Raw genomic sequence first — 57671 nt, forward strand, 5'->3', positions numbered from 1 at the left:
GAGACAAGGCCCTCGAATTCATCGAGCGCGAGCGCTGCACCGTCTCCTACGGACTGGCGACGGCGGTCCGGGCGCTGCTCGACGCACCGAGTTTCGGCAGTCGGGAGATTTCGTCGCTGCGCACCGGTCCGGTGGGCTTCAACGCCGAGGACAAGCGCCTCGCGATCGAGGGACTCGGCATCTCCGAGGCATGCGCCGCCTACGGGCTCACGGAGTCCTACGGCTTCGTGACGATGACCGACGCCCACGACCCCCTCGAGATCAAGCTGCACACCCAGGGCACCGTGCTGCCGACCCAGCGGATCCGCGTCGTCGACGCCGCGGGCGCCGTATGCCCGCCGGGCGTCACCGGTGAGATCGAGGTCCGGGGGTGCGTGATCGACGGATACCTCGGCTCGGCGGAGATCAACGCCGGTACCCGCTCGGCGGACGGCTGGTTCCGCACCGGCGACCTCGGCTCGATCGACGCGGACGGCCGGCTCGCGTTCGGCGGCCGGTGGAAGGAGATGCTCAAGATCAAGGGCATCAACGTGGCGCCGCTGGAGATCGAGGGCATCCTCTCCGGTCACGCCGGCGTCGACCAGGTCCACGTCGTCGGACTGGCCACGCCGGAAGGCGACCAGGAGATGGCCTGCGTCGTGGTCCCGAAGACCGGTTGGCCGGCCGACGAGGCCCAGCTCGTCCACGAGTTGACCGAGTACATCCGCGGCCGCGCCGCCAGCTACAAGGTGCCCACCCGGTTCGTGGTGATGGACGCGCGATCGGTGCCGCAGACCCACACCGGCAAGGTCAGCAAGCTCAAGCTGCGCGAGATGCTCGAGGCCGCCCGATGACCCGGACCACCATGCCCACCGGCCGGCTCCGGCGCACCCCGGCCTTCACCGACCTGCCCACCCTGCCCGGCCGCGACGAGCACCACGCCTGGGACGTATGGGGCCGCGACGACGAGATCGGGACGCTCAACCTGATCGGACCCGAGCAGCGTCTCGCCGCCGCCCAAGCCGTCCGGACCGGCGACATGATCTCGCTGGCGCTTCCCCTGAACGAGCCCGATCCCGGTCTGTTCGACGAGCGGGCCCGCTACCGCCACCTCGTCGAGGACACCGCCGCGGGACACGACGACAAGCTCGACGACTTCTACCTCCAGTCCTCCTCGCAATGGGACGGGCTGCGTCACATCAAGGCCGGCCGGCACGGCTACTGGGGCGGCAGGCAGGAGGAGGACCTCGCCACCACCGGCGTTCTGGGCATCGACCGGTGGGCCGACCACGGCTTCGGCGGCCGAGGCGTCCTGGTCGACGTCGCGGCCCACCTCGCGTCGCGCGGCACACCGCTCGTCCCCGACCAGCCGGTCGAGATCACCACGGCCATGCTCGACGAAGCCGCCGCGGCACAGGGCACCACGTTCCGCTCCGGGGACATCCTCGTGGTCCGGACCGGGTGGACCGAGTGGTACCGGGCGTTGCCGCCGGCGCACCGCGCACGCCTGCGCGGCACCATCGGCGCCGGTTTCGCCTGCCCCGGCCTGGAGTCCTCGAAGAACACCGCGGGCTACCTGTGGGACCACGAGTTCGCCGCGGTCGCCGTGGACAACGTCGGCGTCGAGGTGTTCCCCGTCGAACGCGCCAAGGGCTTCCTGCACCGGCGGCTCATCGCCCTCCAGGGCATGCCGCTGGGAGAGCTGTGGCACCTCCGCCGCCTCGCCGAGGTGTGCGCCGCCCGCGGGCGTTACGACTTCCTGCTCGTCTCCGGCGTCCTGCCGCTGCCGCGCGGGGTCGGCAGCCCCGCCAACGCCTACGCGATCGTCTGACCCCGCGCGCCGCGCAAGAAAGGACACACCATGCCCCTGGGGCCCCTGCGGCAGGTGGCCGTCGTCGGAATCGGGATGACCGAAGTGTCGCGCGTTTCGACACGCGGCGCCCTCGGCTTCGCGGCCGACGCCCTCCGGCTCGCCCTTGACGACGCCGGCCTGCGTGCCGAGGACGTCGACGGCCTGTTCACCAACGTCGGAAACCCGCTGGCCGTCGACTACGACCGGATGGCGGAGGCATTCGGACTGCGCATCCGCGCCGCCGTGCAGACCTGGAGCCACGGCCGATTCGTCGGCCCCGCCCTCCAGGCCGCCGTCCAGGCGGTAGCGCTCGGTACGGCCGACGTCGCCGCCTGCGTGGGCGGCGTGGCCTTCTCCGGGCTGGGCGTCGTCGGCGGTTCCGGCGACCTGGAGGGAACGCGCCAGGGCGGCGGGTCGCACGGCGAACTGCCGCACTACGGGATGACGGCACCCGGCGCCGGTGCGGCGATGGCGTTCCGCCGGTACTGCGCCCGCTACGGGTACGACCCCGAGCTGATCTCGGCCGTCCCGATCGCCTTCCGCCGCCACGCCCGGCGGAACGCGAACGCGCAGATGACCAAGGCTCTCGAGCGCGCGGACTACGCGGCACAGCCGTACGTGGTCGAGCCGTTGCGCCGCCCCGACTTCGCGCTGCTCAGCGACGGTGGCGGCTGTGTGCTCGTGACCACGGTCGAGCGGGCACGGGACCTGCGGCAGCCCGCGGTCGTCATCGGCGGCATGCAGGGTCTGCGCGCCGGCCGTGACGAGTTCATCTTCGCCCCGCCCGGACTGGGGGTCTTCTCCCAGGGCGACACCCGCCGTGCCGAGGACAACCCGGTCTATGCCATGGCCGGGCTGACCGGGCCCGGCGACGTCGACTCGCTCCAGCTCTATGACGCCTTCTCGCCCAACGTCGTGTTCGTCCTGGAGCGCTTCGGCTTCACCGGGGAGGGCGAGGCGCTCGAGTGGCTCCAGAACGGCCGCATCGAGCTCGGCGGCGACCTGCCGACCAACACCGCGGGCGGCCTGTTGTCCGAGGCCCACATCTGCGGGTGGGGGCACATGATCGAGGCCACCCGGCAGATCCGCGGCCAGGCCGGAGCGCGGCAGGTGGCGGACTGCGAAGTCGTCCAGTGGGCGACCCCGTTCGGAGACTCGCTCATCTTCCAGAAGGACCGGTGACCGCGATGACCAACCCACGACCGCTTCCCGCACGGTACCCCGAGGACGTCGAACACCTCGACGGCGCGGCCCGCGGCGAACTCCGCATCCCGGTCTGCCACTCCTGCGCCCAGGAGTTCTGGCCGCCAGGACCGGTGTGCCCCCGCGACTTCACCACCGACGTCGGCTGGGTGACCGACCCCGGCACCGGGCGCGTCAACAGCTGGGTGCGCTTCCACAAGCGATACTTCGCCGGCGACGAGGTGCCCTACACCGTGGTCCAGGTCCGGCTCGACAGCGGCCCGAACCTGACCACCACCTGGACCGGCCCCGCCGATCCCGTGATCGGCGAGCCAGTGGCGGTGTCCTTCCGCGAGGCCGGCGCGTCGGTCTTCCTCCCGGAGTTCGGGCCCGGAGGCCAGGCGTGACCGCCGCCCGGGAGCTCGCGGCCCGGATCGGACCGGTGGGGGTGTGGCCGGCCGTGCTCGGGGAGGTCCCGGCCGCGCGGGCCGCGGCCGCCGCCGCGGAGATCGAGGACCTCGGATACGGCGCCCTGTGGATCGGCGAATCCCCGGCGCACAAGGAGGTCTTCACGCACAGCGCGCTCCTGCTCGGCGCCACCTCACGGATCACCGTGGCCACCGGGGTCGCCACCATCGGGGCACGGGACGCGACCGCCACCGACGCCGCGGCGCAGACACTGGGCGAGGCCTTCCCGGACCGGTTTGTGCTGGGGCTGGGCGCCGGCCACGCCGAGGCCGGACGCGGACGAGGACACGACCGGCCCCTCACCGCCCTGCGGGAGTACCTCGACGCGCTCGACACCCGCCCGTATCGCGGACCACGCCCAGCCCGGCCCGTGCCCCGTGTCCTGGCGGCTCTGCGGCCGCGGATGCAGGAGCTGGCCCGCGACCGGACCAGTGGCGCGCACTCGTTCTTCGTCCCGCCGTCCCACACCGCGGCGGCGCGGGAACGGCTCGGTCCCGACCCCCTGCTCGCCCCCGAGCAGGCCGTGGTCGTCGACCCGGACCCCGGACGGGCCCGCGCCATCGCGCGTGCGCACGTCGCGACCCGGCTCGCCCTGCGCAACTACGTGAACCACGTGCGCGCCCTCGGGTTCGGCGACGACGACCTCGTCGGCAGCGGCAGCGATCGCCTCGTCGACGCGCTGGTCGCCTGGGGCGACCCCGAGACCGTCGCCGCCCGCGTCCGGGAGCACCTCGACGCCGGAGCCGACCACGTGGCGATCCACCCCCTCACCGCCGCGCCCGCGCAGGGGCTGGCGCCGGTCCTCGACCAGCTGCGTGCCCTCACGCCCGCCCTGCCCCTGACGACGGTCCTCCCTGGATCCGCCCGCTGACGGCTGCCGTCCCCGACGAAGGAACCACCACATGAACGAGCCCGCCCCGCGCCTCAGTCCCGAGGACCGCTACCTCGTGACCGAGGGGCTCATCCACCTGACCGGTGTGCAGGCCCTGGCCCGGCTCCCGATCGACGTCCGCAGGTCCGACCGCCGGGCCGGGCTGAGGACCGCGGCGTTCGTCTCCGGCTACGAGGGATCACCCCTTGGCGGCTACGACCTCGAGCTGGGCAGGCAGACCGATCTGCTGGCCGAGCACGACGTCGTGTTCCGGCCCGGCGTCAACGAGGAGCTGGCCGCGACGGCGGTCCAGGGCGCGCAGTTGGCCGCGGCGTCGGCCGACCGGCGCGTCGACGGGGTCACCGGCTACTGGTACGGCAAGTCCCCGGGCCTCGACCGGGCCTCGGACGCGTTGCGGCACAACAACCTGATGGGCACCCACCCCGCCGGTGGTGCACTGGCCCTCGTCGGGGACGATCCGTCGGCGAAGTCCTCCACGGTGCCCGGCAGTTCCGAGCTGCTGCTCGCCGACCTGGGCATGCCGACGCTCTGCCCCGCCGACCCGCAGGAGGTGCTCGACCTGGGGCTGCACGCCGTCGCACTGTCCCGGGCGTGCGGTCTGTGGGTCGGCTTCAAAATCGCCACCAACGTCGCGGACGGCACCGGCACCGCGCGGGTGCACCCCGATCGCATCCGGCCCGTGGCCCCGGATCTCATCGTCGACGGGCAGCCGTTCGCCCACGAGATGACCGCCAGGATGCTGCAACCGGATCTCGGCCGGCTCGAGCGCAGTCGCGACGGGGCCCGGCTCGAGATCGCCCGGCGCTACGCCGCGGTCAACGGGCTGAACACGATGGTCGGCGCGGGGGCCGGCGACCGCTTGGGGATCGTCGCGCCGGGCAAGACCTTCCACGACCTTCGCCAGGCGCTGCGCATCCTCGGCCTGGACGACGCCGAGCTGGCCCGCCGGGGCGTCCGGCTGTTGCATCTGGCGATGGTGCATCCGCTCGAACCGGACGTGATCGGCCGTTTCGCCGCCGGAGTGCGCGAGATCATCGTCGTGGAGGAGAAACGGTCCTTCGTGGAGGCCGCCCTCAAGGACCTGCTGTACGGTCGTCCGGACGCGCCAGTGGTCAGCGGCAAGCGCGGGCCGGACGGCGCCGCCCTCATCCCGGCCGACGGCGAGCTGGACCCGGATCGCATCGCGGCGGCCCTCGCCGTCCGGCTCCGTGCGCACGGCGGCTTCCCCTCCGTCGAGGCGTGGGTGGCGGACCGGCGATCGCCGCGGCGGCGAGTCCTGCTGCCCCTTGCCACCCGCACGCCGTACTTCTGCTCGGGCTGCCCGCACAACTCCTCGACCAAGGCACCCGAAGGGTCGCTGGTCGGCGCCGGCATCGGCTGCCACAGCCTCGTGCTGATGATGGATCCCGGGCAGACCGGCGACATCACCGGGCTGACGCAGATGGGCGGCGAGGGCGCGCAGTGGGTGGGCATGGCGCCCTTCCTGTCCAGGGACCACCTGCTGCAGAACCTCGGCGACGGCACCTTCCACCACTCGGGCAGCCTGGCCGTGCGCGCGGCCGTGGCCGCCGGGGTGAACATCACCTACAAGCTGCTGTACAACTCGGCGGTCGCGATGACGGGCGGGCAGCAGCCCGCGGGTGTGCTGACGATCCCGCAGATCACCCACGCCATGCGGGCCGAGGGCGTGCGCCAGATCATCGTCACCACCGAGGACCCACGCCGCTACCGCCGTGCCCGGCTCGCGCCGGGGGTGCGGGTCTGGCACCGTGACCGGCTCACGGAGGCGCAGCAGACACTCGCTCGCACCGAGGGTGTCACCCTGCTGATCCACGACCAGGAGTGTGCGACGGAGCTGCGCCGCAAGCGCAAGCGCGGGCTGGCCCCGGACCCCGTCCAACGGGTGGTCATCAACGAGCGCGTCTGCGAGGGCTGCGGCGACTGCGGCGAGAAGTCGAACTGCCTGTCGGTCCAGCCGGTCCCCACCGAGTTCGGCCGCAAGACCCGCATCGACCAGTCGTCGTGCAACAAGGACTTCTCCTGCCTCGCCGGGGACTGCCCGTCCTTCCTCACGGTGGTGCCGTCCAAGGGGCGGGCGACGCGGCCGGTCGCCGACCCGATCCCAGCTGGGCTGCCCAAGCCCGCGTGGGTGTTCTCGGCCGAGCGGTTCACCGTGCGGGTGACGGGGGTCGGCGGCTCGGGAGTGGTCACCCTGTCGCAGATCCTCGGCAGCGCGGCGACCATCGCCGGCCTGCCCGTCCGCTCGCTCGACCAGACCGGACTCGCGCAGAAGGGCGGCGCCGTCGTCTCCGACATCAAGATCGGTCAGGCCCACGCCAACAAGGCGGCCGAGCGAGAGTGCGATCTCTACCTCGGCGCCGATGTGCTCGTCGCCGCCGATCAGCGATACCTCGCCGTCGCCGATCCGCGCCGCACCGTCGCCGTGGTCTCGACCTCACGCGTGCCCACCGGCGCGATGGTCACCGACACCAGCGTCGGCTTCCCCGACGAGGACGCGCTGCTCGGCCGCATCCGGGAGGCGACCGACGCCACGGCGATGACCGCCCTCAACGCCCGTGAACTCTCCGAGACGCTGTTCGGCCAGGACCAGTACGCCAACCTCCTGCTGACCGGTGTGGCCTACCAGCTGGGCGCGCTGCCGATCCCGGACTCCGCGATCGAGGAGGCGATCACCCTCAACGGGACCAAGGCGGAGACCAACGTGCAGGCGTTCCGCCGCGGCCGGCAGTTCGTGGCCGACCGCCCCGCCCTGGAAGCCACGCTGCGCTCCCTGCGCGGCGAGCCCGCACCACCGCCACCGCTCGACTCCACCGCGCGGGAGCTGCTGGCCAGGGTCGGCGCCGCCGAGGACACCGAACTCGCCCGGCTGCTGAGAATCCGCGTACCGGACCTGATCGCCTACCAGAACGCCGGCTACGCCCGCCGCTACGTCGAGAACGTCGAGCGCGTGCGCCAGGCCGAGGCCGTCGCCGTGCCGGGCGCGACGGCACTGGCCGAAGCGGTCGCCCACAACCTCTACAAGCTCATGGCCTACAAGGACGAGTACGAGGTCGCCCGGCTCTCCCTCGACCGCGCGAACGAGCGGGCCATCCGCGCTCGGTTCGGCGAGGACGCCCGCATCTCCTACCGGCTGCACCCACCGGTTCTGCGCGCGCTGGGCATGCGCCGCAAGCTGGAGCTCGGCCCCTGGTTCCGTCCGGCCTTCCGCGCCTTGGTGGCAGCCCGGCGGCTCCGCGGCACGCGGCTGGATCCGTTCGGCCGTGCCGGGATACGCCGCCTGGAACGCGAGCTGATCGCCGAGTACGAAGGCGTGATCACCGAGCTCGCCCGGTCCCTGCGATCGGACACCCACGCGCTCGCGGTCGAGACGGCGCAACTGCCGGACTTGGTCCGTGGCTATGAGGGCGTCAAACTCAGGACGGTCGCCCAGTACCGCTCCGCGCTCGAGGAGCGGATGACTCGACTCCGCGCCACGGGCGTCCCCGCCGTCGAGGGTGGTGAGCCATGCTGAGCGCGCACGTGGTCCAGGACCTGCGCCGGACACTGCCCGCCGGCCGGGTGCTGGAGGATCCCGGCATCGTCGCCGGCTACCTGCGCGACGAGGCCGTGTGGGCACCGCACGGTGAGCCGGTGGCGGTGGTGCGCCCGCACAGTGCCGAGGAGGTCAGGCAGGTGGTGCGCGCGTGCCTGCGGCATCGCGTACCCGTGGTGCCACGGGGCGCGGGCACCGGTCTGTCGGGCGGCGCCAACGCGGTCGACGGCGGGATCGTGCTCTCCACCGAGCAGATGACCGCCATCCGGGAGATCGACGCCACCGAGCGGCTCGCCGTCGTCGAGCCCGGCGTGGTCAACGACGACCTGCGCGCCGCCTGCGCGGAACAAGGGCTGTGGTATCCGCCGGACCCGTCGAGCGCGCCCTGGTCGACCATCGGCGGCAACGTCGCCACCAACGCCGGCGGGCTGTGCTGCGTCAAGTACGGGGTGACCCGCGACTACGTACTCGGCATCCAGGTCGTCACCGGCACCGGGGAGCTCGTCCGACTCGGCCGCCGCACCGCCAAGGGGGTCGCCGGCTACGACCTCGCCGGGCTGATGGTCGGCTCCGAGGGAACCCTCGGCATCGTCACCGAGGTGACCGTGCGACTGCGCCCCGCGCGGGAGCCCGAACGCACGGTCGCCGGCTATTTCGGCTCTCTCACCGACGCGGGGCGCGCTGTCGCCGCCGTCGGCGCCGCCGGGATCACGCCGTCGGCGCTCGAGCTGATCGACCGCCACACCCTCGCCGCGGTCGACGCCTGGAAGAACATGGGGCTGTCGGCAGAGGCTGACGTCGTGCTGCTCGGCCGGACCGACGCGCCGGGCGAGGCGGGTGACCACGAGGCCGAGACCATGCTGGCCTGCTTCACCGGCGCCGGCGCCACCTGGGCGGTCGCGTCGTCCGACGCCGAGGAGGCCGACGCCCTGTTCGCGGCACGACGGCTGGCGTACCCGGCACTCGAACGCATCGGGCCGGTGCTGACCGAGGACGTCTGCGTGCCCCGCGCCGCGGTTCCGGACATGCTCGGCCGGATCGAGCGCGTCGGACAGCGGCACGACGTCCTCATCGCCAACGTCGCCCACGCCGGCGATGGCAACCTGCATCCGCTGCTCATCGTCCCCGCCGACGACACCGTGGCACGGACCAGGGCGGAGGCCGCGTTCGAGGAGATCCTCGACGACGCGCTCGCACTGGGGGGCACCGTCACCGGCGAACACGGCGTGGGACTGCTGAAACGAGCCGGGCTCGAGCGGGAACTGCCGCCGCCGGTGCTGGCCCTCCAGGCCGCGGTGAAACAGGCGCTCGATCCGCACGGAATCCTCAACCCGGGCAAGGTGATCGCTCCATGCGCGCCGCGGTTCTGACGCGTCCGGGCGGACCCGGCGCCGTCACCGTCATCGACGTCCCACGGCCGAGTCCCGCGGCCGACGAAGTCCTTGTCGAGGTCGCGGCCTGCGGCGTCTGCGGGCACGACCAGGCCGATCGCACGGGCCTGTTGACGGTCCCGCTCCCGGCCGTGCTCGGCCACGAGGTCGCCGGCACCGTTGTCGAGGCCGGACCTGCCGTGCGGCGCTTCGCCGTCGGCGACCCGGTCGCCACCAAGCAGTTCAGCACCTGTGGGTACTGCGGCCCGTGTACGAGTGGCGAGGAGTTGCGGTGCGCGCAGCGGTCGTTCACCTACGGCGGGTTCGCCGAGTACGTCGTGCTGCGCGAGTCGGCCCTGCTGGCGGTGCCGCCGGGGGTGCCCCTCGCGGAGGCCGCCGTCGTGGCGTGCGCGGTGGGAACCGGTCTCCAGGCGCTGCGCCGCATCGCGCGGGTGCGGGCCGGCGAGACGGTGCTCGTCACCGGTGCGGGCGGCGGCCTGGGCCTGCACGCGGTGCAGGTCGCCCGTGCGCTCGGCGCCCGCGTCGTCGCCCTCACCGGCGACGTCGGCAAGGCCGGACGGCTGCGCTCCCTCGGCGCCGGCCATGTGCTGACGATGGGCGACCAGACATGGCAGGACGTGCTCGACGCCACCGAGGGGCACGGCGCTGACGTCGTGTTGGACAACACCGGTCACCCGGCTGTCTTCCGGCAGGCCTTCCGCGCGCTCGCGCACGCCGGGCGTTACGTCCTGACCGGTCAGGTCGGCGGTGAGCCGTTGCGGGTGCATCCGGCCTTCGTGTTCGCGAAGGAGGCCGTCATCACCGGCTCCGGTTCCACGTCGATGTCGACCTTCTCCGACGCCATGGACATGGTCGCCGATGCCCGGGTGAGGCCCGTCCTGGCCGCTTACCCGCTCGACGACGCGGTCCGGGCCTTCACCGATCTCGACGAGCGCCGGGTAGTCGGCCGTGCCGTCCTCGTCCCCGGCGCACACGCGCCGCACGAGAACCGAGGAGAGCAATGACCACGAGCAGCCCGCTGCGCGCCGCCGCCGTCGGGGTCGGGACGACCACGTTCGGCCGGCTGCCCGGCCTGTCCGCCGACGACCTGGGCGGCTGGGCACCGCGCGAGGCCCTGGCCGACGCCGGGCTCACCGCCGGGACCGCGCTCGCCGCCGGCCAGTGCCGCACGGTCGCGCTCGTCCATGGCAACGATGGAGCCCCCCACACGGCCTACCTGCCCGAACCGGCGCCGCAACCGCCTTACACCGTCGCGGTCGTCCAACTGGCCGAGGGGCCGGAGCTGATCACCAACATCGTGGGGGCCGAGCCCGCGGAGCTGAGCATCGGCATGCCGGTGGAGCCGGTTTTCGGCCCCGATGACGCGGCCGAGGTGCGCTTTCGGCCGGTACGGAAGGAGCACCGGTGAGTCGTCCCCTGGACGGTTTGCACGTCGTGGAGTGTGCCAGTTTCGTCGCCGGGCCCACCGGCGGCATGACCTTGGCCCAGATGGGTGCGGACGTGATCCGCATCGACCCGATCGGTGGCGGCAGCGACCACCGGCGCTGGCCGGTGGCGCCCACCGGAGAGAGCTACTACTGGGCGTCGCTGAACAAGGGCAAGCGCTCGGTCGCGGTCGACATGCGCGGCGACGAGGGCCGGGAGCTGGTCCTCGCCTTGGCGGCCGCGCCCGGACCCGACCGCGGCGTGCTGATCGACAACGTCGTCGGGCGACGGTGGATGGCACACGAGCGGCTGGCCGAACGCCGGCCCGACCTCATCCACCTCCGCCTACAGGGCCACCCCGACGGCCGGCCGGCGGTCGACTACACGGTCAACGCGGAGGTCGGCGTCCCAGGGATCACCGGGGGCGAGGACTGGGCCGGCCCGGTGAACCACGTCCTGCCCGCATGGGACCTCATCGCGGGCCTGAGCGTCGCTACGGGGGTCCTCGCCGCCCTGCACCAGCGGGCGCGCACCGGTCGTGGCTCCTACATCGAGCTGGCCCTGTCCGACGTGGCGCTCGCCGGGGTCGCGAACCTCGGCTGGCTGTCCGAGGCCGCCGACCGGCAGGGGGAGCGCCCCCGGCAGGGCAACCACGTCTACGGCAGCTTCGGCGTCGATTTCACCTGCCGGGACGGCGAGCGCGTGATGGTCGTGGCGCTCACCGAGGGCCAGTGGCGGGCGCTCCAGACGGTGACCGGAACCGCCGAGGTCTTCACCGCGCTCGAAACCGCGTTGCGGGCGAACCTCGCCGACGAGTCCGAGCGGTACCGGCTGCGCGAGACCATCGCCGCGGTCATCCGGCCGTGGTTCGCCGCTCGAGACCTGGCCCAGGCCGGCAAGGAGCTCGACACCGCCCGTGTCCTGTGGGGCCGCTACCGGGGTATGGCCGACGTCGTCGGTGACCACCGCAGGGAGGCCCACGCCGTGCTCGCCGATGTCGAGCTGCCGTGCGGACGGCCGGCCATCACCGCGCGGTCGCCACTGCGGTTCGACGGCGACCACGGTCCCGCGGGGGAGTGCCCGGCGCTCGGCCGCGACACCGAGACCGTCCTGGCCGAGGTCCTCGGCCTGACCGCCGCCGAGATCGGCGGCCTGTACGACCGGCGGGTCATCGGTCCGCCGGGCAACCTGACGAACCCACACCTGGAGGCAGGATGACCGTCACCTCGGAGTCGAGGACCGAGCTCGACCGGACGCGCTTCTTCATCGACGGCGAGTGGGTCGCGCCGCGGGGAACCGAGACCCACGTGGCGCTGGAGGCGGCCACCGAGACCCCGCTGGGCGTCGCGTCCCTGGGCACGGACGCGGACATCGACGCCGCTGTCCGGGCCGCCCGCCGCGCCCTCGACGAGGGTCCGTGGGGCCGGACCACCGCCGCCGAACGGGCGGCGGTCATGCGCCGGTTCGCCGACGCGCTGGCTGCCCGCGCCGACGGCACCGCGATGCTGGTCAGCCGCGAGAACGGGATGCCGATCGGGCTGTCGAACGCCTTCAACGGCGCCGCCCCCGCCGGGTTGCTGCACCTGTACGCCGATGTGATCGAGACGCTGCCGCTGGAGGACGTGCGGCCCAGCCCGTCCGGTTCCACCGTGGTCCGCCGGGAGCCTGTCGGGGTCGTCGGAGCGATCACCCCATGGAACTACCCGCAGGTCCTCGCGATGATGAAGATCGCCCCGGCGCTTGCCGCGGGCTGCACCGTCGTGCTCAAGCCCGCCCCGGAAACCGCACTCGACGGGTACGTCCTGGGTGATGCCGCCGCCGAAGCCGGGCTGCCGCCCGGCGTGCTGAACATCGTGCTCGCCGGCCGGGAGGCGGGCGCCGCGCTCGTGTCACACCCGCTGGTGGACAAGATCGCCTTTACCGGGTCGACCGCGGCCGGCCGGCTCATCGGCGCCGAGTGCGGGCGGCTGATCCGCCGCTGTACTTTGGAACTGGGCGGCAAGTCCGCGGCCATCGTGCTCGACGACGCCGACCTCGCCACCTTCGTCGCCGGGCTCGGCGACGCGTCCTTCCAGAACAACGGCCAGACCTGCACCGTCCAGTCGCGGATCCTGGCACCTCGCTCACGCTACGAGGAGGTCGTCGAGGCCGTCGCGCAGTTCGCCCGCGGCATGACGGTCGGCGATCCTCTCGACCCGGCCGTCACCTGCGGACCCATGGCCAGCAAGGCGCAGCTCGACCGCGTCCTCGGCTACATCGACCTCGGCCGCGGGTCGAGCGCCCGGCTCGTGGCCGGCGGCGGCCGCCCCGCCGACCTGTCCCGCGGCTGGTTCGTCGAGCCCACCGTCTTCGCCGACGTCGACAACTCCGAACGGATCGCCCAAGAGGAGATCTTCGGCCCGGTCATCACCGTCACTCCCTATGACGGCGACGACGAGGCGGTCCGGCTCGCCAATGACAGTGAGTACGGACTCGGTGGTTCGGTCTGGACCTCGGACGAGGAACGCGGCCTCGCCGTCGCACGGCGCGTTCGCACCGGCACGATCGGCGTGAACTACTACCTGCAGGACCTCGGCGCGCCGTTCGGCGGTGTGAAGAGCAGCGGTATCGGCCGCGAGCTCGGGCCCGAGGCACTCGACAACTACCTCGAGTTCAAGTCGATCTACGCGAGCGCGGATCAACTCGGGCGTTGAGCCCTCGCCTCCGGGGGCCGCGATCGCGGCCCCCGGAAGCCCGACCCCTGCGGAGGACAGAACCGTGCGCATCCCTCGACGTATGACGACCGCTGCGATCATCATCGCCTCACTTGCCCTGACGACCTCCTGCGCGACCGCGACCGCGACCAGCAGCGGCACCACCGGCTACCGGGTCAAGCGCATCGTCGCCGGAACCGCGCTGCACACCGTCAACGGCCTGGCCCTCGCGCCCGACGGCAGCCTCCTCGCCGCGAGCCTCGCGAGCGAAACCGTCTCCACGATCGACCCCGCCACCGGGAAGGCCGGTGCCCTCGTGGCCCAGCCGCACGGCCGGTCCGACGATCTCGTCGTAACACCCTCGGGAGAGATCCTCTGGACCGACCCGCTGGCCGGCGCGGTGAAAAAACGCGACCGCGACGGCCGGATCCGGACGGTCGCGCAGAACCTTCCCGGCGTCAACTCCATCGCCTTCGACCGGTCCCGGAAACGCCTGTTCGTCGGGCAGACCTTCTTCGCCGACGGTCTGTGGGAGATCGATCCGAAAGGCATCGCCGCGCCCCGGCTCGTCGCGCGTGACCTCGGCTGGCTCAACGCCTTCGCGTTCGGCCCGGACGGGATGATCTACGGTCCGCTCGGAAAACGCGGTGAGGTGGTGCGCATCGACCCGCACACGGGCGCGACCAGCACCGTCGCCACCGGATTCCGCCAGCCGGTCTCGGTCCGGTTCGATTCCCACGACCGCCTCTACACCCTCGACGGAGCCACGGGACAGCTCATCCGAGTCGACCTCGCGACCGGCGCGAAGGAAACGGTCGCCGTACTGCCCGCGGCCGCCGACAACATGGTCATCGACCGGCGGGACCACGCCTACGTGAGCAACATGGCCGACAGCAGCGTCGTCCGAGTCGACCTCACCACCGGGGCCGGCCGGGCACTGACCAAGAGCCCGCTCGCTTTCCCCCAGGACATCGCATCCGAGGGGAACACGCTCTACATCGCCGACAGCACAGCCCTGCGGAGGGTGGACCCGCGCACCGGAAAGGTCAACGAAATCGCCCGGCGGCTGAGTTCGGAACTACAGTTTCCCTCCGGGATCAGCGCCACCAAGCGGCATCTCGTTCTGACGTCGGAACTGATCGGCACAGTCCAGGTGGTCGACCGCACCACCGGTGAGCCGGTCCGCGCGGTCGACGGGCTCGACAAGCCCGCGGACGCCGTAGAGCTGGGGGACGGCAGCCTCGTGGTCTCCGAGCCCGCAACCGGCCGCCTGCTCCACATCGTCGGCACCACGCCCCGTCCGCTGGCCGAAAACCTCGGCGCCCCGACCGGTCTCGTCCTCACCCGGGACGGCGACCTGCTGGTCACCGACACGACCGGGGGCCGACTGCTCAAGATCGACCCGAAGTCCGGAGCGGTCACGGAGATCGCCAGAGGGCTCGGCACGCCACGAGCGGTCGCCGTCGCACCCGACGGAGCTCTCGTCGTCCTGGACACCGCCGCGGGCCAGGTGCTCTCGGTGAACGCACACGACGGGCAGCATCGGGTCCTCGCCGCCGGCCTCGCGGTCGGCCACCTGAGGCAGCCTTACGCGCGATCCGGGGGACTGGCGATCGGACCTGACGGGACGATGTACGTCACCGCGGACCGGAAGAATTCCGTCTACGCGATCCGGCGGACGGGACGATGAACCCGCGCCCCTTCCGATTCGGTGTCAACCTGCTCGGCCTCCCGGCACCGTTCCCAGCGCTGGTCTCGGCGGCCGAGGCCACCGCCCGCCCCATCACGGTGCCGGAACCGGCCAGGCGCGATTTCGCCCGTGTCATGGCATTGCTGAGTTAGTCAAGGAGTCGAACATGGCCCGTCTGGCCCGGACCGCCGGTCTCACCACCGTGCAGTCCGAAATGCTGTCCACCGTCCGGTCGTTCGTGGACAAGGAGATCATTCCGTATGCGCAGCAACTGGAGCATGCCGATGCCTACCCGGCCGACATTGTCGAGGGCATGAAGGAGATGGGCCTGTTCGGCCTGACCATCCCCGAGGAGTACGGCGGACTGGGAGAGTCGCTGCTGACCTATGCCCTGGTGGTCGAGGAGATCGCGCGCGGGTGGATGAGCGTGTCGGGCGTGATCAATACGCATTTCATCGTGGCGCACATGATCTCCCGGCATGGCACACCGGAGCAGAAGCGGAAGTATCTTCCGAAGATGGCGGCCGGCGAGATCCGCGGCTCGTTCTCCATGTCCGAACCCGACCTGGGATCCGACGTGGCCGCGATCAAGACCAGGGCCCGGCGCGACGGTAGCGATTACCTCATCGACGGGACGAAGATGTGGCTGACCAACGGTGGCACCTCGAACCTCATCGCGCTGCTGGCCAAGACCGAGGAAGGCGCGGAGAAGGCGCACCAGAACCTGACGGCGTTCCTGGTGGACAAGCCAGAGGGGTTCGGAGAGGTGGCGCCGGGGCTGACCATCCCGGGCAAGATCGCCAAGATGGGCTACAAGGGCGTGGACACCACCGAGGCGGTGTTCGACGGGTTCCGCGTCCCCGCCACCCAGATTCTGGGGGAGACGCCGGGCAAGGGCTTCGCCTTCATGATGGACGGTGTCGAGGTCGGCCGGGTCAACGTGGCGGCGCGTGCGTGCGGTATCGCCATCCGGGCGTTCGAGCTGGCCATGGACTACGCCCAGCAGCGCAAGACGTTCGGCAAGCCGATCGCGCAGCACCAGGCGATTGCCTTCAAGCTGGCCGAGATGGCGACCAAGGTCGAAGCGGCGCACCTGATGATGGTCAACGCGGCGCGCCAGAAGGACACCGGCGAGCGCAACGACGTCGCGGCCGGCATGGCCAAGCTCATTGCCAGTGAGTACTGCGCCGAGGTCACCCAGGAGGCCTTCCGTATCCACGGGGGCTACGGGTACTCGAAGGAGTATGAGATCGAGCGCCTCATGCGCGAGGCCCCGTTCCTGCTCATCGGCGAAGGCACCAGCGAGATCCAGAAGACCGTCATATGCCGCGGCCTGCTGCGGGAGTACCAGGCCAAGGGCTGAACGAGCGACACCGGGACCCGCACCCCCGGACCGAAAACATAACGCGGGCCGACCTGCCGCAGCCCATGCCGACCAGGCCATGTGCCATGTGATGTGCGGGGGACGACGCGGGAGAGGCGCGTCACCACCGATATCGGGAGAAGCCATCCATGCACATCGCTCAGAGCACGCTCGGTCCGTACGTGGAATCGTGGCGCCCCGGGGCGGTCACCGACGACGACGCCCTCCCAGTCGCCCCGGTGGCCGCCATGTCGGCTCTGCTGGACCAGCCCGAACCGGTCGCGGCGGCCGGCGACCCCCTGCCGCCGCTGTGGCACTGGCTGTACTTCCTGCACTGGCCGGCACAGCGGGACCTGGGAGCCGACGGGCACCCTCGCCGCGGCCACTTCCTGCCGCCCATCCCTCACCGGCAGCGGATGTTCGCCGGAGGACGTTGCGAGATCTTCGAACCGCTGCGTGTCGGTGCGCCCGCCCAGCGCATCAGCAGCGTGAGCACGGTCGCGACCAAGCAGGGCACGACGGGGGAACTCCTGTTCGTCACGGTGCGCAGCGAGTACCTTCAGCAGGGCCGTACACGCGTGGTCGAGCAACAGGACATCGTCTACCGGTCGGGACGGAGCGCCGGGCAGCATCCGGCGGACCTCGACACCTCTCCCGCACCGGCGTCCGACGAGACCTGGCGGCTTCCGCTTCAGCCGGACCCCCCACTGCTGTTCCGCTTCAGCGCCCTGACCGCGAATGCGCACCGCATCCACTACGACGCGCCGTACGCCCAGGGCGAGGAGGGCTACCCCGGCCTCGTCGTCCACGGCCCGCTCCTGGTACTGGCGATGCTGGAATTGGCACGGCGCAACGCCCCGTCCCGCCGCGTGCGCTCCGTGTCCTACCGGCTGCGGCGTCCCGCCTTCGCGGGCGAGCACCTGCTGGCCTCCGGCACACCGGCCGACGGACATGCCACCCTGCGCATCGCAACGCACCGCGAGCAGCGCCACGCCACGGCCGAGGTGACCTTCGCATGACCGGTTCCGCAGCCGGATCGAAACCGCCCGCGGCTTGCCGGCCGTACTCGGGCAGTGGCCGGACCGGTAGGTACACGGGCCCCGCGCCCGGCACCGAGCTGAAACACGCCGAACGATGAGGCCGGGCCCGCGCCCCGGACTGCCTTTCCTCAGCCCAGCGCGTCCATCACGGCGGTGACATAGGCATCCAGCCGCTCCTCCACGGTGCGCGTCGTCAGCTCTGTCCTCCCTGCCTCCCGCCACGACCGCGACACCAACCGCACCTCTTCCGAGCACGCCAGCCCGTCCCGCACCTGCCAGTACAGCCGCTCGCGCGCGGCCGCGGCCAGCACCCCGCCGGCCTCCTCGTACGCCTCAGCGAACCGCAGACCCCACGCCGGGCCGTGCAGCAGCGCGAGATTGGTGGAGCAGTGCGCCACATCGAGATCCGCCGGGCCCCAGGAGGCCGCTGCCCAGTCGACGACGCCGGTGATCCGGGCACCTGCCGGCCTTGAGGGCTGCACGTCGAACAGCACGTTGCCGGGTTGGAAGTCCCGGTGCAGGAATCGCCCTTCATAGGGTGGCGCGGGCTCGCGGATCACGTCGATCGCCGCGGTCCATACCGCTCTGTCGGCGCCCTGTGGAACCACGACGGTGTCGGCGGTCGTCAACGCCACATACTCCGGGGGCCGCACAGCGGGTCGCAGCGCGTGGATCGCCACGAGTTGACGGGCCAGCAGAGGAACGCGTGTCTCCAATCCCTCATCATCCAGGACCGTCCGGCCCGCCAGATGCGTCATCAGGAGCGACGGATACTCGCAATGCGCGGCGGTCGGATCCACCGCGACCAGTCCAGGAGCCGACACGCCGGTCCCCGCGAGCAGGGTCAGGGCGCCGGCCTCCCGGTTCAGCCCATCCTCGGCGTGCTCCACGTAGAACGGGTCGACGAAGCTCCGCAGCACCAGGTCACGGGTGCCTCCGTCCCGCATACCGATGGTCAGCCTCCGCATTTCGGCAGTCATGCCGCCGTGGAGCGCCTCGGCTTTGACGACCCGTTCACCGGCCTCCAGGTGCCGGTTCACCCAAGCCAGGGTCAACGGTCGGACAGCCGCCGCCTCATCGTGGTTGGTCACCGTGCGACCTCAACATTCCGCGAAGACTCATGAGTTCAGTGCTGGGCGAGCCTGAGACTGGCTGGTGGCTCGTCGGGCAGGCCGACGCGGAAGAGATGTATGTCGTCCTCGACGATGACCGCCAGCCGGGCGCCGTCGGGCGACCAGGCGAGGGACCGGGCACCGATCCCGGCCTGTGCGCGGTCCCTCGCCGGGCGCCGCATGATGAGCTCACGGTCGGCGACCCGGTAGACGTCGGGTGTGCACGTCCGCTCATCGTTCCAGTCCTCCGTCGCCACGGCCAGGTACGCGCCGTCCGGGCTCGCCGCCAGCGAGTTCAGCCGGTCGCCCGGCACAGTGATGGTGTCCAGGACCCTGCCGGAGGCGGGCTCGATCACATGCACGTTCGCGTTGTGGGCTACGAACATCCGGGTCTCGTCCGCGCTGAACGCCACGCCCCGGACCCGGCCGGAGGTTTCGTCACCGAGCCGTACCGTGCGATCGGGCGAGGACTGCCCGGAGACGAAGTCCACCCGGCCGCCGAGACCGTACTCGATCCGGAAGCAGCCGGTGCGCGAGCGTACGCGGCCTGGCTCCACCGGAACGTCGGTCTCGGTGTCGGCGTCGAGGTCATAGGCCCACGGGCGCACCTCGTCGTCCTCGTCCTCCTTGAGCGTGACCACATGCCGCCCGGGTACCCACATGATGTCCCGGCCGGCCGAGACAGGTGACATGCGGAGCCGCTCGGACCGGTTGGGCGTGTCGTAAACGGCCAGTTCGCCGTCCTCGCTGGTGACAGCGAGAAAGCGGCCGTCGTCGGAGAAGGCCAGTGCCACGAGGGAGGCGGAATGGTCGGAGCCGGCGAACGGAGTGAGGACGGCATCCGGTTCCGTGAGATCCGGCACGTGCGGGGCATCCTCGGCGCGCAACCGGCGGGTTGGGTCCGGGTAATAGCCGGTCTCCCAGCTCAGGCCGGGCCGCAGATGCTCCAGCCAGCGTCGGTCGGTGACCTGGACCTCGTAATCGGCCTGCACGAGAAGGCGCTCATCCGGCCAGCCGTCGTCCCGTTGGTGAATGCCCTCCTCCTGGAGGGTATCGATGTGCTCCCAGTCCCCTTCGGACAGCGGATGGTTGCGGACGGTGACACGTTCGACGCTGTCCACGAACCACCGGGTGTTCACGGCGAGCCAGCCGTCGTTCTCGGGCTCCCGCCAGGTGAGGAAATCACCGAGTGAACCGCCGCCGTCGTCCGCGCTCTGCCACAGCAGCGACAGGAAGAAGCCGGGGTCGGCCGGCAGTTCGGCATGCCACCGGCGCTCGACGTCGTAGTCGACAACGAAGATCCGAAATCTCACACGCCGCCGCTCGGGGGCCGGGGCGAGCACTCGCACGCCGTAGAAGGGGTGGATGGACAAAGGCTCTCTCTCGTCTCGAAACCAGAGGATGATCAGTGTGCGCCGACGTGTTTCAGGACTGCAAGGTCCACGCTTTCAGAAACGGTTTCTTCGTGTGGAGCAGCCCCGCACGCTCGTGACCGCGAGCCGCGACCACCGTGCGTGGGGCAGGCCCTGTCAGGTGTCTGTCGCTTCGTCCCTGTCGGTGCGAGCGCTGACCGAACGGCCGGCCGAACCGGCCGGAGCACTCGCACCCGAACCGCGCCGTATCCACCGCGACCAGATCAGGACCGTGGGGTCCATCGGCCCCGGCCGTGCGTGGCGGCGCATCGCCGGAGGCACGAAGGGGTGAGGCAGAAACGCTGCGTGACCACGAGGCGGCGGAAGGCCAGGCAGCGGCCGCGTCTCGCGCGTTCGCTATGGGGCGGTATGTGAAGCTCTGGTCTCGCATAGTGGTCGCACCTGGACCTGGGTACTGGTCAGCTTGTTACATGCGCGTAACACTTAAGTGTCCCGCGCACGGCAATGGCGCCGAGCGTCCCCCACCGGACGGTATTGGAGTGAGCCGGCCCTCCCCGTACCGGATCCGGTGTCAGCTGTGCCAGAAAGGGTTTACGTGATCACGCGATCCGAGACGAAGACCACGCTCGCGCACCTGCTCACCGAGATCGAGCACCGCAACCCGGCCCAGCCGGAGTTCCACCAGGCCGTCCACGAGGTTCTGGAGACGCTGGCGCCGGTCGTCGCGGCCCGCCCCGAGTACGCCGACCCCGGGCTGATCGAGCGGCTGTGCGAGCCGGAGCGGCAGGTCATCTTCCGGGTGCCGTGGCAGGACGATCAGGGCCGCGTTCGCGTCAACCGGGGCTTCCGGGTGGAGTTCAACAGCGCGCTCGGCCCCTACAAGGGCGGCCTGCGCTTCCACCCGTCGGTGAACCTCGGCGTCATCAAGTTCCTGGGGTTCGAGCAGGTCTTCAAGAACGCGTTGACGGATCTCGGCATCGGCGGCGGCAAGGGCGGCAGCGACTTCGACCCACACGGGCGCAGCGACGCGGAGGTCATGCGGTTCTGCCAGTCGTTCATGACGGAGCTGTACCGGCACATCGGCGAGCACACGGACGTGCCCGCGGGTGACATCGGCGTCGGCGGCCGGGAGATCGGCTACCTGTTCGGCCAGTACCGGCGCATCACCAACCGCTGGGAGGCCGGCGTCCTCACCGGCAAGGGCCAGGGCTGGGGCGGCTCGCTGATCCGGCCGGAGGCCACCGGATACGGCAACGTCCTCTTCGCGGCCGCGATGCTGCGCGAGCGCGGCGAGGACCTGGAAGGCCGGACGGCGGTCGTCTCCGGCTCCGGCAACGTCGCCATCTACACCATCGAAAAGCTGGCCGCCCTCGGTGCCAATGCCGTGACCTGCTCCGATTCATCCGGCTACGTGGTCGATGAGAAGGGCATCGACCTCGACCTCCTCAAGCAGGTCAAAGAGGTCGAGCGCGGCCGGGTGGACACGTACGCCGAGCGTCGGGGCGCTTCGGCCCGCTTCGTGCCCGGCGGGCGGGTCTGGGAGGTTCCGGCCGACATCGCGCTGCCGTCGGCCACACAGAACGAGCTGGACGAGAATGATGCCGTCGCTCTGATCCGCAACGGGGTGAAGGCGGTCTCGGAAGGCGCCAACATGCCGACGACCCCGGCGGCGGTGCACCTGTTCCAGCAGGCGGGCGTCGCGTTCGGGCCCGGCAAGGCGGCCAACGCCGGTGGCGTCGCGGTCAGCGCCCTGGAGATGGCCCAGAACCACGCCCGTACCTCGTGGACGGCGGCGCGGGTCGAGGAGGAGCTGACGCACATCATGAACAACATCCACACCACCTGCCATGAGACCGCCGAGCGCTACGGCGCCCCCGATGACTATGTGACGGGCGCGAACATCGCGGGCTTCGAGCGGGTGGCGGACGCGATGCTGGCCCAGGGCGTCATCTGAACCCGGCAGGAACCGGGAAGGAGGGAGCCACGTGCGCAGGAAGGAGACGGTCCGGCGCACGTGGTCCATGAGCGGCTGGAGACCCGGTCACCTCACCACTCGGCGAAGCTTCCGTCGGGGTGGCGCCACACCGGGTTGCGCCAGGCCGGCGCCGAGGCGTCGGCCTGGCGTACGGCGGCCTCGTCCACGGTGATGCCGAGTCCGGGCAGGGTGGTGCGATGGGCGTGGCCGTCGGTGAAGCGGAACGGGGCCGGGTCGAGCACGTAGGACAGCAGGTCGGCGCTCTTGTTGTAGTGGATGCCGAGACTCTGCTCCTGGATCAGGAAGTTCGGGGTGGCGAACGCGACCTGGAGGCTGGCCGCGAGGGCGAGCGGGCCGAGCGGACAGTGCGGCGCGAGCAGCGCGCCGAAGGTCTCGGCGACCGCCGCGATGCGGTGCACCTCGGAGATGCCCCCGGCGTGCGAGAGATCGGGCTGTGCCACGGCGATACCGGCCTGGAACGCGGGCAGGAACTCGGCGCGGGAAAAGAGCCGTTCACCGGTGGCGATCGGGACGGCCGTGGACTCCACGAGCCGTGGCAGCAGTGGCGTGTGCTCGGGCAGTACGGGCTCCTCGGCGAAGAGCGGGTGCAGGGGTGCGATCAGCTCCAGCACGCGGCGCGCGCCGGCGGGTGTGAACCTGCCGTGGAAGTCGATTGCCATGTCCCGGTCCGGACCCAGGGCCTCGCGGGCCGTCGCCGCGCGCTCCACCACGGCGGCGGTCTCGGCGGCCGTGGGCAGCGGGGAGGTACGCCCGGCGGCGTTCATCTTCACCGCGGTGAAACCGGCCTCGACCTGCGCGGCGATGTGGTCGGCCAGCTCCGCGGGCTCGTCCCCGCCGACCCAGGCGTAGACCCGTACCGCGTCGCGGACCGGGCCGCCCAGCAGCGCGTGCACCGGTACCCCGTACGCCTTGCCGGCGATGTCCCACAGCGCCTGGTCGAGTCCGGCGACGGCGCTGGAGAGGACCGGGCCGCCACGGTAGAACCCGCCCTTGGTGAGGACCTGCCAGTGATCCTGGATGCGCAACGGGTCCTGACCGATCAGATACTCGGCAAGGGTGGCCACGGCCGTGCGCACCACCTCCGCCCGGCCCTCGACCACGGGCTCGCCCCAGCCGACGATGCCGTCGTCGGTCTCCACCCGGCAGAACAGCCAGCGGGGCGGCAGCCGGAACGTCTCGATGCGGGTGATCTTCACGGGAGGGCCGGCCTTTCGTGAGGGGCTGAGGGAGCCAAGTCTCGTGACTTCCGGCGTGATTCCACACCCCCGTGTACGCACCCATCGCGAACCGCTATGCGGCCATGGGCCTTCCTGATGTGCGCTTCTTCTCCGGTCCCGCCCGCTCTAGCGTCTGGGCCAGACACGGTCTGGTGGTTTTCCAAAGGGAGGGAGCAGCACTGTGCCTGTTGTCGATCTGGTCGCCGATCTCGGAGAGAGCTTCGGGGCCTACACCATGGGCAATGACGCCGAACTGCTGAAACTGCTGACGTCCGCGAACGTCGCCTGCGGATTCCACGCGGGCGACCCGCGGGTGATGGACACGACCGTACGGACCTGCGTGGAGCGCGGCGTCCGCATCGGCGCACACCCGAGCTTCCCCGACCTGGTGGGCTTCGGACGCCGGGCGATGGACCTGACCCCCGACGAGGTGCGCACCGACGTGCTGTACCAGATCGGGGCGCTGTCCGCGTTCACCCGCGCGCACGGCACCCGGATCGAGCACCTGGCTCCGCACGGGCGCCTGGGCAACCTCGTCGTCACCCGGCGCGACTACGCCGAGGCCGTCGCCGACGCCGTCGAGGCCTTCGACCCGTCACTGGTGATCCTGATGCAGGAGGGCGAGATGGCCGCCGTGGCCCGCGAACGCGGTCTGCGCATGGCCATGGTCGGCATCGCCGACCGCGCCTACGAGGACGACGGCACTCTGGTGTCGCGGTCCGAGCCCGGCGCCGTGCTGCACGACCCGGACGAGGTCACCCGCCGGACCGTCCGCATGGTCACCGAGGGGCTGATCACCAGCCGGAACGGCAAGGACATCGCGGTACGGACGGACTGCGTGCAGCTCCACGGCGACGGCCCGGCGGCCCTCCAGCTCGCGACCCGTATCCGTGACGAACTTCAGGCCGCCGGCGTCCGGCTGGCGCCCCTGGACGAGGTACTGGGCGCGCCGGCCGCATGACGGACACGCGCGCAGCGACGACGATGGCCATCTCGCTGTGCGGCGACGCCGCTGTGCGCGTCGCCGTCGACGGCGACGACACCGACCAGGTGTGGACGGCCGTGCACCGGCTCGCCGGATGGCTCAACCACGGCGGGATCCATCCCACGGTGACGGCCGTGCCCACCTACGACGCGGTGCTCGTGGAGTTCGACCCGTACTACACCACGGGTGAGGAGATCGCCTCGCTCATCCGCTCCTGGGACACCGCCGCCCCGGTCGGCGAAGGCGGCGCGGCCGGCGGCGTCATCGACGTGCCGGTGCTCTTCGGTGGCGAGGCCGGCCCCGACCTGGAGTGGGTGGCCGACGTGGTCGGCCACCCGGTGCCCAAGATCATCGACCTCGTGTGTGCCGGGGAACCTCTCATCCGCTGCCTGGGCGGCCCGGCGGCCTCGGCCATGATGGACGGACCCGACTTCGGCCTGCCCATTCCACGGCTGGCCACGCCCCGGCTGCGCGTGCCGCCCGGCGCGGTCTCCGTCGCCGGGCGCCAGACGGTCATCGGGCCCGTCGCCGCTCCCAGCGGCTGGCGGCAGATCGGCCGCACCCCGCTGGACATCCTGCGCACCGACACCGACACCGACACCGTGGTCCCGTACCGGCCGGGGGACCGGGTGCGGTTCCTGCCCATCGACGAGACCGGCTACGCGGAGCTGCTCGGCACCCCGATGAGGTACCGCCACGATGACTGACCGCCCCCAACTGTACGTCGACTCCGCCAGGGTGTGCGTCGTCACCGACCTCGGCCGGGTCGCGGGACCCGCGCGAGGACTCGCCGTCAACGGCGCCCTCGACCAGTTCGCCGCCCGCGCCGCCAACGCCCTGGTCGGCAACGCGCCCACGGACCCGCTCATCGAGGCCACCGGCTTCGGGATCACCTTCCGGCCCAGCCACGACGTCCTGCTGTCCGTCACCGGCGCGCCCGCCGAACCCGCCGTCGACGGCCGTGCCCACCCGGCCTGGACGCCGCTGTCGGTGCGCGCGGGCGAGACGGTGCGGGTCGGCATCTCCGACGCCGGACTGCGTGCCTACGTCGCCGTACACGGGTCCTTCGACGTGCCCCGGCTGATGGGGAGCTGCGCACCGGACTCGATGATCGGGTTCGGGACCCAGGTCGCCTCCGGCACCGTGCTGCCGCTGCTGCGCTCCCACCCGCCGCTGGTCAACCGCCGCTTCGGTGCCACCGTGTTCCACTTCGGCATCCCCCGCGACGTCGGCCGGGTCTGCTCGGTCCTGGACGTGGTCGACGGGCCGGACGCCGCCGAGTTCGGGCCGGGGCTCCAGCGGCTGTACGACTCCCCGTACACGGTCACCCCGCGCATCAACCATGTCGGGATGCGGGTCGCCGGACCCGTGCCCCGGCGGTCGGTCACCGGGGAGGTGCTCTCCCGCGGGGTGCCGATCGGCGCGGTCGAGGCCCCGACCGGTGACGAACTGCTCGTTCTGATGCGCGGCCGCGGCATCACCGCGGGATACCCGGTCCTCGCGGTGCTCACCTCCCGTGCCCTGGACCACGCGGCGCAGCTCAGACCGGGCCAGACCATCCGCTTCCACCGCACGACCGCGTCCGCCGCCACCGCCGCCTACCTGGAGCGGCGCCGTCTGCTGGACCGCGTCGCCCTGCGCGCGCGCACGGCCTTCGCGGCACTCGTGTGACCCACCCAAGGAGAGAAGGAATGACGAACCCCACAACGCTCCGGGCGCCCGCGCCGGCCGAGCGCATGTCCCGTGTCAAGGAGTCACCGAGTTCCCGGGTCGCGGACCGGGTACGGGAGTTCCAGGCGGCGGGCCGCAAGGTGCTGCCGCTGACGATCGGCGAACCCGACTTCGACACCCCCGACCATGTGAAGGAAGCGGCCATAGCCGCGATCCGCGCCGGGGAGACCAAATACACCTCGGCCAACGGCACCCCCGCGTTGCAGAAGGCCATCACCGCCCGGCTGCTGAGGAAGACCGGGCAGTCCTACGCAGGGGACGAGATCTGCGTGGGCGGCGGCGCGAAACAGCTCATCTTCCTGGCCTTCATGGCCACTCTCGACGAAGGCGACGAGGTCATCGTCCCGGCCCCGTACTGGGTGTCGTATCCGGACATGGTCACGGTCAACGGCGGGCGGCCCGTCACCGTCGCCACCACGGCGGACGAGGGGTACAAGCTCACCCCGGACCAGCTCCGCGAGGCCATCACCGACCGGACCACCTGGGTCGTGCTCAACACGCCCAACAACCCCACGGGCGCCGTCTACAGCGAGTCGGAGCTGCGCGGCCTCACCGATGTCGTCCGCGCCCACCCGCACGTCTCGATCCTCTGCGACGAGATCTACGACGAGATCAACTATGGCGCGCGACCGGTTCCCAGCGCGGTGACCGTCGCCCCCGACCTGCGGAGGAGGATCTTCCTCGTCAACGGTGTGTCGAAGGCGTACGCCATGACCGGATGGCGGATCGGCTACGGCGCGGGAGCGGCCGGGCTCTGCGCCGCCATCGGCACGCTCCAGTCGCAGAGTTCGTCCTGCCCGTCCTCCGTGAGCCAGGCCGCGGCGGTCGCGGCGCTCGACGGCGGGCGTGAGTTCATCGACCGCACCGTGGGCATCTACACCGAGCGACGGGACCTCCTCGTCTCGGGCCTTGCCGCGATCGACGGACTGCGACCGACCGCCCCCGAGGGGGGCTTCTACGTCTGGGTCGACGCCTCCGCGCTGATGGGGTCCGTCACCCCCTCGGGCAAGAGGATCACGACCGACGCGGAACTGGCCGAACACTTCCTGGACACCAGCGGCGTCGTGGTCATCTCCGGCGATTCCTACGGCTGCCCGGGACATTTCCGCGCCAGCTTCGCACTGTCCTCCGAAATCATCGGCGAGGCCGTCGCCGGACTCGCCCGGTCCGTCGAGTTGCTGCGTCGCTGATATACCCTTCCGTGCCGTGCCGGCCCGGCGATCCACCAGAAATCAGCTTCTCTAATGCCGGTATCGGGAGCTGGATTCCGAATGCCGCCGGGTATACCCATCGGCAATACCGAGGAAATAATGACGGGCCAAAGTACTGACGACGACGTCACTTTGTGAAAGGTTGTGCCCGTGAACAGCAAGGTATCCGCGGCTCCGCCGCACGCGCAGCCACTCGCGGCCACCACGAAGGCGACGAAGGTGTCCATCGTCGGGGGTCTCATCGGTGTCTTCATCGAGCTGTACGACAACGCCGTCTACGGCTTCGTGGCCGGAACCCTCGCGGTCGTGTTCTTTCCCAGCGGCGCCTCCACCACGAGCGTCTTGCTGACCTTCACGGCCTTCGCCATTCCCTTCTTCTTCCGCCCCGTGGGTGCCGCCGTAGCCGGATCGTGGGGCGACCGAATAGGGCGCAAACGAGTCCTGTTGGTGCTCATCACCATGATGAGCCTGTCCACCGCCCTGGTCGGCGTTCTGCCGAGCTACGCGACGGTGGGCGTCTGGGCGCCGATCGGCCTGGTGCTGCTGCGTTTCGTCCAGGGCTTCGCGATGGGCGGCGAGCCCGGCAACGGCAACTCCTTCCTCGCCGAACACGCCGGTGACGGCCGCCGCGGCCGGGTGGTCAGCTATGCCAACGCCGCCACGTTCATAGCGATGCTCCTCGGCACCCTGTTCGCCGCCCTGCTCACCGCGGTGCTCAGCACCGGACAGATGGAGGCGTGGGGCTGGCGGCTGCCCTTCCTCCTCGCCCTGCCGCTCGGCGTGGTGGGCCTGGTGGTCCGCCGGCTCTCCGAGGAGTCACCGGAGTTCGCCGAGGCGGAGCAGAAGGGCGCGGTGACCGGCAGCCCGCTGAAGGAGGCGTTCACCACTCCCGAGATCCGCCGCGCGATGGGCCTGACCATCGTGCTGCCGCTGCTCAACAGCTCCGGCTACTTCGTCCTGTTCATCTACATGCCGTCCTTCATGAAGGACGAGATGCATTTCTCCGGCCTCGAAGGGCTGCTGGTCACCGCCATCATGCTGGCCGTCGGCACCTTCGCGGTGCTCTACGCCGGACGCCTCTCCGACCGGATCGGCCGCAAGAAGCTGCTCAGCGGCTCGGCGTTCGGCATGGTCGTCATCGGCTTCCCCTGCTACTGGCTGCTGACGCGGGGCTCCTTCGCCACGGCGGTCGTCGGCGCGGTCCTGATGGCCGTCTGTTTCGCCGGCACCAACGGCGTGATGCAGGTGACGCTCGCCGAACTCTTTCCCACCCGGGTCCGCACCGTGGCCTACGGCGTCGGCTACAACCTCGGCACCGCCATCTTCGGCGGTGCCGCACCGCTGCTGGTCTCCGCGCTCATCGCCGCGACCGGCAGCACCTGGATCCCGGCGATCTACCTGGTCCTCACCTCCGCCGTCGCCGGGTTCACCGCGCTGCGCATCAAGGAGACGGCCTTCGAGCCGCTCAAGCGCTGAACCGGACCCGGCCCGACGCACCCGTACCTCCTCCCATCCGAAAGGACGGTGGTCCCGTGGCGACAGCGGCCACGCACCAGGCCACAGCCGCACTCGACAGGCTCCGCGGACGACTGGACAAGGCCGGCTTCGGCGCCCTGCTGCTGACCTCGCGCACCGGGCGCCGGTACGCCCTGGGCCCGGTACCCGGCTCCGCCGACGCGACCGCCGTCCTGCTCACGACCGACGGCACGGTGGCGAGCGCGACCGGCGACCTGGCCGCGGCCACCGCCGCCGCGCTGCGTGCGGCCGGCATCGCGGGCGGCATGGTCGCCACCGAGGCCGATCTGCCGCCGGACGTCCTCGGACAGACCGACGGCACCGGCGTCCGGCTGCGCCCGGCCGCCGACCTGGTCTTCGCCGAACTGGCCTGCTGCGAGCCCGGCGAACAGCCCGCGTTCGCCGCCGCGGCCGAGCTCGCCGCCGTCGGCTACACGGCGGTCATGGACCACCTGCGGGTGGGCATGGACGTACGGGAGCTGTCCGGCAACGTCGACCGGTCGGTCCGCCGGGCCGGCGGACTGCTCGGGTGGTACGACCCGTACGACGCCGACGGGGCGGCCGGCACCGACCTGGTGACCGTCCGCGGCCACGACCCCGCCACGGCCCGGCTCACCGCGACCGTCCCGCTCCGTTACGTCCTGCACCCGCTGCTGGACGGGACCGCCGGGTACGCCGCCGCGACCGCCGTGCTCAGCAAGGCCGACGGCCCGCTGCGCACCGCGGGCGACGTATGCGCCGCCGCGACGGCCGCGCTGCTCGCGGCCCTGCGGCCGGGCGCCCGGCTCACCGACGGATACGCGGCGTTCGAGCGAGAGGCCGGCGGGCACGGGGCGGCCTGCCGGCTGGTCGCGCTGCGCGGCGGCGGGGCATCGGCGCCGCTGCCGCCGGACAGCGCGGTGGTCGCCGAGCCCGGCATGGTGCTCGGCGTGCGGACCGGGGTCCAGGTGCCGGGCCGGGGCGCGGTCGAGCTCGCGGAGACCGTCGCGCTGACCGCCGAGGGCGCCGAGCCGCAGGCGGGCACGCCCTTGCGCCTCGTCGAGCTGTACTGACCCCACCCGCCACGCCACCGCCGTAACCCCCCTGTGAACGCAAGAGGAGAACCGTCATGGGCACGACCCACCCGACCGGAGCGGACCGGGTACCCACGGCCGACGCGGCCGGTGTCACCATGCCGCTGGTCGGATTCGGCACCCATCCGATGCGCGGCGACCAGGCCACCGAGGCCGTACTGACCGCCTTCTCCGTCGGTTACCGGCTCGTCGACACCGCCACCCGCTACCGCAACGAGGCCGCCGTCGGCGCCGCCCTCGCCGCCACCGACCTGCCCCGCTCCGACCTGTTCGTGACCACCAAGATGCCGCCCGACCAGGTCGGCCGGGAACGGCTCACCCTGGAGCGGAGCCTGACCGCGCTGGGCTGTGACCACATCGACCTCTGGCTGATCCACTGGCCCCCGGGCGGCCACCCGGGCGTCACCAGCTGGCGCGCGTTCGTGAAGGCCCGCGACGAGGGCCTGGTCCGGGCCATCGGGGTCAGCAACTACTCGGTGGAACTCATCGACGCGCTGCACCGCGAGACCGGTGTCTACCCGGCCGTCAACCAGGTGCAGTGGGGCCCCGGCGACTACGATCCGCACTTCGCCGGGGCGATGCGTGAGCGCGGTGTGGTGCTGAGCGCGCACAGCCCGCTGCGCAGCACCGACCTCGACCATCCGGTGCTCCTCGACGTGGCCCGCCGGCACGGCCGTTCGCCGCGCGACGTCGTCCTGGCGTGGAACCTGCACCACAAGGTCGCGGTCACCGTGAAATCCGCGCACCGCGACCGTATGGAGCGCAATCTGTCCGCGGCCGACCTCACCCTGACGCCGGCGGACGTCGAGGCGATCGACGGTCTCACGACCGTGACGACGGGGCGTTAGCCACACCGACCGGAGCGAATACCACGGCCGTGCGAGGACGGATGGCCGTGGTATTCGCATGTTCTTTTTCCCTCTCCCATCGGTATTTTTTATGCCGCCATACGGATAGCCGCTTCGCCTCTTTCACCGGAAGCCGCGGTACTACGCTCTGACCCACGTTCCCGATTTCCCGAGAAGGGCCGCCGTGGTTTATCAGGTAGTGGTCACGCGAGGTTATGCGCAGCCGGACGGCAGCACCGTTTTCGGTGACATCGGGCTCTCCCGGCTGACCGACGCCGGACTGGCGTGGCGCGTACTGGACGAGGAGGTCGGGGAACTGCGGGCGGAGCAGCTCGCGGAAGCCGACGCGGTCCTGGTGCTCGGGCACGAGCGGGTCACGGCGCGTTCCATACCGGCCTCGGGCCGGCTCCGGCATGTCGCGCGGTTCGGCGCCGGTTTCGACGCCGTCGACACCGAGGCCTGCGCCCGGCGCGGTGTGCTGGTCACCAACGCCCCCGACGCGGTACGGCGGCCGGTGGCCGACTCCGTGATCGCGCTGCTGTACGCGCTCTCGCACCACCTGGTCGTCAAGGACAGACTGGTGCGCGAGGGACGCTGGGCGGAGCGCGGGGCCTGGCGCGGCCCCGGGCTGACCGGGGCCACCGTGGGCATCGTCGGACTCGGCGGCATCGGACTGGAGACGGCACGGCGGGTACGCGCGCAGGGACTGCGCGTCCTGGGCTACAACCGCAGCGACCGCGCCCGGGAGGCGGCCGAGGCCGGCGTCGAACTCGCCACCCTGGACGACGTACTGAGCACCAGTGACTACGTGGTCGTCGCCGTCGCCGCCAACCCCGGCACCCGGCACCTCATCGGAGAACGGGAACTGGCGCTGATGCGTCCCACCGCCCGGCTGATCAACGTCTCGCGCGGCGTGGTGGTCGACGAGGAGGCGCTCATCGCACGGCTGTCGGACAGCCGGCTGGCCGGAGCCGGCCTGGACGTGTTCACCGAGGAGCCGCTCACGCCGGACAGCCCGCTGACCGCGCTGGACAACGTGATCCTCGCGCCGCACTCCCTGTGCTGGACCGACCAGTACACGGCCGCCGTGTCGGCGAGCGTGATGGCGTCGCTCATCGCCGTGAGCCGCGGCGAACAGCCCCCGGAGACGGTCAACGGCCCCTTCTGACAAGGCGACTCGCAATACGCCGGACGACTCGAACAAGAGGGACAGGACATGACGGAGCACAGCACGGGCCGCCGCACCGCGGTCATCACGGGAGCGGCGTCCACGCGGGGCATCGGCCGCGCCCTCGCCGGCCGGCTGGCCGCGGCCGGCTGGCACCTCGGCCTGCTCGACATCGACCCGGAGGTCGAGAAGGCCGCCGCCGGGATCCGCGCCGAGTACGGTGTCGCCGCGGTCGGCGCGGTCGCGGACATCGCCGACCCCGCCGCCGTGGACACGGCCGTCACTGCCTTCGAAGCGGAACTGCCGCCGGTCACCGGGCTGGTCAACAGCGCGGGCATCAGCTCACCGGTGTCCTTCCTCGACGCGGACCTGGCCACCTGGGAACGTGTCATGCGGATCAACGCCACCGGAACCTTCGTGGTGAGCAAGCGCATCGTGCCCGGCATGGCCGAGCGCGGCCACGGCCGGGTGGTCAGCCTCGGTTCGACGGCGATGCAGAACGGCGGCGGCACCTACAGCAAGTCCGCCTACGCCGCGTCCAAGGGCGCGATCGAGGCGTTCAGCCGGGCCCTCGCCCTGGAGGTGGCCCCACGTGGGGTGACGGTCAACGTCGTCGCGCCCGCCACCATCGACACCGACATCATGGGCGGCCGGATCACCGACGACCGCAAACCCGCCTTCCTGTCCCAGCTTCCGGTGGGGCGGCTCGGCACCACCCGCGATGTCGCCGCCCTCGTCGAGTTCCTCCTCGGCGAGGACGCCGGCTACATCACCGGCGCCACCTACAACATCAACGGAGGCCTTCGCATTGGCTGACGTCCCGGCGCCCCCGGCGTCCCCCGCCGCCGCCCCGCCCGCCTCCACCGAGCGGCCGTCCCTGGCCGCGCCGTCCCGCCTCCCGGTCCCGCACACACCCGAGACCTGGCCGATCGCCGCCGCCATGCTCCAGTTCCCGCCGCACGCGGCGGACGGCACCCCGGTGGAGAAGCTCGACCCCGAGGAATGGCGGCGCCTGCTCCAGCCCGTCGTGGACGAGGGCTTCACCCATCTGGAACTGTCCACCGCCTGGCTGCCCCTGGGCGACCTGGACCGCGCCCGGCTGACGGCGCTGCGCGAGGTCCTGGCCGACGCGGGGCTCACCGTACCCGGTGTCGGAGTCGTCCGCCGCAGTGTCGTCCACCCGGAGCGTGGCGAGGACCATCTCGCCTTCTCCCACCGGACCGTGGACGCGGCCGCCGCGCTGGGCGCGGACGTCGTCTGCCTCGGACTCCACGACGCGCTGAGCCCCCGGCAACGGCGGGCGCTGTGGTTCTGGACCGTTCCGGGCGACGACGTACCGCCCCGCCACGACCGGCAGGTGCGCGCGCTCGCCGTCCACCGGTTCCGCGAACTCGCCGTCCACGCCGCCGACGTCGGTGTGGAACTCTCCCTGGAGCTGTATGAGAACACCTACCTGGGCAGCGGTGACGAGGCGGTCCGGTTCCTCGACGACATCGGCCATGAAGCGGTCGGACTCAATCCCGACCTCGGCAACCTGCTGCGCGTCCAGGGGCCGGTGGACACCTGGGAGTACCTGGTCTCGGTCACCGCGCCCCGCACCAACTACTGGCACGTCAAGAACTACGCCCGCCTGGAGGACCCGGCCACCGGCACCGTGCTCACCCACCCCACGTCCCTGGAACTCGGCGTGATCGACTACCGAGCCGCCGTCCGCTACGCGATCTCCCAGGGCTTCGGCGGCACCTTCGTGGTCGAGCACTACGGCGGCGACGGCCTGAGCGTGGGCGCCACCAACGCCGCGTACCTCAGGCGCGTCCTGCCCCGCACCGACTGACCGTACGACACCCGCCGGTACAACACCCGCCCGTACGACACCCGCCCGTACGACACCCGCCCGTACGAACTGGAGAGCCGTGACACTTCCACCACCGCCCGCCGCGGAGTTCCCCACCGCCCGCACCGCGATCGTCACCGGCGCCGCGTCACCGCGCGGCATCGGACGGGCCACCGCCGCCCAGCTCGCCGCCGAGGGCTGGTCGGTCGCCGTGCTCGACCTGGACGAGACCGCCTGCCGCGGCGTGGCCACCGCCCTGACGGAGCAACACGGAGTCGCCTGCCTCGGCATCGGCGTGGACATCAGGGACCGCGCCGCGGTGGACGCCGCCGTACACCGCGTCGGCACCGAACTGCCGCAGCTCGTCGGGCTCGTCAACAACGCCGGCGTCAGCTCGCCGGTGCCCTTCCTCGACGTCACGGACGCCGAATGGCACCGGGTGATCGACGTCAACCTGCACGGGACCTTCCACGTCACCCACGCCGCGGCGAAACTCATGGCCGAACACCGGATCGGCCGTATCGTCAACATCTCCTCCACCTCCGCCGAACGCGGCGGCGGGGTGTACGGACGAGCCGCCTACTCGGCCTCCAAGGCCGCGCTGCTCGGCCTCTCCCGCACTCTCGCCCGGGAGCTCGGCCCCTACGGCATCACCGCCAACTCCGTGGCGCCCGGCTCCATCGACACCGACATCATGGGCGGCCGGCTGACCGACGAGCGCAAGGCCGTACTGCTGGAGGACCTGCCCGTCGGCCGCATCGGCACCGTGGACGACGTGGCCGCGGTCGTCGCCTTCCTGCTGAGCGAGCGCGCCGGCTACCTCACGGGCGTCACCTACGACGTCAACGGCGGATCGCACATCGCATGACGCACCCGCACCCCAAGCACCCAGACGTGGAGGACGACAGCACCGTGGACGTTCCGTTCACCGCCGACCTGACCGGCAAGACGGCCGTGGTCACCGGGGCGAGTACCGGTATCGGCCACGCGATCGCCGAGCTCTACCTGCGCAACGGCGCGACCGTGATCGGCATCCACCGCCGCGAGAGCGCCGCGCACACCGGAGCGTACGTCCCGGTGAGCGCCGACCTGAGCGATCCGGAGCAGGTGCGCGCCACCGCCGCCGGGATACTGCGCGAGCACCGGGTCGACATCCTGGTCAACAACGCGGGCCTCAACCTCCGGCACCGCTTCGAGGAGTTCCCGGCCGAGGACTGGGACCGGGTCCAGCAGCTCAACGTACGCACGGTCGTCGAACTGACCCAGCTCTTCGGCCGGCCGATGCTCGAACGGGGCTCGGGCGCGATCGTCAATCTGGCCTCGATGCTCTCCTTCACCGGTGGCTTCACCGCCTCCGCGTACGCCGCGTCCAAGGGCGCCGTCGGACAGTTCACCAAGTCGGTGGCGAACGAGTGGGCGCCGAAGGGCGTCCGCGTCAACGCCATCGCGCCGGGCTTCATCGACACCGAGATGAACGTCGCGCTCGTCGCCGACGAGACCCGCAACCGCCAGATCCTCGAACGCATCCCGGCGGGGCGGTGGGGCACCGCACGGGACATCGCGGGCGCCGCGCTGTTCCTGGTGTCCGACGCCGCCCGCTTCATCCACGGAACCGTGCTGCCCGTCGACGGCGGCTACCTTGCCCGCTGACGCCGAAAGGAACGCGCTGTGATGAAAGCCGTCGTCGTCCACGGACCGGGAGACCTGCGCGTGGACGCGCTGCCCGAACCCGAGCCGGCACCGGACCGGGTTCTGGTCCGCGTCGTCTACGGAGGCATCTGCGGCTCGGACCTGCACTACGCCGCGGACGGCCGCAACGGCCCCTACACGGTCACCGAACCGCTGGTCCTCGGCCACGAGGTGGTCGGCGTCGTCGCCGGGGCGGGAGAAGACGTGCCGGACGCGCCGGCCGTCGGCTCCCGCGTCGCCCTGCACCCGGCGACCCCCTGCGCTCCGGCCGGCACCACCGCGCCCACCGGCCTGCACCTGGACCCGGACGGCAGCTACTTCGGCAGCGCCTCCACCCGGCCGCACACCCAGGGCGGCTTCGTGGAACTGTTGGAGGTACGTCCCTCCCAGCTCCGCCCGCTGCCCGCCGCACTGCCCCTGCGCCGGGCCGTACTGGCCGAGCCGCTGGCCGTCGTCCTGCACGGTACGGCCCGCCTGGGCGACCGGATACGGGGTGCGACGGCGCTGGTCAGCGGCGCGGGCCCGATCGGTGCGCTGGCCGTCGCGGCACTGCGGCACGCGGGCGCCGCCGAGATCACCGCCGTCGACCTCGCGGACTTCCCGCTGCGGACCGCGGCCGCGGTCGGCGCCACCACGACCGTGAACCTCTCCGAGGGCGGCACCGTCGACCGGTCGGCGTTCGACGTGACGGTCGAAGCGGCGGGCGCCGTCGCCTCGCTCGCCACCGCGCTGGACGCGGTACGCCCCGGCGGCGTCGTGCTCCAGCTCGGCATACTGCCGCGCGAACCGGTGCCGGTCGCCATGTCGACACTCATCGCCAAGGAGCTGACGCTGTACGGCTCCCAGCGCTTCGACACCGAACTGGACGCCGCGATCGCCCTGCTGGCCGCCGACCCCGCGCTGGACGCGGTGCTCAGCCACGAGTTCACCGTCGAGGACGCCGCGGAGGCGTTCCGCTGCGCCGCCGACTCCTCCCGGTCCGCCAAGACGGTGCTCCGGGTCTCCGCCGACCCGGACGCCTGAACCCGCACGACATCACCGAACCGCACTGCACCGCAAGGGAGTGTTCCCATGATCCACGTACGCACCCGGATCGACCGTCCGTCCGCCGATGTCGTGGCCGCGCTCGGCCGCTTCTCCGCCGCGACCATCCACGAGGCACAGGGCCGCAAGGGCGCCCTGGCACACCGGCTGAAGCCCGTGGACCCGGCGATGTCCTTCTGCGGACCGGCCTTCACGGTCGACGCGCAGGCGGGCGACAACATCATGGTGCAGGTCGCCATCTCCTACGCCCGCGCCGGGGACGTCGTGATCGTGGCGGGGTCGGAGTACGAACAGGCGGGCTCCTTCGGAGACGTACTGGCCACCGCCTGCCAGAGCAGGCAACTGGCCGCCTTCGTCACCGACTCCGGTGTGCGCGACAGCGCTGACCTGCGCAAGCTCGGCTTCCCCGTCTTCTCCGGCACGGTGTGCATCGAGGGAACGGTCAAGGAGACCCTCGGCCAGGTGAACCGCCCGATCTCCATCGGCGGACAGATCGTCCGGCCCGGCGACATCCTGCGCGGCGACGCCGACGGCATCGTCGTCATCGACCCGGAGGAGGCCGAGGAGGTCGTCCGGCTCTGCCAGGAACGCGAGGACCACGAGGCGAAGATCCGCGAGCAGCACCGGCGTGGCGACAAAACGCTGATCGAGATACACGGACTGACCGAGAAGCTCAAGGCCAAGGGCCTGGTCGTCGAGGAGTGAACCGGCCCGTGAACGGACCCGACGTGGCCGTGCTCGGCCTCGGCCCGATGGGCGCCCCGGTGGCCCGGCACATCGCTCGCGCCGGCTTCCCGCTCCAGGTGTGGAACCGCACCCGCGCCAGGGCGGAGGAGTTCGGCCACCGGGCCGTCGCCCGCCCCGAGGAACTGCGCGCGAGGATCGTCCTGTCGGCCCTGCCGGACATCGACCAGCTCGACGACATCGCGCCCGAGCCGGTGGTACGCCGCTGGGCCGCCCAGGGCACCACGCACGTGGCCGTCCTGAGCACCACGTCTCCCGACAAGGTGCGCGGGCTCGCCGGCCGGCTCGGCCGGCACGGCCTGGCCGTGCTCGACGCGCCGATGAGCGGCGGCGACGCGGGCGCCCGCGCGGGCACGCTGAGCCTGATGGTGGGCGCCGACCCGGAGGCGTACCGGACCGTGGAACCGGTACTGAGGTCCTTCGCCACCACCATCGAGCACATGGGCCCGCCCGGCGCGGGCAGCGCGGCCAAGCTGTGCAACCAGGTGATCGTCGCCGGCACCCTGGTGGCCGTGGCCGAAGCCCTCGACCTGGGCCGCAGAGCGGGCCTGTCCGGGGAACAACTGGTGCGCGTGCTCCAGGGCGGCCTGGCCGCCACTGCCGTCCTCGACGCCAAGGCGGAAAAGATCCTGCACCGCGACTACCGCCTCGGCGGCAGCGGAACCAACCAGGTCAAGGACCTGAGGTACGCCACCGCGCTGGCCGACACCCTCGGCGCCGGCCTGCCGCAGACCCGGCGCACCCGTGCCCTCTTCGAGGAGGTGCTGCGCCGGGGCCTCGGCGACGCGGACCACACGGCGGTGTACGAGGTCGTCTCCGGGGGAGCAGCGGCCGGGGAGGAGTGAGCCGTGCCCGGCTGTTCCGCTGCCGGGCCCCCGCGGGATACGTTCACCCGCAACGATCTGGGAGGAGAGCGATGGACACCCGCAGGCTCGGATACTTCGTCAGGGTGGTCGACGTCGGCAACATCACCCGGGCCGCGGACTCGCTGCACATCACCCAGTCGGCGCTCAGCCAGCACATCTCGGCCCTGGAGAGCGACTTCAAGACCCGGCTGCTGGAACGCACCGGCCGCGGCGTCCAGGTCACGGCGTCCGGCCGCTCCCTCTACCGCTATGCGCAGGGCATCCTGCGGCTGGAGAAGGCGGCGCGGATCGACCTGCGCGCCGGCAACGACACTCCCGCCGGGCTGGTGACCGTCGGCCTGGCCTCGTACAGCATGGCGCCGGGTATCGCCGTACCGCTGTTGCGGGCGGTACGCGAGCGGTACCCGAACATCCATCTGCAACTGATCCAGAACCTGACGGTGGTGATGAGCCAGGCGGTGCTGCTCGGCCAGGTGGACATGGCGCTCATCTACGACCCCGGCTATGTCAAAGGGGTCGTCTTCGACCATGTCCTGGAGGAGGAGTTCCACCTGGTCACCAGCGCCCGGGTGCCGCGCCTCACCAGCCGCGGCGACACCGTCCCCCTCAAGGAGGCGAGCCGTCTGGACTTCATCATGCCCAACGAACTGCACACCGTCCGGCGCATCACCGACGCCGCCTTCCACGCCGCGGGGCTGCACTGCTCCGTCGTCGCCGAGGTCGAGCCGGACACGGTGCTGCGGGACGCCGTGGTCAGCGGACTCGGTGCCACCGTGCTGCCGCTCACGGCCGTCCAAGCGCACTTCGCCCCCGAGGAGGTGCGGGTCTACCGTTTCGCCGACGCCCGGTTGTCCACCGCGATGTCCCTGTGCACCCCGGAGGTGCAGCCGCTCTCGCACGCCGCCGCGCTCGTGGCCGACCTGCTGCGCACGCTCCTGCTCGACCCGTCGGTCCCGGGCCGCAAAAGCGCGTCGGCGTAAGGCGTCAGACCCCGCTCCGCGCGAATTCAAGGCCGCCGGGGACCTGACGGGTGGGCAGGATCTCGATGTGTCCGATATTGACATGCGGCGGCGTACCGACGGCGAATTCGATGGCGTCGGCGATGTCCTCCGGTTTGAGCGACTCATAGCCGTCGAAGAAACGCCGCTGCGCCTCTTCCATATCGCCCAGCAGCCGGCCGAATATCTCCGTTTCGACGCGCCCCGGGCAGATTTCGGTGACGCGCACCCGCCCACCGAATGCGTCCACGCGCAGTTGCCGGGACAAGGTGTGCACCGCCGCCTTGGTGGCGTGGTAGATGGTGTTGCCGCCGAAGTTGTACACGCCGGCGATGGAGCTGATGTTGACGATGTGGCCGAGGTCGCGCCGCACCATGCCGGGCATCAGCAGCCGTACCAGGTGCAATACGGCCTGGATGTTGACCGCCACCTGCTCGTCCACGGCCCACTCGTCGGCGGTGAGGATGGTGCCCGTGCGCGACACACCGGCGTTGTTGACCAGGACGTCGATGTCCAGGCCGCCCACCGCCTCGGTGAGCGCGTCGGTGTCGGTGATGTCCACGGCGTGCGGGACGCAGCCGGTCCTGGCGGCGAGTTCGGTCAGCCGGTCGGCGTTGCGGGCGACCGCGTGCACCTCCAGGCCCTGCCGGGCGAGCCGTTCGACGACGACGGCGCCGATGCCGGTGGACGCGCCGGTGACCAGGGCGGTCTGGTAGTCGGAGAAGGACATGACGCTGGTCTCCTCTTCAGGGCAGGTGTCTTCCGCATGAGTGATGGAGGAAGGAAGTCCCTATGGATTGAATACCGGATGTGCGGTCGCGGCAATGGTGATTCTTTTTCCAGATGCCGTCAGAAGAATTTGTTGTTTGCCTTCGTCCGGTTTCACTGGCTAGCGTGCCCGCGAACCATTCCCGTCCCGTCGTCGATCGTGCGAAATGGCTGGGGAGTCGAATATGAGTATGCGTGTTCTCGTCACCCGGAACGGACTTCCGGGAAGCGGTGTGGAGCGGCTCGGCGCGGCGGCGGATCCGGTGTTCTGGACGGGCGGCGGCAAACCGGGACCGGAGGAGCTCGCCGCGCTCGCCCCGGGGGCCGGCGCCGTCCTGGCGCTGGGCAACGACCCCGTGGACGCCGCGCTGCTGGACGCCGCCGGCCCGTCCCTGCGGGTGGTGGCGCTGGCCAGCATGGGGTACGACAACGTCGACCGGGCCGCCGCGGCCGAGCGGGGGATCGTGGTGACGCACACACCGCATGTGCTGGCCGAGACCACCGCCGACCTGGCCTTCGCCCTGATCCTCGCCGCCCGGCGCCGGCTGGGCGCCGCCACCGCCGACCTGGCCCGGGGCGGCTGGGATCTGTTCCGGATGCACGACTACCTCGGCCTGGACGTCCACGGCGCCACGCTCGGGCTGATCGGCTACGGGCAGATCGGCCGCGCGGTGGCCCGGCGGGCCCACGGCTTCGGCATGCGCGTCCGCCACCACGACCCGTACGCCACGACCGGCGACGCCCTGTCCACCGCGACCGGCCTGGACGAACTGCTGGCGCAGTCCGACATCGTGTCACTGCACGTCCCGCTCACCGACGAGACGCGCCATCTGATCTCCGCACGGGAACTCGCCCTCATGAAGCCGACCGCCACCCTGGTCAGCACCGCCCGGGGCGGCGTCGTCGACGAGGACGCCCTGCTGCACGCCGTACGGGAGGGCCGGCTGCACTCCGCGGGGCTCGACGTCTACGAACGCGAGCCCATGGGCACCGAACTCTCGCCGCTGGCAAAGGAGGAGAACATCGTCACGCTGCCCCACATCGGTTCGGCCACCCACGCCACCCGCGCCGCGATGGTCGACCTCGCGGTGGACAACATCCTCGACGTCCTCGCGGGCCGCCCGGCCCGCACGGCCCTGCCGGGCACCGCCGCCGTACCAGGCATCCCCACCGTCACGTAGAGGCTCCACTTGGCTGTCGGCGCGGAGTGCCCCTCGCCCGCCCAGAAGGCCGGGCGAGGGGCACTGCCGCCGCTCAGGTCAGCACATCTTGTAGTCGTAGCGGGTGCTGTTGTAGGCGCAGGAGTCCCGGAACGCGCCGGAAGCCGTGCGCAGCGTCGCGGTGTCCTTGTCGTTGTTCCACACGTAGGCACCGCGGCCCCAGTAGACGTGGCCGGCGCTCGTGCTGCCCCGGCCGGTGTGCACCTTCACCGTCTTCCCGGCCCCTATCTTGTACGAGGGGAAGGTGTACTTGTAGCCGGTGGCGTCGCGGAGGGTGTATCCCTTGAGCTGCACGGCGCTGCTCGTGCTGTTCTTGATCTGCACATACTCGGCGTTGAGGCTGGTGTTGGAGCGGGTGTCCGAGCCAGGCGAGTCGTAGTAGACCTTGTACAGGTGGATCGAGCCGGCCGCCTGTGCGTGGGTGGGCAGCAGTGCGATGCCGACGGAGGCCGCCACGGCGAAGGCGGCGGCGGGCATGCGGGTACGAAGCACGTTCGTCCTCATGGGTCATGCCGGGTACCCCCCATGGTCCCGGCGAGGACGACCACACTACGGGCAAGACGGAACGAGCAGGGCACTGTTACCGATCTGGGATGGACCCGGCGGCGCGGCCGGTGCTCAGGTCGCCCGCAGACCGTCCAGCAGGACGCGGACAAGTCCCTCGGCCCGCTCCGGAGCGTCGCTGGTCCGACCGGTGAGCAGAAGGTAGAGGGTCGCCCCGATCAGGCCGTCCACCACGGCGTCCAGATCGGCGTCGGCGCGGAACTCGCCCGTCTCCACACCCGCTCGCAGCAGCCTGACGACAACTCCATCAGCCCCGGCGTGATCTCCACCCCATGGGGCAGCGGGAACTCGCCGGTGAGAGCGGGAGCCACATGCGGGCCATGGTCGCGGCCTCCGGCACCCGGCGACTGGGCACTGCCGACGACATCGCCGCTGCCGCCGCCTTCCTTCTGGGGCCCGACGCCACCTTCGTCACCGGCAACGACCTGCTGGTCAACGGTGGCGTGATCGCCGCTCTGCGCTCCGGCCGCAGCGGTGGAGCAGGTTGAGCCGCGACTGCCCCGGACCGCTATCCTCGCGGCGTGACACGGCGACCACTCCCTGATGAGCGACGGCCCGCGAACGACGGGCCCAAGGCTGCCGCCCGTAATCGCGCCGCCCTGATCGCCGCGGCCCGGGAGATCTTCGCGGAGTCCGGGCTGGACGTGCCACTGTCCGCGATCGCGCGCCGGGCCGGGGTCGGCCAGGGCGTGCTCTACCGGCACTTCCCCGACCGGGCCGCCGTGGCGCTTGCCGTGCTGGAGGAGAACGTCCGGGAGATCGAGCGGGCGGCGGCAGCGGACGACGCGGACCTCGCCCACGTCCTCGGTGTCCTGACGTGGCACCAGACCGAGTCGACGGCGTTCGTGGGCATCCTCCATGCCGACGGGGCAGGCGGTCGGTCCGACTACGCCGCGACGCTGTCCCAGCGGGTCGAGCGGGCCCTGCGCGGACATCTGCCCGCGGACCATCGGCTCGCCGCCGATCCCGACGATCTGATGATCGCGGTCGGCATGGTCTCCGGTGCCGTCACCGGCCCCACCCGCGAACACCGGGAGCGCCGGGCACTCGCGGCATGGCGGCTGCTGGGTGTGGAGGTGGGACCGGTGCGGCCCTTCGAGGGCCGAGAGGAGTGAACGGGCGGCGGGTCAGCCGCCGTTGGACTGACGGATCCCCTCGGCCAGGGCGTCGAAGGTGTACAGGTAGCCCCCGTCGGGCCCGCTGACGGTCATGTACGCCTTCCTGCCGCCGGGCGTGATGGCCACGTTGGTCGCCGACTCCAGACCTTCGGCGGCGCGGGCGGGGACCTCCACGGTCGCCAGCCGCTCACCGTGCTCGCTGTACACCGCCATCGCGGGCCGGCCGTGCAGCGCCTGGTAGAGGTTGCCGTCGGCGTCCACGGCGATGGAGTCGGTCTGCGCGATCCCGCCGTCGACCCGGATGGCGGTGTGCCGGGAGGCCACGCCGCCCTCGCCGTCCAGCAGCAGGTAGGAGATGCGGTCCTCGGTCAGTTCGCTGAACCACAGCCCGCGGTAGTCGGCGTCGAAGGAGATGCCGTTCGGTGCCGACAGGCCGTCCGCCAGGACGGTGGCCTTCTGCCCGTCGCGGCCGATCCGCACCACGCGCCCGGTCGGCTTCCCCTCGGACATGCCGCGTGAGTCGCTGACAAACAGGTTGCCTTCCTGGTCGAAGGCCAGATCGTCGGGGTTCATCCGCGCCCCGTCGACCTCGCCGGAGAAGAAGGTGCGCGGATCACTGCCGTCCGGCGCCAGACTCACGATCTCGCCGTGGGAGAAGTCGGTCAGATAGACACGCCCGTCGTAGGGGCTGAACTGCGCCGAGGTGTAGGTCCCGCGGTCGTCGGTGTGGAACATCCGCGAGGTCTTCTCGCGGACGTCGACGCGGAGCACCTTCCGGTCCCCGGCGGGCGCGGTGACGTCGACGACGAGCAGTTGGCCGTCCTCGTCGAAGACCGGGCCCTCCAGCAGCGTCATCCCGGTCTCCTGGTGAACCTTCGTCAGTCGCATCACCTTCTGGGCGTGGACCGTCCGGACCGCACCGGTGGCGGTCGCCGCGTCCGCGGCGGTGCCGCCTGTCTGCGTGCCGCAGCCGGTGAGGGCCAGCAGGCCGATCGTGGCGAGCTGGGCGAGCGGTGGGATCGGGAGTCGTCGCATGGAGATCACTCTTCCTGTCCGAAGGAATGCGGAAGCTGCGTCCGCACTAACCGGACAGCATTGTCCGGAGCTTGTTACGGTAGTGCATGGCTGCTCAAGTCCTGCGAGCCGCAGCTCAGTTCGTGGAAGAGACAGCCCCATGGCAGCGAACCGGAAGGAACGAGGTCCCCCGCATGGCGAATTCCCCTGCGCCGACCCCCGAGGCACTCGCCGAGCTGAGAGAGCGTTACCGGGTCGAACGGGAGCGACGCGTACGGCCCGACGGCACCCGGCAGTACCTCGCCGCCGACGCCGAGTTCGGCTACTACGCCGCCGACCCGTACGTGGAGACATCCGAGCGCGAGCCGCTGCGGGACCGGGTGGACGTCGCGGTCGTCGGCGGCGGCTTCGGCGGCATCCTCGCCGGGGCGCGGTTGCGGCAGCAGGGTGTCGAGCGGGTCCGGATCATCGAGAAGGGCGGCGACTTCGGAGGGACCTGGTACTGGAACCGGTACCCGGGCATCCACTGCGACATCGAGTCGCACGTGTACCTGCCGCTGCTCGACGAGACCGGATACGTCCCGGAGTGGAAGTACGCGCCCGGCGAGGAGATCCGCCACCACGCGGTGCGCATCTCCCAGAAGTTCGACCTCTACGCCGACGCCCTGTTCTCCACCGCGGTCACGGCTCTGACCTGGGACGACACAAATAAGGCATGGATCGTCACGACCGACCGCGGCGACACGTTCCACGCCACGTACGTCATCACGGCCACCGGCACCCTCTCGGAGCTGAAGCTCCCCGGCATCCCCGGCATCGAGACCTACCGGGGCCACACCTTCCACACCTCACGCTGGGACTACGGCTACACCGGCGGCACCCCGGACGGCGGTCTGACCGGCCTCGCCGACAAGCGCGTGGGCGTGGTGGGCACCGGTGCCACCGGTATCCAGGTCATCCCCAAGCTCGCCGAGGACGCCCGCCACCTGTACGTCTTCCAGCGCACGCCCTCCACGGTGGACATCCGTGCCAACCGCCGTACCACCGCCGCGGACGTCGGCGCCGACCGGCCGGGCTGGGCCGGTGAGCGCCGCGACAACTTCCTGCGGATCGTCTCCGGCGACGTCGCCGACGAGGATCTCGTGGCCGACCAGTGGACAGCGACGGCGGGCCTGCTGGAGAAGCTCTTGCCGAGCTTCCGCCGCCAGGGCGACCGGGCGGCCTTCGAGGCGGAGTACGAGGTCGCGGACGCCGCCAAGATGAACGAGATCCGCGCCCGCGTCGATAAGGTCGTCACCGACCCGGAGACGGCGGAGAAGCTCAAGCCCTGGTATCGGTACGCCTGCAAGCGCCCGACCTTCTCCGACCTGTACCTCCAGACGTTCAACCGCGACAACGTCACCTTGGTCGACACCGCCGACACCCACGGCATCGAGCGGATGACGGAATACGGTGTCGTCGTCGGCGACACCGAGTACCAGCTGGACTGCCTGATCTTCGCCACCGGATTCTCCGTCGGCATCTCCGGTGTCCACTCGGGCCGGCTGCCCGTGCGCGGCCGGCAGGGTGTCCGATTGCAGGACGCCTGGCGGGAGCACGGTCCGCGCACACTGCACGGCTTCACCAGCAACGGCTTCCCGAACCTCATCCAGCTGGGCGGGACGCAGAGCGCCAGCAGCGTCAACTACACACATGTGCTGGACGAGCACGCCGTGCACGCCGCCGCGCTCGTCGCCGCGGCCGAGGCCGAGGGCGCCCTGATCGAACCCTCGCGCGAGGCCGAGGACGCCTGGATCACGCTCCTGGCCGAGGGCGCCCCTGACCACGAGTGGTTCCACGCCGAGTGCACCCCCGGTTACTACAACGCCGAAGGCCGCGGCCGGCGGAACGGCCCCATCGCGTATCCCCACGGTGCGGTCGCCTTCCATGACCTGCTGCGGCGCTGGCGGAAGGAGTCCATGGACGAGGTGCTCGCCGCCCGCGACCAGGTGCTGTAACAGGCCACACCCACGGGTCGCCGGGCATGGGGGGTTCGTATCCGGGGCTTGCGTCGAGTGAGCGGTGCACGCGGGGGTACCCAGGACGGCTGAGACGCGCGTGAGGAGGGACAGACCATGGGCACCCTGACGAAACAGGCCGCGCTGAAGACAGCGACCAAGCCGTCGCTCGCCGGGAAGGCGACGGCCCGGACCGCGGCCACCGCTCCTGCTTGGTCCCGGCGGGCGATGCGAGCTCTAGGCGGCGAAAACGTCGTCGACGTGCTCACCCGCCAGCACCGGCAGATCCGGCTCGGCTTCCTGCGGGCCGCCCTTCCCGGCCCATGGCGCCGCCGGAACTTCGACCGGCTGATGCGCCTGCTCGCCGTCCACGAGGCCGCCGAAGAGGCACACGTCCATCCCGTCGCGCGCCGCGTCCTGCGGCACGGCCGCGAGCTGGCGGCCCGCCGCCGCGCGGAGGAGAAACAAGCCAAGGAGCTGCTGATCGCACTGTGGCACACGGGGCCCGACGGGGCCGGGTACCTGCGGCGCCTCAACGAGGTCAGGCGCGTGGTCTCCCGGCATGCCGCGCGTGAGGAGCGTGAGGAGTTCCAGGCCCTCCGGAAGGCCATCAGCCTTCCCCGGCTCCGCATGCTGGGCGCCGAGGTCAAGTTCGCCCAGGCCTACGCCCCGACCCGGCCGCACCGATGGGTCAACAACGAGGCCACGAACAAGCTGGCCGCACCGATCCTCGGCCCCGTCGACCGAGCACTCGACGCCCTTCGCCGGCGCAGCGCGTCGTGACGGCCGCGGTCGGCCGCCCGCGACGGTGACGCGCGGCTGCGCACCGGGTGTGGGAAATGGCTGAAAATTGATTTAACGCTAAACCATTCTGGGTGTCATTCTGGTCTCACGCCGGGCGACCGCCCGGTTGCCGGGGCCGCGTTTCCCGCCTTTCACCGCAAAGTCATGGGAGCGCTCCCGTCCCGTGTGTGACTACTCAGCGTGGGCGCTTGCGTGCCCTGCGTTGTCAAGGGTGCAACAACGCGCCCGGCCCGGCAGCCCCGTCTCCTTCCCATAACCGGAGGAAATTCCCCATGACGCAGACCCTTCCGCTCCGCCTCCACCACCACGCCTGGGTAACCGATGACCAGGAGGCCAACCGGGTCTTCTACGAGGACGTCCTCGGCCTGCCCCTGGTGGCCACATGGACCGAGAGCGACGTGCTCTTCGGGGCCGAGCGTGTCTACAGCCACTGCTTCTACGGCCTGGGCGACGGAAGCGTCCTGGCGTTCTTCCAGTTCGCCAACCAGGCGGACCGGGAGGAGTTCAACACCGCCATCAACTTCACGCCCTGGCGCCACATCGCCTTCAAGGTGGACCAGGAGACCCAGGACGGCATGCGCAGGCGCATCGCCGCGGCCGGTTACTCGGAGGAAGACGCTTATGTGATCGACCACGGGTGGTGCGTCTCGCTGTACATCACGGACCCCAACGGGCTGATGCTCGAATTCACCATTGACCACCCCGACATCGAGAAGATCGAAGCGGAGCGGCGGACGACAGCGCACGCCGACCTCGCCCGCTGGCTCGGCGGCGACCACACCAGCAACAACCCCTGGCGCTGACCCTGCCCCCGGACCGGCCCAACGAGGCATCCCGTTGAAACCGGTCCTCGCCGCGCCGGACACCCACCGGCGCGGCGGGGCCGGACCCGGAAGCTCGCGGCTGGAACCACGGGGCGCGGCCGGGGTCTTCGTGCCCCATACTCATCCGGCCCGGTGTGCCGGAACGCATTCGTCCCCCGACCGGGCCATCCGGGCGCCACCGGCTGAGCCGCGCTGGAAGAACTCCACCTCCGCCAGGGCCAGATGGCGGTCCGGGCCCAGGCCGGTGGGGGAGCGCAGGGTCAGCCGTATGGACGTCACGTCGCTGATGCCGGTGGAGACCTGTTGACAGCCCGGTTTGTCGCCGAGCGTGATGCTCGTGTGGTGTTTCCCGCTGTCCGACGTCGTCACCTCCAGGTCGATCTGGAGGGCGCGCGCCTGGTGAGCGTAGGTCTCGGCATTGACGGACGCGCCGTTGGTGATGGCCAGGTCGACCAGTCGGAACGGCTTGCGGAAGGTGTACGTGATCCACGCGCTCGGTCCGGGCGCGCCCCAGTAGCGGTTGTTCAGGCCATCGATGGTGTTGGTGGCCGGGTGGCCCGGGACCTCGGCGCTCGCGCGGATCTTCACGGGGCTCACGGGTGTGGGCTTGCCCAGTTTGTCCCGGGTGTCCTCGTACAGGGCGCGTCCGGCGGGCAGCAGCAGGACACCGCCCGCGCACAGGGCCGCCACCACGGCCAGGATCACCAGGAACCGCACCCCCCGGCCCGATCTCGCCCGCACCCGGCGGCGGAACGGCCACACCGTCCGCCACCACGGCAGCGGGTCGGGCTTCGCGGTGGTGTGCAGTGGGGCCGCGCAGCGTCGGCAGAACCGGCGCTCCGGCTGATTGGGCGTTCCGCAGGAGGGGCACGGCACCCCCGCCACCTCGTCCTCCACCGCCGCGGGCCGTACGACGGGGCGCGGGGCCACGGGTTTGGCGGGGCGCACCGGCAGTACCGGTTCCGGCGCCGGTGGCCCGGGGGCGGCAGGGCTACCCGGCCCCGGCGCGTCTCCGGTGGCCGGGGGCGCCGCTCGGGCCGGGTCGGGACCCTCCGGTGCGGGCTCCCGCCCGGCCGGGCCCTCCGCCGGGCCGGTGTGCGTCGGGACGGGGCCCGCCCCGGCAGGGGACTGCGACGGGGCCGGTTCCGATGGTGCCGGCTCCGGGGGAGCGACCCGGGACGAGGACGAGGACGTGGGCGGGGACGGGGGCGCGGACGAAGGGGCGCTCGGCGCCGGCGCGGTGTCCGACCAGCCCAGATACGCGCCGCAGTTGCCGCAGAAGTCGTCCGTGGGGCCGTTGGACGCCCCGCACGCGGGACACGCGCGCATGGCGTCACCTCCCTTCGTCGGCGGGCGGGCCGGGCAGGATCTCCACCCGGCAGACGGTGTGCACCGGGCACATGGCCCGGACGAGCGCGTGGGCCCGGTCCGCGTCCACCGGCCCCCCGTGCCCCGGCCAGACCCGGACCAGCACTTCGGCGGGCGGCTCCGGCGGCAGGTCCGCACCGGCGGTGCGCGACCACGCCGCGCCCCCGTCCCCCGCCACCTCGGCGTGCGCGCCGAGCGCCAGCCGCAGCCCCTCCACCAGCCCCCGCCGGGTGCCGCGCCACCGGTGCAGCTCCACCGCGCGCGCCACCGCCTCGCGGCGCGGCTCCACCGGCCACCGCGGGTCGTGGGCGGCGCCCACCCAGGACGCCAGCCAGGCCACGAAGTCGGCCGGCGCGACCCGCGGGTCGAGGTAGGCGGGCAGGTTGTCGAGGGTGGCGAACACCGGGGCGAGGACGGTGTCGAGTCCGGCGGTGAACCGCTGTGCGAAGTCGTCCTCGGCGTACAGGGCGGGCAGGTGCCCGCCGATGGGGTGCCTGCTCGGCAGGCCGGGGACGGCGGCGCGGCTCATCCTCGCGCCTCCGGCCCGGCCGCCGTGACGACCACCTGGTGCTGGTAGGAGAAGACGAGCGCGCCCGGGGCCACCTCGATACGGTCCGCCGGGGCGCCGCGCCGCCCGGTGAGGGGGTCGGCGGGGAACAGCCGGATCTCCTCCACGAGCGCCTCGCCGGTGGCGCGTTGCAGCACGCCGAACACCTCCCCGTACTGCACCGGCCGCCCGAACGGCCACCCGGTGCCGTCCGGGCCGCCGCGCAGCGGGTTGAGGTGCCGGAACAGCGCGGCGAGCGCCGCCTCGCGCACCCGGTCGGCGTCGCCCGGCGCCGCGGCGAGCCGGGCCACCACGGTGACGCCCTGGTAGACCGGCGGTTCCACGACGAGGCGGGTGCCGATCAGCCGCCGCTCGTCCAGGCTCGTGGTGATCGCTTCGAGCACCTGGTCGGACGGGATGAGCTGCTCGAAGCGGAGCCGGTCGCCCTCGTCGGCCACCGCGTCCGGCACCACCAGGACCCGCACCGCGCCCGGCCCGTCCCCGGCGGGCAGACAGCGCACCCGCCGCACCGAGGGCGCTGCCTGACGGCTGATGACCTCGTAGTCCTCGGCGGTCACCGCGCGCTCCTGCATCCGCAGTGCGTCCGGCGCCCGCAGCTTGGCGTTCTCGACGGTCTCCCCGGCGACCCCGCCGCGCGCCGCCTCCCGGTTCTCGACCCGCGCCACGTACGGGACGGAGCTGCGCAGGACGGAGATCGCGCCGCGGGCCACGTTGCCCGCCGGGCCGCCGCCGGTGCGGTAGCGGGCCACCCGTACCTCGGCGCCCTTGGGCGGCACGGCGCCGCACTGCCGCAGGGTGCCGTCCGGTTCGCGCAGCGCCGGGGGAAAGGTGAACTCGCCGGTGGTCGCGTCCACGCGGACATGCCGGTCGGCGGGCCCCGAGCGGCCGAAGTGCTCCACCACGTCCCAGCGCTGCCACCCCTCGGCCGAGGAGACCTCCACCACCGGCGGCTCGCCGTCGAGGAGGACCGGTGGGCGGCCGAGCCGGAAGGTCTGCCCCGCGACCCCCTCCGAGGTGCCCAGCGGCACGTCGGTGACGGTCTCGGCGTGTTCGACGGTCATGGTGCCGCCGACGGTGAACACCGCCGCCTCGCGCACCGTCGGGGACTCCGAGTAGAACGGCTGGCCCGGTTCCGCCTCGGTGACCCGGCAGCGCAGCCACCCCGCCCGGGTCCCGCTGATCACCGAGGCCGTATGAGCGGCCGGTACGTACACGATGACCTCACCGGGCCGGTTCAGCCCGCCCGTGGTGTCCGGGCCGGTCTCGCAGAGCCGCCAGCGCCCGCCGTCCCACGCCTCCCACACCAGCGGGGGCTGGCGCGGATCCACCCCGATGCCCTCGACCCGGCTGTCCAGACGCACCGCCACCACACAGCGCGGCACGGCGGTCGGCAGACCGAACAGCAGCGCGTCGCCCGGTTCCGGCGCCGCCTGGAAACACGGTACGTCGCGGCCCTCGGCCAGCTCCCCGGTGCGGTCGGTCTGCTCACCGGTCCGAGGTGCGGTCACCAGGCGTATCAACGCGCTGGGCACGATGCGCAGTTCGGCGGTGGTGGTGAACACCACGGGATCCTCCGCCTCGCCGCTCGCCGTCGTCACCTCGGTGCCGGCGGGCAGCGCCACCGTGTCGGGCTGCGGCGCCGACAGCCAGAAGTCGGCCTCGGCCACCGCCGCGGCCGGCGGGAACAGCCGGATGCCCAGCAGATCGAGGAACGCGAGGTAGTTCTTGTCCGGAACCCGGTTCAGCCGGTACAGCACCTGGTCCACCAGGTAGGCGAACGTCTCGAGCAGAGTGACGCCGGGGTCGGAGACGTTGTGGTCGGTCCACTCCGGGGCGCGCTGCTGCACGTACCGCTTCGCCTCGTCCACGAGCTGCTGGAAGCGGCGGTCGTCCAGGTTGGGGGAGGGCAGCGCCATCAGTCCGCGACCTGCTCCCCGGACCCCTCGTCGGAGGGGATCGTGTAGAAGGGGAACACCAGGTTGCGCCGGTCGTTGGTGGACCGCACGGTGTAGTGCACGTCGATGTAGAGGGTTCCGGCCTCCACGGCGTCGAACGCCACCACCACGTCGTCCACCGCGATCCGCGGCTCCCACCGCTCCAGCGCGTCGCGCACCTGCTGCGCGACGCGTCCGGCGGTGGCGCCGTCCACAGGGGCGAAGACGTCGTCGTGGATGCCGCAGCCGAACTCGGGGCGCATCGGGCGCTCGCCGGGCGCGGTGCCGAGCACCAGCCGGATCGCCTCCTCGATCTCCCGCTCCCGTTCCACCATGGCGATCCCGCCGGTCGGCCCGACCCGCAGCGGGAACGCCCAGCCGCGGCCGATGAAGCGCTCGCTCATCACACACCCCCGATCAGGACATTCACGGCGCCGATGTGCACGGTGGCGCCGCACGCCGTGCGATCGCCCGTCCGGGCGGCGGGCAGCCCGCCGATGAGCACCGGCCCCGCCGTGACGGCGCCCGGACCGGGCACGATCACATTGGCCGGTCCGAGGAGCGCGTGCGGCGGCATCGGGCAGGTGTGCAGACTGCCCACGACGGCGGCGGGCCGGCCGCCGATCAGCACCCGCGCCACCGCGGCGGCGGCGCCGGGTGGCGGGGCGGCGACCACCCCGCCGTGGCTGGTGGGGTCGCCGGTACGGGCTGCGGCTGGCATGCGGCGCTCCTCAACGAGGGTCGGATCGGACGGGCGTGGCGGACGGTCGGGCCACGGAAGCCGTCGGCCCCCGCGGCCTCGGGCCTGGTGCCGGCCGGCGGGGCCGGGAGGGCCACCGGGGAACGGGGCACGGGGTGGCGTCGGGGAGGACACGGGCCGCCGCCTCAGTTGATCCGGATGAGCGCGGCCTTGAGCACACCCAGCAGACCGCCGTCCACGGTGACCTCCGACTGGCCGGCGACCCGCACCGTGCGGCCGCCGATGCGCACCGCGTTCGTGGCGCCCAGGTCCACCGTTCCGCCCCGTACCTTCACCGTGCCCTCCTTGGCGTCGAGCGTGATGCCGTCCTTGTCGAGCACGACCGAGCCGAGGGCGCGGCCCCGCCCGGCGTAGACCGTCAGCTCGATCCGGTTCCGCCGGTCGTCCAGGCGCACCTGGAGGCGTTCGTCCCCCGTCATCAGCCGCAGCCCCGAGGGGCCCGGCGCCTTCGCGTCCAAAAGCTCCACCCGGTGGCCCGAACGCGACACCACCGAGCGGCGGTTGACCTTTCCGCTCGTGCCGTCGACCAGGGGCACGTCATGGGGCGAGGGCCGGTCCACGCCGTTGTAGAGCCCGCCGATGACGTACGGACTGTCCAGCAGGCCCTGTTCGAACCCCACCAGCACCTCGTCGTTGACCTCCGGGCTCACCACGCCCCCGCCGCCCTTGCCGCCCCACTGCACGGTGCGCACCCAGTCGGTGACGTAGTCGTCGTCCAGCCAGGGGAACCTCAGCCGCACCGCGCCGCGTTCACCGCCGTCCGGCTCGCGCACGTCCGTCACCACACCGATCGCCAGGCCCGGTACGCGGGGGCCGCGGGACGGTGCGTTGGCGCCCGTCACCAGGCCCGTCAGGGAGCGGTCCGGGCTGGCGCTCACCCACACCGTCGTCCGGTACCCGCCGTGCGGTTCGAGGACGTGGCGCACCGCGGTGGCCGTGTACCGGCCCGAGAACGCCTGCCCCACGTTGCCCAGCGCCACGGGTTTGCCCGCCCGCAGCCGCGGGTTCCCCTCGGCCAGCGCCTCCAGCTCCCCGAACCCCGCGCTGACGTGCGCGGCCGTCGCGTCCGCGACCGCCGTGGTCTCCGCCTGTGTGCGGTACGGGGTGTCGGTGACCGTCAGTTTCGCCGACGCGCCGAACCGGGCGCCGAGCGCGGGGCTCAGGCCCGGCAGCACCGTCTCGCTGGTCACCGACGGATGCCGCGCCACCAGCGGCCTCTTCGTGGTGGTGTCCCAGCCGCGCACCTCCACCGACGCCGCGCCGTCCGCGGCCGTCAGCGAGGCCCGCAGCGCCAGCAGATTCCGCCCGTACTCCAGCACCATCGGGTTCCGGGTGGCCGGGGTGGACGGCGCGGGCGCGCCGGAGGCCCTCTCCGGCCGGACGAACTGGAGCACCCCCTGGTCGTCCACGCGCACCTGGGCGCCGCTCTCACCCGCCAGATAGTGCAGGAAGTCCCAGTCGGACACGTTCGCCTGCGAGAGCTGCCGATAGGTGACGGGCGCGGCCTGCACCGTGCCACAGGTCAGCCCGGCGCCCGCGGCCACCTTGCGGACGATCGCCGCCGCCGTCATGTTCCGGTACGCCCGCACCCTCCGGCCCCGCTGGAGGCGGTGCGCCTTGGAGTAGGCGCGCACCACCGTGAACGACCCCGTACGGTCCCGGTCCAGCTCCAGCGCCGTCACCTCGCCGCCGAACAGCCGCTCCCGCGCCTGCCCGGACGCCGTCACCACCGACACCCGCAGCGGGGTGCCGATGGTGATGCCGGTCGCCGCCAGCAACTCGTGGTCCGGGTCGCGGAAGGTGAGCACCGCCGCGTCCGGCAGGCCCACGTTCTCGTCCACCACGCAGCTCACCAACTGGGCGGCCCACACCGGGGGGAGTTCGGCGGGCGCCTCCACCACCGGGTCCGCCGCGAACGACCGGCCGCCTTGCGCCTGGGACGTGCTCACCGCTTCTCCTCGCTCCCGGCGTCCCGCAGTCCGGGCACCACCAGTTCGGCGCCGGGCGCGAGCACCATCGGGTCGTCGATGCCGTTCGCCTCCGCGATGACCCGCCAGGCCGTCGGGTCGCCGTACTCCCGCCAGGCCAGCAGGGCCAGGCTGTCGCCCGCCACCACGGTGTGCGTACTGCGGGCGGTCCGCGCCCCGGACGTCGGGTTCTGGCCCGGCGGGTCGACGCTCGCCTCCTCGATCGACAGCGCGCAGGTGGCCCGCAGCGGCTTGCCGTCCACGTCGAACAGCGTGTACGTCACCGACAGGCTCGACAGCACCCCGTCGAACGAGGTCGTCCGCGCCGTGCCCCACTCGAACCGCACCCACGGACTGGCCGGTTTCTTGCGGCCCAGGCTGGCCGGGGTCGGCACACACGCCTTCATCAGCTTCTCCACCGCCTGCTCCACCGAGCCGTCGTGGGTGGCGGTCGCGTCCAGGAACACCTCGAGGCTCAGGGTGCGCGGCCCGCTGCCCACGAACTCGGGCAGCGCCGACTGCCCGGCCATACGGGACGGGGTGCGCCGCCACTCGGTGGTCTTGCGCAGCTCCAGCGTGGACGGGTTGAACTGGAGGCCGAGCCGCGCGATCGTCCCGCCGGGCTTCGCCCCGACCGACGTCGGCGGCTCCTTCAGGGTGAGCTGCGCCCTCGCCCGGCTGGCGCGGACCGCTGGGGACATACCGGGCCTTCCTTTCTGGGGGGGGGGGAGGGGGGACGGGGTACGCGGGTCCGGGGGACGGGGGTACGCCGGTCGGCTCAGGGAGGGGTCAGGAGGGACGCAGCCCCTCGTGGGCGATCTCCAGGGTCTCCACGGCGGGTTCGGAGCTGGCGGGATCGAACGACGGCCCCTGCCAGCGCACGGGGACGATCCCGAACACCTGCCAACTGATGATCCGGGTCAAGTCCGGTTTCAGCGCCACGATCTCGCCGTCCTTGGGCTCCACCCGACGCAGCGTCTCGTCCAGCCAGCGGCCGATCTTGGCCGTGTCGGCGGTGACCGGCCGGGTGAGCGTGATGTTCGACCAGGTGACGCGCCCGGGTAGCTGCCAGGTGAAGCCGTTGTTGCCGCCCTCGGCGTAGCTCTCCATCTCGACCTCGGCGCCCATACCGGAGCAGGTGTGGAAGGCGCCCAGGTCGTTGCCGCCGATGGCGAGCCGGAAGAACACGCTCGTCGCGAAGATGCTGTCCGTCATGCGTCCGCCCTCCGCCCACCCGCCGGTTCACCCGCCCGTTCGCCCTTCCCGCCGACCGTCCGACCGCCTGTCCGCCTGCTCACCCGTCCGTTCATCCGTGCGCCCACCCGTCCGTTCAGCCGTGCGTTCGTCCGGACGTCATCCATCGGCCCGTTCACGTGCCTGTCCATGTGCCCGTGCCTCCGTCTCCCGGCCTCAGCGGCGTCCGTCGTAGGGGCGGCCCATGCGTTCCCGGCCGCGCCGCAGTTCGGCGCGGAGCAGCCGGGCCACCGGATCGAGCAGGCGGCGCGCCAGGTCGTCCAGGTCGGCGCCGGGGTTCTCCAGGGCGTCGGGGTGCTGGGCGGCGCCCGCGCCGGACGCGGGCGAGGCGGCCGGGCCGGCGGCCCGCGCCGGCCGATCACCGGCCGGCACGCCCGTGGCCGGTCCGCCCGTGGGCACAGCGGAGCCAACCGGCGCCGCCTCGCGACGCTGGACCGGTGGCGCCGTCCGGCCGGTTCCGCCGCCACCTGTCGCTGGCGCGGCGCCGTGTGCCCCGGAACCCGGCCGGGCCCGCACCACGGGAACGGGCCGCGCCGGGACCGCGGTGGCCGACGGGAGGCCCGTCGGCGCCGGTCCCTCCGGGGTGGCCACCGGGCGCCGGTCCGGTACGGCGGTGGCCGGTACGGCCGGGGCGGTTCGGACGACGGGGGTGGCCGGAGCGGCCGGGGTGGCCGGGGTGGCGGCGGTGCCGTGGGCGGTCGGGGTGCGCGCCGTGACGTCCCCGGCCGTGGTCCGGCCGGGCGGTGCGGGCCGGACCACAGGGGCGGGCTGGACGGCGCTCAGGGCACGTTGGCCGGGGCCAGGGGCGCGCTGCACGGGGTCCAGGGCGCCGCTCTGTCGTACGCCCGGAACGACCGGCCCGGGGCGTACGGCCGCGGCCCGCTGGACCCGTGGCGCCGCCGGAACGGTGGCGGAAGGGTGCGGGACCGACGGCGCGGGGCCCTCGGGGGCCTTCCCGGGGGCCTCCCCGGGGGTGGCCGGGCCACCGGACCAGCGCACCGGCACCACGGGACGGCCGCCGGGTCGCGCGACGGCAGGCGGCGCCGTCCCGTGCGCCGCGCGGGTGTCGAGGGTGAGGGGACGCGCGGCGAGCAGCGCGAGCGAGCGGGGTACCGCTTGAGCGGGGCGCGCTGCACGGCGGGCCGTGCCGCTCGGGGCGGCCACGCCGGGGCCGCCGTCGCCACCGGTGCGGGCGGCCACCGCTCGGGCGACGACAACCGGCGAGGGGGCGCCCGGTCCCGGTCCGGCGGCCGCGGCGCCGGGTCGCTGGGCGCGTCCCGCCGTGCCGGACGCGTCCGTGTCGTGTGCGTCCGGCGCGGCTGGGGACGGCGTGACCAGCGGTGGGGCGGGTGTGTGCGCGGGCCCATGACGGACGGCGTCACCTGCCGGGTCGGTGGACGGGGGATGGCCCATGAGGTGGTGCGGCACATCGGCCGACCCCAGCAGAGGGGCGGCCTGGTCCGTCCCGCCGCTTCCTGGCGACGCCGGATCACCCGCCGTGGGCGGTGCTGTTGACGGCCCCGGCCCGCGGCCTGGTCCCGCCGGAGCGCGCTGGGCGTCCGGGCCGGGAGCCGTGCGGGCGGCGCGGGCGCCGGACGCGGTGGAACCGGGTGCCTCGGCGCTCGGCGGCAGGGCGGGCAGAGGCGCGCCCAGACCGCCGCGCGCCCGTGCCCCGGAGCGGCCGGGCGCCGGGGGCCGGCGCGGGGGGTTCGCCGGGCCGTCCGGGCCGTCCGGATCGTCCGGCGCGCCGTGCGCCGTACGCGTCGCGCCGCCGTCGTACGGGACCGGGCCGCCGGTGGCGCCGTCCGCGCGGCGCTGGACGACGGGCCCCACCGGCCCGGGTGCGGCGTGCGGAGCCGAGGCGCCCGGGGGCGGCGGGGCCGCCGTGGGGGGAAGTTCGCTCAGCGGCGCGCCGAGGGGCGCGCGGCTTCCCGCGCGCGGGGCGCCGGGTGCCGTGGCGTCGCCGGGTGCCATCGGGGTGGCGGCGGTGGGTGCCGTCGTGGGGGCGGCGGTGGGGCCGGGCGCCCCGGACGTGGCCCGGTCGCCGGGCGTCGCGCTCGTGGCCGGACGCAGTGCCGGAAGGCGGCGCACCGGTCCGGCGGGCCGCCGGGCGACGATCGGCGAAGGCCCCAGCGGACGGAGGGGGACGGCCGGTCCGGACTCGTCGGGGCCGGAGGCCGCCTGCCCGTCTCCCCGGGCGGAACCTGTCCCCGACGTCCCTGCTGCGGTGCGTCGGCCGGACGGACCGGCGGACGGCGGCGTACCGCCCTCGGCCCGGGACCCGCCCGGCGGCCGGGCCTGGCCGGTGCGGTGCGGTGCGGCGGGCCCGCCGTCGGCGGACCGGGCCACGGACGCCTTCGCGTGCGGCACCACGGCCACGCGTCGCACGAGCGGGATCTGGGGAGGAGTTGTCCGGCGACCGGTGCCGGCGGAGGTCACCACCGGGCCGGCACCCGGTACGGCAGGGGAGGGAGCGAGGCCGCGATCCCGGTGCGGGGTGTCCGAACCGCCGTCTGCGGAAGGGGCGCCGGTGACGGGGCGCGCCACGGCGGCCCGCGGCTCGGGGCCCGTCCCGGCGG

The 57671-nt window shown here is 72.3% G+C and carries 52 protein-coding genes and 1 pseudogene (1 of these 53 only partly in view); 37 read left to right on the plus strand and 16 right to left on the minus strand.

The genetic code is table 11. The features are described from left to right. From PS467_RS39840 to PS467_RS39905, 14 genes are all read left to right on the plus strand, one after another. Positions 1-833, plus strand: partial view of a class I adenylate-forming enzyme family protein gene (locus PS467_RS39840; RefSeq protein ID WP_311039395.1) — the 3' portion only. Its footprint begins 760 nt before the window's first position; the window shows 833 of its 1593 coding nt (coding positions 761-1593); the start codon falls outside the window, past its left edge; the stop codon is at positions 831-833. Beyond that, positions 830-1810, plus strand: coding sequence for a cyclase family protein (locus tag PS467_RS39845; RefSeq protein ID WP_311039396.1), 981 nt, complete (start codon positions 830-832; stop codon positions 1808-1810). The genes PS467_RS39840 and PS467_RS39845 overlap by 4 nt, the downstream gene beginning before the upstream one ends. 30 nt (positions 1811-1840) lie before the next feature. Then, a complete protein-coding gene (locus PS467_RS39850; RefSeq protein WP_311039397.1) occupies positions 1841-3013 on the plus strand; it encodes a thiolase family protein in 1173 nt (390 codons plus the stop codon). 5 nt (positions 3014-3018) lie between these two features. Continuing rightward, entirely contained in the window at positions 3019-3420 is a 402-nt protein-coding gene (locus tag PS467_RS39855) for a Zn-ribbon domain-containing OB-fold protein (RefSeq protein WP_311039398.1), read from the plus strand. Continuing rightward, a complete protein-coding gene (locus PS467_RS39860) occupies positions 3417-4352 on the plus strand; it encodes a TIGR03620 family F420-dependent LLM class oxidoreductase (RefSeq protein WP_311039399.1) in 936 nt (311 codons plus the stop codon). Before PS467_RS39855 ends, PS467_RS39860 begins: the two co-directional genes overlap by 4 nt. Before the next feature lie 31 nt (positions 4353-4383). Further along, positions 4384-7905 (plus strand): indolepyruvate ferredoxin oxidoreductase family protein, encoded by a 3522-nt coding sequence (locus PS467_RS39865; RefSeq protein WP_311039400.1) that lies wholly within the window; start codon positions 4384-4386, stop codon positions 7903-7905. Continuing rightward, positions 7899-9296, plus strand: a complete 1398-nt coding sequence (locus PS467_RS39870; protein WP_311039401.1) for an FAD-binding oxidoreductase — start codon at positions 7899-7901, stop codon at positions 9294-9296. The genes PS467_RS39865 and PS467_RS39870 overlap by 7 nt, the downstream gene beginning before the upstream one ends. Beyond that, positions 9278-10321, plus strand: a complete 1044-nt coding sequence (locus tag PS467_RS39875; protein ID WP_311039402.1) for an alcohol dehydrogenase catalytic domain-containing protein — start codon at positions 9278-9280, stop codon at positions 10319-10321. The genes PS467_RS39870 and PS467_RS39875 overlap by 19 nt, the downstream gene beginning before the upstream one ends. Further along, positions 10318-10725, plus strand: a complete 408-nt coding sequence (locus PS467_RS39880; RefSeq protein WP_311039403.1) for a Zn-ribbon domain-containing OB-fold protein — start codon at positions 10318-10320, stop codon at positions 10723-10725. The genes PS467_RS39875 and PS467_RS39880 overlap by 4 nt, the downstream gene beginning before the upstream one ends. Then, positions 10722-11960, plus strand: a complete 1239-nt coding sequence (locus PS467_RS39885; protein WP_311039404.1) for a CoA transferase — start codon at positions 10722-10724, stop codon at positions 11958-11960. The genes PS467_RS39880 and PS467_RS39885 overlap by 4 nt, the downstream gene beginning before the upstream one ends. Continuing rightward, entirely contained in the window at positions 11957-13435 is a 1479-nt protein-coding gene (locus tag PS467_RS39890) for an aldehyde dehydrogenase (protein WP_311039405.1), read from the plus strand. The genes PS467_RS39885 and PS467_RS39890 overlap by 4 nt, the downstream gene beginning before the upstream one ends. Positions 13436-13517: 82 nt before the next feature. After that, positions 13518-15125 carry an outer membrane protein assembly factor BamB family protein gene (locus PS467_RS39895; protein WP_311039406.1) on the plus strand — a complete coding sequence of 536 codons (1608 nt, stop codon included), beginning with the start codon at positions 13518-13520 and terminating at the stop codon, positions 15123-15125. Positions 15126-15291: 166 nt separating this feature from the next. After that, entirely contained in the window at positions 15292-16488 is a 1197-nt protein-coding gene (locus PS467_RS39900) for an acyl-CoA dehydrogenase family protein (protein WP_311039407.1), read from the plus strand. 149 nt (positions 16489-16637) lie between these two features. Further along, positions 16638-17507 (plus strand): HTD2 family dehydratase, encoded by an 870-nt coding sequence (locus tag PS467_RS39905; RefSeq protein ID WP_311039408.1) that lies wholly within the window; start codon positions 16638-16640, stop codon positions 17505-17507. 149 nt (positions 17508-17656) lie between these two features. On the opposite strand, the gene PS467_RS39910 is transcribed toward PS467_RS39905, so the two are convergent. Beyond that, positions 17657-18619, minus strand: a complete 963-nt coding sequence (locus tag PS467_RS39910; protein WP_311039409.1) for a phosphotransferase family protein — start codon at positions 18617-18619, stop codon at positions 17657-17659. Positions 18620-18654: 35 nt separating this feature from the next. Beyond that, positions 18655-20013 carry a WD40 repeat domain-containing protein gene (locus tag PS467_RS39915; RefSeq protein ID WP_311039410.1) on the minus strand — a complete coding sequence of 453 codons (1359 nt, stop codon included), beginning with the start codon at positions 20011-20013 and terminating at the stop codon, positions 18655-18657. A 595-nt stretch (positions 20014-20608) separates the two neighbouring features. Between PS467_RS39915 and gdhA the strand changes: the two genes are divergently transcribed. Further along, positions 20609-21967, plus strand: a complete 1359-nt coding sequence (gdhA, locus tag PS467_RS39920) for an NADP-specific glutamate dehydrogenase (RefSeq protein ID WP_311039411.1) — start codon at positions 20609-20611, stop codon at positions 21965-21967. 92 nt (positions 21968-22059) lie between these two features. Here gdhA and dgoD read toward each other — a convergent pair whose 3' ends face one another. Beyond that, positions 22060-23205 (minus strand): galactonate dehydratase, encoded by a 1146-nt coding sequence (gene dgoD / locus PS467_RS39925; protein WP_311039412.1) that lies wholly within the window; start codon positions 23203-23205, stop codon positions 22060-22062. A gap of 202 nt (positions 23206-23407) precedes the next feature. Here dgoD and PS467_RS39930 point away from each other — a divergent pair, with 202 nt between their 5' ends. The 16 genes from PS467_RS39930 to PS467_RS40005 all read left to right on the plus strand — a co-directional run bounded on the left by PS467_RS39930 (position 23408) and on the right by PS467_RS40005 (position 38914). After that, a complete protein-coding gene (locus PS467_RS39930; RefSeq protein WP_268976580.1) occupies positions 23408-24187 on the plus strand; it encodes a LamB/YcsF family protein in 780 nt (259 codons plus the stop codon). Continuing rightward, positions 24184-24918, plus strand: a complete 735-nt coding sequence (locus tag PS467_RS39935) for a 5-oxoprolinase subunit B family protein (RefSeq protein ID WP_311039413.1) — start codon at positions 24184-24186, stop codon at positions 24916-24918. Before PS467_RS39930 ends, PS467_RS39935 begins: the two co-directional genes overlap by 4 nt. Then, positions 24911-25882: a 5-oxoprolinase subunit C family protein gene (locus PS467_RS39940; protein ID WP_311039414.1), complete on the plus strand. Its 972-nt coding sequence runs from the start codon at positions 24911-24913 to the stop codon at positions 25880-25882. Before PS467_RS39935 ends, PS467_RS39940 begins: the two co-directional genes overlap by 8 nt. A 20-nt stretch (positions 25883-25902) precedes the next feature. Next, positions 25903-27132: an aminotransferase class I/II-fold pyridoxal phosphate-dependent enzyme gene (locus PS467_RS39945; RefSeq protein WP_311039415.1), complete on the plus strand. Its 1230-nt coding sequence runs from the start codon at positions 25903-25905 to the stop codon at positions 27130-27132. A 171-nt stretch (positions 27133-27303) separates the two neighbouring features. After that, the gene (locus tag PS467_RS39950; protein ID WP_311039416.1) at positions 27304-28629 is read left to right on the plus strand and encodes an MFS transporter; all 1326 of its coding nucleotides are present in this window, start codon (positions 27304-27306) and stop codon (positions 28627-28629) included. Positions 28630-28685: 56 nt separating this feature from the next. Continuing rightward, positions 28686-29720, plus strand: a complete 1035-nt coding sequence (locus PS467_RS39955; RefSeq protein WP_311039417.1) for a M24 family metallopeptidase — start codon at positions 28686-28688, stop codon at positions 29718-29720. Between the two features lie 56 nt (positions 29721-29776). Beyond that, on the plus strand, positions 29777-30589 hold the full coding sequence (locus PS467_RS39960; RefSeq protein ID WP_311039418.1) for an aldo/keto reductase: 813 nt from the start codon (positions 29777-29779) through the stop codon (positions 30587-30589). 184 nt (positions 30590-30773) lie between these two features. Further along, positions 30774-31757 (plus strand): NAD(P)-dependent oxidoreductase, encoded by a 984-nt coding sequence (locus PS467_RS39965; protein WP_311039419.1) that lies wholly within the window; start codon positions 30774-30776, stop codon positions 31755-31757. 48 nt (positions 31758-31805) lie between these two features. Then, the gene (locus PS467_RS39970) at positions 31806-32573 is read left to right on the plus strand and encodes an SDR family NAD(P)-dependent oxidoreductase (protein ID WP_311039420.1); all 768 of its coding nucleotides are present in this window, start codon (positions 31806-31808) and stop codon (positions 32571-32573) included. Continuing rightward, positions 32566-33591: a sugar phosphate isomerase/epimerase family protein gene (locus PS467_RS39975; protein WP_311039421.1), complete on the plus strand. Its 1026-nt coding sequence runs from the start codon at positions 32566-32568 to the stop codon at positions 33589-33591. Before PS467_RS39970 ends, PS467_RS39975 begins: the two co-directional genes overlap by 8 nt. A 79-nt stretch (positions 33592-33670) precedes the next feature. Beyond that, on the plus strand, positions 33671-34459 hold the full coding sequence (locus tag PS467_RS39980; RefSeq protein WP_311039422.1) for an SDR family NAD(P)-dependent oxidoreductase: 789 nt from the start codon (positions 33671-33673) through the stop codon (positions 34457-34459). Then, positions 34456-35241 carry an SDR family NAD(P)-dependent oxidoreductase gene (locus PS467_RS39985; RefSeq protein ID WP_311039423.1) on the plus strand — a complete coding sequence of 262 codons (786 nt, stop codon included), beginning with the start codon at positions 34456-34458 and terminating at the stop codon, positions 35239-35241. The genes PS467_RS39980 and PS467_RS39985 overlap by 4 nt, the downstream gene beginning before the upstream one ends. A 21-nt stretch (positions 35242-35262) precedes the next feature. After that, entirely contained in the window at positions 35263-36303 is a 1041-nt protein-coding gene (locus tag PS467_RS39990) for a zinc-binding dehydrogenase (RefSeq protein WP_311039424.1), read from the plus strand. Positions 36304-36351: 48 nt separating this feature from the next. Next, complete coding sequence (locus tag PS467_RS39995) at positions 36352-37029, plus strand: 4-carboxy-4-hydroxy-2-oxoadipate aldolase/oxaloacetate decarboxylase (RefSeq protein WP_311039425.1); 678 nt, start codon at positions 36352-36354, stop codon at positions 37027-37029. A gap of 8 nt (positions 37030-37037) precedes the next feature. Then, positions 37038-37913 carry an NAD(P)-dependent oxidoreductase gene (locus PS467_RS40000; protein WP_311039426.1) on the plus strand — a complete coding sequence of 292 codons (876 nt, stop codon included), beginning with the start codon at positions 37038-37040 and terminating at the stop codon, positions 37911-37913. A gap of 71 nt (positions 37914-37984) precedes the next feature. Beyond that, complete coding sequence (locus tag PS467_RS40005) at positions 37985-38914, plus strand: LysR substrate-binding domain-containing protein (protein ID WP_311039427.1); 930 nt, start codon at positions 37985-37987, stop codon at positions 38912-38914. Between the two features lie 4 nt (positions 38915-38918). On the opposite strand, the gene PS467_RS40010 is transcribed toward PS467_RS40005, so the two are convergent. Then, positions 38919-39662: an SDR family oxidoreductase gene (locus PS467_RS40010; protein WP_311039428.1), complete on the minus strand. Its 744-nt coding sequence runs from the start codon at positions 39660-39662 to the stop codon at positions 38919-38921. Positions 39663-39885: 223 nt separating this feature from the next. On the opposite strand from PS467_RS40010, the gene PS467_RS40015 reads away from it, so the two are divergent. Further along, entirely contained in the window at positions 39886-40881 is a 996-nt protein-coding gene (locus tag PS467_RS40015) for a 2-hydroxyacid dehydrogenase (RefSeq protein WP_311039429.1), read from the plus strand. A gap of 78 nt (positions 40882-40959) precedes the next feature. Here PS467_RS40015 and PS467_RS40020 read toward each other — a convergent pair whose 3' ends face one another. Beyond that, positions 40960-41397, minus strand: a complete 438-nt coding sequence (locus tag PS467_RS40020) for a lamin tail domain-containing protein (protein WP_311040096.1) — start codon at positions 41395-41397, stop codon at positions 40960-40962. Positions 41398-41538: 141 nt separating this feature from the next. Continuing rightward, positions 41539-41700 carry a hypothetical protein gene (locus tag PS467_RS40025; protein ID WP_311040121.1) on the minus strand — a complete coding sequence of 54 codons (162 nt, stop codon included), beginning with the start codon at positions 41698-41700 and terminating at the stop codon, positions 41539-41541. A gap of 24 nt (positions 41701-41724) precedes the next feature. On the opposite strand from PS467_RS40025, the pseudogene PS467_RS40030 reads away from it, so the two are divergent. Together PS467_RS40030 and PS467_RS40035 are read left to right on the plus strand one after the other, a co-directional pair. Then, positions 41725-41972: pseudogene (locus PS467_RS40030) on the plus strand (SDR family oxidoreductase); the annotation flags it as partial. 33 nt (positions 41973-42005) lie between these two features. Further along, positions 42006-42599: a TetR family transcriptional regulator gene (locus tag PS467_RS40035; protein WP_311039430.1), complete on the plus strand. Its 594-nt coding sequence runs from the start codon at positions 42006-42008 to the stop codon at positions 42597-42599. Between the two features lie 12 nt (positions 42600-42611). On the opposite strand, the gene PS467_RS40040 is transcribed toward PS467_RS40035, so the two are convergent. Continuing rightward, positions 42612-43637: an SMP-30/gluconolactonase/LRE family protein gene (locus PS467_RS40040; RefSeq protein ID WP_311039431.1), complete on the minus strand. Its 1026-nt coding sequence runs from the start codon at positions 43635-43637 to the stop codon at positions 42612-42614. Between the two features lie 173 nt (positions 43638-43810). On the opposite strand from PS467_RS40040, the gene PS467_RS40045 reads away from it, so the two are divergent. The 3 genes from PS467_RS40045 to PS467_RS40055 all read left to right on the plus strand — a co-directional run bounded on the left by PS467_RS40045 (position 43811) and on the right by PS467_RS40055 (position 47220). Further along, positions 43811-45613, plus strand: coding sequence for a flavin-containing monooxygenase (locus tag PS467_RS40045; protein ID WP_311039432.1), 1803 nt, complete (start codon positions 43811-43813; stop codon positions 45611-45613). Between the two features lie 117 nt (positions 45614-45730). After that, complete coding sequence (locus PS467_RS40050) at positions 45731-46396, plus strand: hemerythrin domain-containing protein (protein ID WP_311039433.1); 666 nt, start codon at positions 45731-45733, stop codon at positions 46394-46396. Between the two features lie 293 nt (positions 46397-46689). Then, complete coding sequence (locus tag PS467_RS40055) at positions 46690-47220, plus strand: VOC family protein (protein WP_268976606.1); 531 nt, start codon at positions 46690-46692, stop codon at positions 47218-47220. 141 nt (positions 47221-47361) lie between these two features. On the opposite strand, the gene PS467_RS40060 is transcribed toward PS467_RS40055, so the two are convergent. From PS467_RS40060 to PS467_RS40100, 9 genes are all read right to left on the minus strand, one after another. Next, positions 47362-48189, minus strand: a complete 828-nt coding sequence (locus PS467_RS40060; protein WP_311039434.1) for an NADase-type glycan-binding domain-containing protein — start codon at positions 48187-48189, stop codon at positions 47362-47364. Positions 48190-48574: 385 nt separating this feature from the next. Next, entirely contained in the window at positions 48575-49138 is a 564-nt protein-coding gene (locus tag PS467_RS40065; RefSeq protein ID WP_311039435.1) for a phage tail protein, read from the minus strand. Next, the gene (locus PS467_RS40070) at positions 49135-51093 is read right to left on the minus strand and encodes a putative baseplate assembly protein (protein WP_311039436.1); all 1959 of its coding nucleotides are present in this window, start codon (positions 51091-51093) and stop codon (positions 49135-49137) included. The genes PS467_RS40065 and PS467_RS40070 overlap by 4 nt, the downstream gene beginning before the upstream one ends. Further along, positions 51093-51515, minus strand: a complete 423-nt coding sequence (locus tag PS467_RS40075; protein WP_311039437.1) for a GPW/gp25 family protein — start codon at positions 51513-51515, stop codon at positions 51093-51095. The genes PS467_RS40070 and PS467_RS40075 overlap by 1 nt, the downstream gene beginning before the upstream one ends. Beyond that, complete coding sequence (locus PS467_RS40080; protein ID WP_268976613.1) at positions 51515-51832, minus strand: PAAR domain-containing protein; 318 nt, start codon at positions 51830-51832, stop codon at positions 51515-51517. The genes PS467_RS40075 and PS467_RS40080 overlap by 1 nt, the downstream gene beginning before the upstream one ends. A gap of 164 nt (positions 51833-51996) precedes the next feature. Further along, positions 51997-53820 carry a VgrG-related protein gene (locus PS467_RS40085; RefSeq protein ID WP_311039438.1) on the minus strand — a complete coding sequence of 608 codons (1824 nt, stop codon included), beginning with the start codon at positions 53818-53820 and terminating at the stop codon, positions 51997-51999. Then, positions 53817-54539, minus strand: a complete 723-nt coding sequence (locus PS467_RS40090) for a CIS tube protein (protein WP_311039439.1) — start codon at positions 54537-54539, stop codon at positions 53817-53819. The genes PS467_RS40085 and PS467_RS40090 overlap by 4 nt, the downstream gene beginning before the upstream one ends. An 88-nt stretch (positions 54540-54627) precedes the next feature. Then, positions 54628-55053 carry a phage tail protein gene (locus PS467_RS40095; protein ID WP_268976616.1) on the minus strand — a complete coding sequence of 142 codons (426 nt, stop codon included), beginning with the start codon at positions 55051-55053 and terminating at the stop codon, positions 54628-54630. A gap of 195 nt (positions 55054-55248) precedes the next feature. After that, positions 55249-57480, minus strand: a complete 2232-nt coding sequence (locus tag PS467_RS40100; RefSeq protein ID WP_311039440.1) for a hypothetical protein — start codon at positions 57478-57480, stop codon at positions 55249-55251. Positions 57481-57671 lie beyond the last annotated feature (191 nt).

The organism is Streptomyces luomodiensis, assembly GCF_031679605.1.
Lineage (GTDB): Bacteria > Actinomycetota > Actinomycetes > Streptomycetales > Streptomycetaceae > Streptomyces > Streptomyces luomodiensis.

Coding starts and splice junctions, on each gene's coding strand:
- PS467_RS40070 (WP_311039436.1), bottom strand. CDS start 51,093: ATGGCGCTGCCCTCCCCCAACCTGGACGACCGCCGCTTCCAGCAGCTC.
- PS467_RS40065 (WP_311039435.1), bottom strand. CDS start 49,138: ATGAGCCGCGCCGCCGTCCCCGGCCTGCCGAGCAGGCACCCCATCGGC.
- PS467_RS39865 (WP_311039400.1), top strand. CDS start 4,384: ATGAACGAGCCCGCCCCGCGCCTCAGTCCCGAGGACCGCTACCTCGTG.
- PS467_RS40090 (WP_311039439.1), bottom strand. CDS start 54,539: ATGTCCCCAGCGGTCCGCGCCAGCCGGGCGAGGGCGCAGCTCACCCTG.
- PS467_RS39875 (WP_311039402.1), top strand. CDS start 9,278: ATGCGCGCCGCGGTTCTGACGCGTCCGGGCGGACCCGGCGCCGTCACC.
- PS467_RS40080 (WP_268976613.1), bottom strand. CDS start 51,832: ATGCCAGCCGCAGCCCGTACCGGCGACCCCACCAGCCACGGCGGGGTG.
- PS467_RS40040 (WP_311039431.1), bottom strand. CDS start 43,637: ATGCGACGACTCCCGATCCCACCGCTCGCCCAGCTCGCCACGATCGGC.
- PS467_RS39855 (WP_311039398.1), top strand. CDS start 3,019: ATGACCAACCCACGACCGCTTCCCGCACGGTACCCCGAGGACGTCGAA.
- PS467_RS40015 (WP_311039429.1), top strand. CDS start 39,886: ATGAGTATGCGTGTTCTCGTCACCCGGAACGGACTTCCGGGAAGCGGT.
- PS467_RS40055 (WP_268976606.1), top strand. CDS start 46,690: ATGACGCAGACCCTTCCGCTCCGCCTCCACCACCACGCCTGGGTAACC.
- PS467_RS39890 (WP_311039405.1), top strand. CDS start 11,957: ATGACCGTCACCTCGGAGTCGAGGACCGAGCTCGACCGGACGCGCTTC.
- PS467_RS39900 (WP_311039407.1), top strand. CDS start 15,292: ATGGCCCGTCTGGCCCGGACCGCCGGTCTCACCACCGTGCAGTCCGAA.
- PS467_RS40050 (WP_311039433.1), top strand. CDS start 45,731: ATGGGCACCCTGACGAAACAGGCCGCGCTGAAGACAGCGACCAAGCCG.
- PS467_RS39845 (WP_311039396.1), top strand. CDS start 830: ATGACCCGGACCACCATGCCCACCGGCCGGCTCCGGCGCACCCCGGCC.
- PS467_RS39870 (WP_311039401.1), top strand. CDS start 7,899: ATGCTGAGCGCGCACGTGGTCCAGGACCTGCGCCGGACACTGCCCGCC.
- PS467_RS39895 (WP_311039406.1), top strand. CDS start 13,518: ATGACGACCGCTGCGATCATCATCGCCTCACTTGCCCTGACGACCTCC.
- PS467_RS39880 (WP_311039403.1), top strand. CDS start 10,318: ATGACCACGAGCAGCCCGCTGCGCGCCGCCGCCGTCGGGGTCGGGACG.
- PS467_RS40075 (WP_311039437.1), bottom strand. CDS start 51,515: ATGAGCGAGCGCTTCATCGGCCGCGGCTGGGCGTTCCCGCTGCGGGTC.
- PS467_RS39985 (WP_311039423.1), top strand. CDS start 34,456: ATGACGCACCCGCACCCCAAGCACCCAGACGTGGAGGACGACAGCACC.
- PS467_RS39945 (WP_311039415.1), top strand. CDS start 25,903: ATGACGAACCCCACAACGCTCCGGGCGCCCGCGCCGGCCGAGCGCATG.
- PS467_RS39940 (WP_311039414.1), top strand. CDS start 24,911: ATGACTGACCGCCCCCAACTGTACGTCGACTCCGCCAGGGTGTGCGTC.
- PS467_RS39935 (WP_311039413.1), top strand. CDS start 24,184: ATGACGGACACGCGCGCAGCGACGACGATGGCCATCTCGCTGTGCGGC.
- PS467_RS40020 (WP_311040096.1), bottom strand. CDS start 41,397: ATGCCCGCCGCCGCCTTCGCCGTGGCGGCCTCCGTCGGCATCGCACTG.
- PS467_RS40010 (WP_311039428.1), bottom strand. CDS start 39,662: ATGTCCTTCTCCGACTACCAGACCGCCCTGGTCACCGGCGCGTCCACC.
- PS467_RS39960 (WP_311039418.1), top strand. CDS start 29,777: ATGGGCACGACCCACCCGACCGGAGCGGACCGGGTACCCACGGCCGAC.
- PS467_RS39850 (WP_311039397.1), top strand. CDS start 1,841: ATGCCCCTGGGGCCCCTGCGGCAGGTGGCCGTCGTCGGAATCGGGATG.
- PS467_RS40005 (WP_311039427.1), top strand. CDS start 37,985: ATGGACACCCGCAGGCTCGGATACTTCGTCAGGGTGGTCGACGTCGGC.
- PS467_RS40045 (WP_311039432.1), top strand. CDS start 43,811: ATGGCGAATTCCCCTGCGCCGACCCCCGAGGCACTCGCCGAGCTGAGA.
- PS467_RS40095 (WP_268976616.1), bottom strand. CDS start 55,053: ATGACGGACAGCATCTTCGCGACGAGCGTGTTCTTCCGGCTCGCCATC.
- PS467_RS39905 (WP_311039408.1), top strand. CDS start 16,638: ATGCACATCGCTCAGAGCACGCTCGGTCCGTACGTGGAATCGTGGCGC.
- PS467_RS39990 (WP_311039424.1), top strand. CDS start 35,263: ATGAAAGCCGTCGTCGTCCACGGACCGGGAGACCTGCGCGTGGACGCG.
- PS467_RS39970 (WP_311039420.1), top strand. CDS start 31,806: ATGACGGAGCACAGCACGGGCCGCCGCACCGCGGTCATCACGGGAGCG.
- PS467_RS39995 (WP_311039425.1), top strand. CDS start 36,352: ATGATCCACGTACGCACCCGGATCGACCGTCCGTCCGCCGATGTCGTG.